The organism is Cupriavidus sp. LA-1 (assembly GCF_055385985.1).
This window is the reverse complement of sequence record NZ_AP031388.1, coordinates 1,174,445-1,229,449: the sequence shown is the minus strand read 5'-3', so window position 1 is coordinate 1,229,449 and position 55,005 is coordinate 1,174,445. Positions and strand designations below refer to the sequence as shown.

Here is a 55,005-nt window from a genome sequence, read left to right as displayed (position 1 = left end):
CATCTCGTCGGGTGCCGCCTACGAGGCACAGATCGGTCAAGTCGCCTACGCCGCCTCCAAGGCGGCGCTGCTCGGCATGAACATGCCGGCTGCGCGCGAACTCGGCGACGTCGGTATCCGTGTCAACGCCATTGCGCCCGGCCTGTTCCTGACGCCGATGGTGCAGACGCTCGACGAAAAGATCATCACTGCGTTGAAGTCGCAGATCGAGGCCCCGAAGCGCCTCGGCGACATGCGCGAGTTCGCGCATTGCTGCGCCTTCATCATCGAGAACGCCTACCTCAACGCGCACACCATTCGCCTGGACGCTGCATCACGCCTGCGCGCGCGCTAAACGCGCTTCGCCGGCGCCAGGGTGCCCTTCCTCCAACGAAGAGGGAGGGCAAAAGAACAAAGGAGACCATGCCATGAAAATGAACTTTTGCCGCGTCATGCGCCTGATGACGCTGCGCTTTCGCGACCGGCAAGCGATCGTCAATGTGGAGCGTGGCCGCAGCTACAGCTACCACGATTACCACCTGTTGACCAACCGCATCGCCGATGCGTTGCGCAATGCGCTCGGGGTTGGCAAGGGCGACAAGTTCCTGCTCATCCTGGAAAACGACAACCTGAGCCTGATGATGCTGCCGACTGTCCTCAAGCAGGAAGGCACGGTGGTCATGACCAACCTGCGCGACGCGCCGGAAGAGCATGCGCGTCAGGTCGAACTGGTCAAGCCGAAGGTCGTATTCATTGAAACTCGCCTGCTCGACGGCTACTACGCAATGTTGCGCGCGGCCAGGTGCGAGATCGTCGTCATGGACGATCCGACGCCGGAACAGGCTGCGCGCCCAGGCGTGCACGCATTCTGGAGCCTGGTCGACGCTGCCTCCGAACTCGACGTCGACGTGGAGCTGGACGACGACGAGCACATCTGCATGTTGCGCTTCACCGGCGGCACGACTGGCCAGGGCAAATGCGCGATGTACTCGATCGACAATCTGATGGCTTGCCGCGATGGCGGATTCGGCAACCCGGATTTCGGCTTCAACGACCGCACACGCATGTTGCACGTGGCGCCGCTCTCGCATGGCACGCTGATCGCTTTCATACCGACCTTCTATGCCGGCGGCGCCAACATTACGCTCAATCAGCTCGATCTCGAGCAATGGCGGAAAACAGTCGAACAGCGGCGCGTTACCCATTCCTTCCTGGTGCCAACCGTTCTGTACCGTCTGCTCGAATTGCAGCGCGCCAACCCACGCGATTTTTCTTCGCTGAACACCGTGATCTACGGCGCCGCCCCGATGAGTCCCGCCAAGCTCGAAGACCTGATCACGTGCTTCGGCCCCATCTTCGCGCAAGGCTACGCCGCCACCGAAGTTCCAATGTTTGTGTCGGCGCTCGACAAGGCCGAGCACGAGACGGCGCATACGACTGGCGGCGGCATCAAGCGCCTGTCGTCGGCTGGCCGGCCGACACCGGGCGTCGAAGTCTATGTAACCGACGAGCAGGGCAAACCGCTGCCAACCGGCCAATGCGGCGAAATCCGCATCCGCAGCCGAGCCATCATCAAGGGCTATTACAACAATGCGGAAACGACGGCCGCCGAGTTTGCCGACGGGGCGTGGAAGTCGGGCGACCTAGGCTACATCGACGAGGACGGCTATCTGTACATCGTCGACCGTTTGAAAGACATGATCATCAGCGGCGGCTTCAACGTCTATGCGGTTGAAGTCGAAGCGGCGCTGGCCTCCCACCCAGCCGTCATGATGTCCGCTGTGGTCGGCATTCCGCATCCGGAGTGGGGTGAGGCCGTGCATGCGGAAGTGGTGCTGCGTCCCGGCGCGTCGGTCGAGGCCGCCGAACTGATCGCGCACGCCAAGGAAAAGCTCGGCAGCTACAAGGCCCCGAAGTCGATCGCGTTCGTCGAGCAATTGCCGACCTCGGTGGTCGGCAAGGTGTTGCGGCGCGCGGTCAAGGAAAAGTACTGGCAAAACATGCAGCGCAAGGTCAGCTAGGCAGCTCCATTTGAGATGCAAGCGGGAGCCCACTCATGGCCATACCATCCGCCCTACCCGGTCCGCCAAGATTTACCTGGCAGGGATGGTGGTATCGGTGTTCACATCGTTTGGTTTGTCCAGCACCGGCCGCTTCAATGTTTCCTCTCGTCGCGCACGCGCGAGAAGGTTTACCGCGATGGTGACGTGGAGGCCGGCATCGTTTCGCTGGGGCCGGCAGGCGGCTTTGCCGACGGCATTCATCCGGCGGGATGGATCGTGGAGCGGCTGATGGGCGAGGCTGTGGAAGCCACTCGATCGCTTGGGCATTGTCTCGTGCAAGGCGGTCCCGGCAGCTAATCCCGCAGCGTTGACTTGCGAGAGTCATCGTCAAGCAAGCGGCGGCAGATACGGAATCAGAAGCGCGATGATGGGCCAGGCGCAAGTGGATGATCTGCTGGCCAGCCTGGGGTTCTGAGGTCCCTTGATCCCCCAGGCTTATCCGCCTCAACCCTGAAGATGATCCTTCATCTTCGCCAGCACGATGGCCAGCGCAGCCCCGCCCAGCGTCTTCACCAGCGTCGGGTGCTGCGCATAGAAATTACCGAGCTGGTCGATCACGCCCGGGTGCGACTGCTCTGCGTGCGCGGCGATCTGCTGGACCTGCTCGGGTGTGAGCTGGCTGGCCTGCTCGCCCGTGACCTGGCTGGCGCCAGGTGTCAGCACGTTGCCCAGTGCCCCGCCCGCTGCCTGCGTCAGCGCGCCCGACCCGACCGTCGCCAGCAATTGGTTCAGCATGGTTGCGCGTTGTTCCGGCGTCGAGTTGGCGAACAGCTGCGCGACCATCTGGGCAAACGGCGGCGTCTGGTCCGATTTGAAGGCGTCGGCAAGCCCCTTGCCCACGACGTCTGCCGGCGCCTGCTGCGCGACCTGTTCGAAATGCTGCTCCGGGTTCGAGCCCAGCATGCCCGCGGCCTGCTGCAAAAGATCCATCAGTCCCATGGTTGTCGCTCCGTTAGCCCTTCTGTCTGGTGACGAGGTGGTAGGCCACCAGCAGGATCGCGGCGCCTACCACCGCGCCGATAAATCCCGCCGACTGGCCCTTGTGATACCAGCCCAGCATCTGGCCGAGGTAGGTTGCCGCAAGTGAACCGCCGATACCGAGCGCAGCGGTCAGGAAGAAGCCCGACGGGCCGCGCCCGGGGGTGAGGAATTTGGCCACGAGTCCGGCCACAAAGCCGATAAGGATGGTCCAGATCAGGTGCATGACAAGTTCGCCTTGTACGGTGATGCTCAGGTTGGTGCGCTACAAGTCTGGGGGCAAACGCAGGCGAGGGCCCCAACCGGCGCCCTCGCCATGGTCCGCCCGCCAGGTCCGGTGCTTAGCTGCAGGCCTTGCCGTGGTCGGCGTGGAAACCCTGTGATTTGGCTTGTGCCTCCGGCATGTACTCGCCATTCTTGGTGGTCCCGTACCATTTTGATCCTGAGCAATGGTAGGTCTTGGAGGACTTGTTTACCCAGACCTGGCCAGGACCGCCGCCGGGAGCGGGTGTGGCCGCTGTCTTCTTGGGCGCAGGGGTAGCCGCAGGCGCAGGCGTCGTGGTCGCGGGAGCGCTCGCCTTGGCCGGAGGCGCGGTCGGTGTGGCAGGCGCGGCCGCAGCCGGCATCGGTGCGCTGGCGGCTGTCTGCGTGGCGGCAGGTTTTCCGGCCCATTCCTTCACGCCGCCATGGCCGGAGCAGGCGCCTTGCTTGCTGGCGCCGGAATAGGTGGTTCCATCCTTGCAGGTTGCGGTCGGGGCTGGCTGTGCCACGGCCGCCAGGGAGGTCAGCAGTCCGGCGGTGAGAACGACGAGAAAGCGCTTCATGGAGAACTCCTGCATTGACAGTTGGGGAATGACTGCGACAGCATTAACGCCTAACTTGACAACAATCTTCGCGATTTCTGCCCCATCGTGCCTGTAATGACGGCAATCGGCCGCCATTGCCAGCCCTCTGGTGCTGGCTCCTACAACGGGCCCTGGATCGCCGGCGTTGACGGTAGCTGCGGGCAGGTTTGTAACAATGTTGCGGCGTCCAGCTGGGCCAGGTCGGTGCGCTGGCCCTCAAGTCGCTCCCGCCCGCGCCGTTAATTCTCACCCCGCTGCTCATTGCCCAAACAGCAGCGAAATCCCCCGCCTTTTCCGCCTAATGCCCACCGGGTCCTGCTTCGATAATCCCTGCTGACGAATAGCGGCCTGCCGCTTCGCACGGAGCGTGGATGTCCGAAGAAAGCGATCTCGAGAAAACCGAACCCGCCTCACCCCGGCGCCTGGAAAAGGCGCGCGAGGAGGGGCAGGTAGTGCGTTCGCGCGAGCTGGCCACGTTCGTCATGCTGATCGCCGGCGTCACCGGCCTGTGGACGCTGGGCGGCCAGCTGGGCCGCAGCCTGAACCAGGTGATGCAGGGCGCGCTGCGCTTCGAGCCGGCGACGGCATTCGATACCTCGCGCATGCTGTCGCGCTTCGGCCTGATGGTGTGGGACAGCCTGCTGGCCTTCCTGCCCCTGCTGCTGCTGTTCGGTGTGGCCGCGCTGGCCGCGCCGCTGCTGCTGGGCGGCTGGGTGTTCTCGACCAAGTCGTTCGCGCCGCAGTTCTCGCGCCTGTCGCCGCTGGCGGGGCTGGGCCGGATGTTCTCCGCGCATTCGCTGGTGGAGCTGCTCAAGGCCGTGGCCAAGTCGCTGCTGGTGGGCAGCGTGGGCGCCTGGGTATTGTGGAAGCGCCTGCCCGAGGCCATCGCGCTGATGAATGCGCCGGTGCAGGAAGCGCTGCTGCATATGATCGACCTGGTGCTGCACTGCTGCCTGGTGGTGTCGCTGTCGCTGCTCGTGGTGGCGGCCATCGACGTGCCGTGGCAGTACTGGGAGTTCTTCAAGAAGCTGCGCATGACCAAGGAAGAGGTCAAGCAGGAGTTCAAGGAGAGCGAGGGCGACCCCCATATCAAGAACCGCATCCGCCAGCAGCAGCGCGCCATGGCGCGCCGCCGCATGATGACCGAGGTGCCCAAGGCCGACGTGGTGGTGACCAACCCCACCCACTTTGCCGTGGCGCTGCGCTATGAGGAAGGGCGCATGGGCGCGCCGCGCGTGGTGGCCAAGGGCACCGGCGATGTTGCCGCCCGCATCCGCGCGCTGGCCGCCGAGCACCGCGTGCCGCTGATGTCGGCGCCGCCGCTGGCGCGCGCGCTGCACCGCCATGTGGAGCTGGGCCAGGAAATCCCCGCCGGACTGTATACCGCCGTGGCCGAAGTGCTGGCCTGGGTCTATCAACTGAAGCACTGGCACTACTCGCAGGGCCCGCAACCGCAGGCGCCCGCCGACCTGCCGGTGCCCGATGAACTCGCCGTACCGGAAATGCGCGAATGAACGCTCTGAGCAACCTGTTCAACCTGCCCGGCCTGCGCGCCGCCGGCCAGATGAAGGCCATGACCGGGCCGCTGCTGATCATCATGATCCTCGGGATGATGATCCTGCCGCTGCCGGCTTTTGTGCTGGACCTGCTGTTCACCTTCAATATCGCGCTGGCGATCATGGTGCTGCTGGTCAGCATGTACACGCAGAAGGCGCTGGACTTTGCCGCCTTCCCGGCGGTGCTGCTGTTCACCACGCTGCTGCGCCTGTCGCTCAACGTCGCGTCCACGCGCGTGGTGCTGCTCGAAGGCCATACCGGCCCGGATGCCGCGGGCAAGGTGGTGGAGGCCTTCGGCCACTTCCTGGTGGGCGGCAACTTCGCCGTGGGCATCGTGGTGTTCGCGATCCTGGTGGTGATCAACTTCATGGTGATTACCAAAGGTGCCGGCCGTATTGCCGAAGTCGGCGCGCGTTTCATGCTGGACTCGATGCCCGGCAAGCAGATGGCGATCGATGCCGACCTGAACGCGGGCCTGATCAACGAAGAGGGCGCCAAGAAGCGCCGCGCCGAAGTGGCGCAGGAATCCGACTTCTACGGCGCCATGGACGGTGCCAGCAAGTTCGTGCGCGGCGATGCCGTGGCGGGCCTGCTGATCATGTTCATCAACGTCGCCGCCGGCATGGTGGTGGGCATGGTGCAGCACGACCTGGACTTCGGCACCGCCGTGCACAACTACACGCTGCTGACCATCGGCGACGGCCTGGTGGCGCAGATCCCGGCGCTGGTGATCTCCACCGCCGCGGGCGTGATCGTGTCGCGCGTGTCGAACGAGCAGGACGTTGGCGAGCAGCTCACCGGCCAGCTCTTCGCCAACCCGCGCGTGCTGTACCTGACCGCGGGCATCATTGGCCTGATGGGCATCATCCCGGGCATGCCGCACTTTGCCTTCCTGCTGCTGGCCGGCGTGCTGGTGTGGATGGGCCGCTATATGTCGCGCCGCGCGGCCACGCAGGCGCAAGTCAGGCAGCGCGAGGAGCGCACCCCGGCGGTGGCGCCGGAATCCACCGAAGCCAGCTGGGACGATGTCACGCTGGTCGACCCGCTCGGCATGGAAGTGGGCTACCGCCTGATCACGCTGGTGGACCGCGCGCAGGACGGCGAGCTGCTGGGCCGTATCAAGAGCATCCGCAAGAAGGTGGCGCAGGAGATCGGCTTCCTGGTGCCGGTGGTGCATATCCGCGACAACCTGGAACTCAAGCCCAACGCCTACCGCATCACGCTCAAGGGTGTGGAGATCGGCCGCGGCGAGGCCATGCCGGGCCAGTGGATGGCAATCAACCCCGGCCAGGTCAGCGGCACGCTGCCGGGCGCGGCCACGCGCGATCCCGCCTTCGGCCTGCCGGCGGTGTGGATCGATGCGGGCATCAAGGAGCAGGCGCAGGCCTTCGGCTATACCGTGGTCGATGCCAGCACGGTGGTGGCCACGCACCTGAACCACGTGATCCACATGCACGCGGCCGAGCTGCTGGGCCGCCAGGAAGTACAGGCGCTGCTGGACCGCATCGCCAAGGACTCGCCCAAGCTGACCGAGGACCTGGTGCCGAAGACCATTTCGCTGACCGCGCTGCAGAAGATCCTGCAGAACCTGCTGGACGAAGGCGTGCCCATCCGCGACATGCGCACCATCCTGGATGTGGTGGCCGAGCATGCGCCCAAGATCAGCGACCCGAACGAGCTGACCGCGATGGTGCGCGTGGCGCTGGGCCGCGCGATCACGCAGCAGCTGTTCCCGAACAACGCCGACCTGCAGGTGATTGGCCTCGATGCCGGCCTGGAGCGCGTGCTGTCGCAGGCGCTGACCAACGGCGGCGGGATCGAGCCGGGCCTGGCCGACGCCTTGCTGCAACAGACCCAGGGCGCAGTCACGCGCCAGGAGCAGATGGGCATGGACCCGGTGCTGCTGGTGCCGTCGCAGCTGCGCCCGCTGATGGCGCGCTTCCTGCGGCGCACCATGCCGCAGCTGAGGGTGCTGTCGCATGCCGAAGTCCCGGACAACCGCAATATCCGCGTCACCGCCATGATCGGCGCGTGAGGAGTCAAAGATGAGCGTAGCCAAGTTTGTCGCGGCCAACGGCCGCGAAGCCATGCGCCAGGTGCGCGAAGCGATGGGCCCGGACGCTGTGGTGCTGTCCAACCGCACCGTCGAGGGCGGCGTGGAGATCGTCGCCATGCGCGATACGGATCTGGGCAGCGTGCAGGCCACGGCGCAGGTCTACGTGCCGCCCGCGCCGGCGGTCGATCCCGCCGCCATCGGCGACCTGCGCGGCGAGCTGCAATCGATGCGCGCGATGATCGAGCGCCAGCTGGCCGGGATCAATCCTGCCCCTGGCGTGGTTGCCAGCGCGGCAGCGCACGGCGTAGCCGCCAGCGACCCGCTGCGCGAATCGCTGTTTGAATGGATGGTCGGCGCGGGCTTTTCCGGACAGCTGGCGCGCACGCTGCTGGCGCGGTTGCCGCTGGGCTACGACCGCCCCGCGGCCATGGGCTGGATCCGCGCCGAGCTGGCCAGCAAGCTGCCGGTGCTGGGCGACGAGGACAGCCTCTTTGCGCAAGGCGGTGTGCTGGCGCTGGTGGGCCCCACCGGCGTGGGCAAGACCACCACCACGGCCAAGCTGGCGGCGCGCTTCGTGCTGCGCCACGGCGCTGACAAGCTGGCGCTGCTGACCACCGACAGCTTCCGTATCGGCGCCCATGAGCAGCTGCGCATCTACGGCGACATCCTGGGTGTGCCGGTGCATGCGGTGAAGGACGCCGCCGACCTGCGCTTCGCGCTGGCGGCGATGAAGGACAAGCACCTGGTGATCATCGACACCGTTGGCATGAGCCAGCGCGACCGCAGCCTGTCGGAACAGATCGCCATGCTCGCCGGCGTGCCCGCGCCGGTGCAGCGCGTGCTGCTGCTCAACGGCGCCAGCCACGGCGATACCCTCAATGAAGTGGTGCACGCCTACCGCCATGACGCCGCGCCTGACGGCGGCGGCATCGACGGCTGCATCATCAGCAAGCTGGATGAAGCCACCCACCTGGGCTCGGTGCTGGACGTGGTGATCCGCCACCGCCTGCCGGTGTTCTACGCCTCCACCGGCCAGCGCGTGCCCGAGCATCTTGAGCTGGCCAACGGCACCACGCTGGTCGAGCGCGCCTTCCTGACGCCGCGCCGCGGTTCGGTGTTTGCCGATGCCGACGCCGCGCGCCGGCGCACCGCCGGCGCAGATGACGAGGCGCCCACGCGAGGCGGCGCCGACGAGGTGCTGCGCTCGCTGACCGACAGCGCCGACGCGCTGAGCCAGTGCGTGGCCGAATTGAATGGCGCGGGCCTGGGTTTCGATCTGGCCCGCTCGCTGTGGCAACAGCGCAGCGCCGGCGCCCCGGCCCTGCGCGCCATGTCGCAGCAGGTGCGTGAAGCGGTCTGCCGCGACGTGACCGGCCAGTGCGAGCAGTACGTGCTGGCCGCCGCCGCCACGCTGCAGGTGGCCGTGCCCGGCCGCCGCGCGCCGCAGCCGATGCAGCATACGCTGTGGCTCGCCGACCGCAACGGCATGCCGCTGGCCGCTACCGTGACGCCGACCGGCCGGGGGCACGGTGCCGGCCAGCCGCTGGGCGAAGCCGAGTCCGATGCCGCCAACCTGCGCGCCGCCATGAGCGCCGCGCGCAAGGTGGTCAACCTGCTTGACGCCGTGCCCGCCGCCGCCACGCTGGCGCGCTGGCAGCAGGCCGGCGAGCGCTGGGTAGCCGGCGCGCGCAAGACCGCGCGCGTGGTCGGCGCCGGCGCCGCCTGGAAGCTCGATGCACTGGCCGATACGCTGACCTTCCACGCCGTCGGCGAGGACACCGTGCGCGAGCGTGACGCCGTGCGCTGGCTGGCCAGTGTCGACGTGCGCGTGCCGGACAGCCCGGTGCGCGGCAAGGGCACGCCCGAAGGCGGCATCGACGCCTGCCTGGTGGTGGCCCGCCTGGCCGACCGCGCCACCGGTGAACTGCTCGATACCCGCTACCTGCTGTGCGATCCGGCGCTGGCGCAGGATGCCGCGCAGGTGGCGCGCTGGGCCTTGTGGACCGACGCGGCCGATGCGCGCCTGCGCACGTTGCGCCACGCCATCGACCACTTCGCCCAGGACGCCGAAAGCGGCCACGCCGCCGGCGCCGCCGTGGCCGCGCTGCAGCTCGGATTGTCGGTGCTGCGCCTGGAACACGCGCCGACCGCGGCCGCGCCCGCCTTCCTCGCGCGCCTGGCCGGCCGCACGGTGCGCGAGGGCGTGCCGGTGCCGGGCCCGGTGCTCAACGAGGGCATGGGCCGCGTGCTGGCGCTGCTCGACGTGCTGGAAAACTATCCGGGCCGCGGCGCTGCCGTGCCGGCTGCAGCGATGGAGGTGCTGCCGTGAGCGGCCTCGCCATGGACCAGGCCGAGAGCCTGCGCCGGATGCTGGCGCCGCGCACGACACGCCGTATCGCGGTGGTCGCCAGCGAATGCGGTGCCGGCGCCACTACCGTGGCCCTGGGTTTGTCGCACGCGCTGGCCATGCAGGGCGAGCGCGTGCTGCTGGTCGATGAAGACGCCGCCGCGGCGCGCGCCACGCGGCTGTCCGGCGCCAGGCCGGCCGGCACGCTGGCCGATGTCAACGCAGGCCGCCTGTCGCTGGAAGCTGCTGCCGGCACTGGCCCGGGCGGCGTGCTGTCGGTGCTGCCGGCAGGCCGGCCCGTGCCGGGAAACACCTTGCCGGCCGCAGGTGGCTTTCGCAGCGTGGTGGTGGATGCCGCCATCGATGCCGACGGCGTGCTGTCGCCGCTCGCGGGCGGTGCGCACAACGTGCTGGTGGTGATGCGGCCGGAGCTGGCGTCGATCACGGATGCCTACGCCTGCATCAAGCGCCTGCACCACCTGTATGCCTGGCGCCAGTTCCACCTGATCGTCAACATGGCGGCAAGCGAGGCCACGGTGCAGGCCATCCTGCGCAACCTGGCGCGTACCGCCAGCCAGTATCTCGGCGTCGAGGTGCTGTGCGCGGGCTGGCTGCCGTCCGACCCGCTGGTGGCGCGCGGCGTGCAGCTGGGCCGCTGCGTGGTCGAGGCGTTTCCGGCGGCGCCGGCCACCACGGCACTGCGCCGTACCGCCGGCGGCATCGGCGCCTGGCCGCTGCGTGCAGACGCCGCTGCGCCTGCCGCAACCCCCGCGATGGCCTGAGCCTGCCAGCCATGCCAACTTACCGAACTGCACCCTGAGCCAGCCGGCCGCCGCAAGGCGTGCCGGACCAGCAATCCAGCATTCACGAGAATTGCACCATGTACACGATCCAGGGAAAGCTCGAACAGGCCGACGTGGTCAAGGCGCACGCGCAACTGGTGCGCCGCATCGCGCTGCAACTGGCCGCCAGGCTGCCCGCCAGCGTACAGATCGACGACCTGATCCAGGCCGGCATGATCGGCCTGCTCGACGCCGCCAAACGCTATGAAGATACCCATGGCGCGCGCTTCGAGACCTACGCCAGCCAGCGCATCCGTGGCGCCATGCTCGACGAGGTGCGTGCCAACGACTGGCAGTCGCGCAGCCTGCGCCAGTTCACCCGCCGCATCGAACGCACGCAGCGCAACCTGGAGCAGAAGCTAGGGCGCACGCCGATCGATTCCGAGGTGGCCGAGGCCATGGAGATGCCGCTGGACGAATACCAGCTGCTGCTCAACGAGGTCTATGGCTGCCAGCTGCTGCACTACGAGGATTTCGAGCGCTCCGGCGAAGAGGACTTCCTGGACCGCCACCTCGGCGGCAGCGATGACGGTAACCCGCTGACCGTGCTGATGGAAAGCGGCATGCGCCAGGCGCTGGTCCGCGCCATCGAGCGGCTGCCCGAGCGCGAGAAGCTGGTGCTGTCGCTGTGCTACGACCAGGAGCTGAACCTGCGCGAGATCGGCGCGGTGCTCGAAGTGACCGAGTCGCGCGTGTGCCAGATCCGCGGCCAGGCGATTACCCGGCTGCGCAACCAGTTGCGCGGCTTGTTGTGATGCGCGGGGCGGACCGCGCCGCACGGGGCGCCTGCTGGATGTTGCTTGCCGTATCGGCCTGCGCCTGGGCGGCGTTCGACGCCGGCACACGCCATGCGTGGACCGGCTCGGTCAACGGTCCAGCCCTCTACGGCCGCGGCCAGCGCGCGGTGTCGCCGCCGATCCTGCCCACCGGCGTCCTGCCGCAGTCGGAAGGGGTGATTACCTCGGTGCGCTGGCGCTACAGCTTCGTCAGGACCCCACCGGTGGAGCTGCAAGCTTATCTCTGCAATGCCCAGCGCTGCGTGCTGCTGCCCGAGGCCGAAGGCAAGACCGACGCGTTCGTTGGGGATGACGCCACCAAGGGCTTTGTGTTCGCGTTCCGGGTGCCGGGGCAGGGTAGCCTGGTGCCGGTGCTGCAGGGGCGCAGCAATGAGGTGGTGGTGGGGTTCAGGTAGGAATGAATGTTCCGTTTTTTCGTCACTTCTGAATAAGTGACGAAAAAACGGAACATCAGCAGAGAGCTTCAACCCGCCGCCAGGCTCACCCCACCCACCCCGGCCGCCGCCTTCCCATCCTTCCCATACAACCCGGCATCGCCGCCGCTATGCTGGCGCAGCGCCTGGATAGCTTCGCGGGTGAAATCGAGGTGGGCGTTGACGACGGCGCCATTCAGGGCGTTGCCGTCGCGTGCGGTGCGGGCCGCGAAGATCAGCTGGCGCCAGGCGTCCGCCACGGCCGGGTCGACCTGGCGGCCAAGCAGCTGGCCCTCGGGGCCGGCGCGCAGGCCGAGCGCGCCCATCTGGGCTTCGCGGGCCTTGAGTTGGCGGGACAGGGCCTGGCCCAGTTCAACCTTGCGCGTCAGCAGTCCGCTCAGGGACTGGAAGTCGCCCCGCTTGAGGGCGTCGCGCTCTTCGGCGAGGAGTTGGCCGAAGGCCTGGATGCCTTCGGTTTCGCGCTGCAGGGACTGGATCAGGCTCTGGCTCATGATGGCTATTTGGGGTCGGCCTGGCCAAGCTCGCGCAGGGTGGCGATCAGGCCGTCGGCAATCTTGCCCGGGTCGATCCTGATCTTGCCTTCGGCGATGGCCTGGCGGATCTCTTCGACCTTGGCGGTATCGATATCGTCGTCAGTGGGCTGGGACAGGCGGGCGCTGATGTCGCGCACCTGGGCGGCCAGCGGGCTGACGCTCAGGCCGGCGGACGGCGCCGCGGCGCTGGCCGGCGCGGCCTGGGGCCGTGCCGCGGCATCGCCCCCGGGGGCGTCGGCGGGCCGGGACGAGGTGGAGTGGTTGATCTTCACGGGGCGTTCCTTGCTGGTTTCCTATGGCATTACGGACGCGCCGGCGAATTCTTTAGGGCCCCTGGCCCGGATTCGCCACGCGGCGGCGTTGGCGGCATTTTCGCATGCCGGTTGCCCCGGATTTCCAGTCTTGTTGGCCACGATTACAGCACTTGGCGCAGGACTATTGCAGCACGACGGTGTCGCCGCTGCGCACCAGTCCGTTGACCACCTGGCCGCTGCGCAGGCGCACCTGCACGGTATTGCCGGTGGCGGCGTCGGCCAGCACCTTGCCTTCGCTGGTGATCTGGAAGGCCTCGCCTTCCACGGCCACGGTGACGGTCTGGCCCTGGCGCACGGCGATGGCCTTGCGCAGCAGGTCGCTGCGCAGCGGCGAGCCTGCGGCGATGCGGTTGGCGGCGACCGCGCCGGCAAGCTGGGCCGGGTCGGTGATCACCGCGCGCGGCAGCGTGCCCAGGTCGCCCTGGCGGACTTCGATATCGGCCTGGCTGACCGGCTCGCCTGGGCCCAGTGCGCGCGCGGCCACGTAATAGTCGGTCAGCACCGCTACGCGCGCCTGCATGTAGCGCACCCACGGCCGCTCGCCGCCGCAGCGCACGCCGACCGAAACGCGCCCCCATGGCGAAGCGCCGGCGGGCAGGAAGGGGTCGGGCGCGACGCATTCCGGCGCGCGGCCGCCCGACGGCGGCGCCACCTGCACGCTGACCTTGCCCGGCAAGCCGGCGGTCTGCTGCAGCAGGAAGCGCTCGACGGCCACGCGCGCGGGGTCTTCGGCAAAGGGGCTGGCGGCGGCAGCGGGGTTGGCAATGGGGTTGGCAACATAAGCCGTCTGCTGCTGGCCGTGCGCGGCCGGCGCCTGCATGGCGACGGGCGTGACCTGCGCCGGCGCGGCACCGGCGCCGGCCGGGCCAAGCAGGCAGGCTGCCAGCAGGGCGTGCGCCAGGCTGCGGGCGTTGCGGCGATTCTGATTCATCTGGACTTCCCGGCAAGGACGGCACGGCATGCAAGGCATGCCTGGCGCACCGCCCCGTGACTGGCCGCGCGCCCCGTTTACATCTGTCATCGGGGTCCCATTGTAGGCAGGCCCTCGCGCGAGGGCGGGCCGAAATGCATGGATTTCCCGTCCTTATTCATCCGATTGGCGTGACAGGTCCCCCCCTAAGATGGCAACCCTGAAGAAGGTCGTCCGCTCCGTTTTCGTGAGCGGTTCCTTGAGCGTTTTCGTGGGCAGGGAGATGCCAGATGATTGACAGACTCGACGCGGCGCTACGTTTCCAGCAGGAAGCGTTGAGCCTGCGCAACCAGCGGCAGTCGGTGATTGCCTCCAACATCGCGCACGCGGACACGCCCGGCTACAAGGCGCGCGACTTTGATTTCTCCAGCACGCTGGCGCAGAGCGTCGAGCGCGGCCATCGCAATGAAGGCATGTCGCTGTCCACCACCTCGGTGCGCCACATGCCCGCGCAGGCGCCGGGCCGCGAGGAATTCGACCTGGCCTACCGCATCCCGCTCCAGTCCAGCGTGGATGGCAACACCGTGGAAATGAATACCGAGCGCGTGGCCTTTGCCGACAACACGGTGCACTTCGAATCCGGTCTTGCGGTGATGAGCGCCAAGATCAAGACCATGCTGGCCGCGATCCAGCAGTGAGGCCAGCATGCCAGCCATGAATATCTTCGACGTTGCCGGTTCCGCCATGGCGGCGCAGTCGCAGCGCATGAACGTGACCGCGTCCAACCTGGCCAACGCGGACAGCATCGTGAGCCCCAACGGGCAGGCCTACCGCGCCAAGCAGGTGATCTTCGGCATGGCGCCCACGCCCGGCCAGAGCGATGTGGGCGGCGTGCAGGTCGAAGGCGTGATGGAAGACCCGTCGCCACCGCGCATGGTGCACAACCCCACGCATCCGCTGGCCAATGCCGAAGGCTACGTGATGATGCCCAACGTGAATCCGGTGGAAGAGATGGTCAACATGATCTCGGCCTCGCGTTCGTACCAGGCCAATGTGGAGGTGCTCAACACCGCCAAGACCATGATGCTCAAGACGCTGACGATCGGTCAGTGACGACGTCAACCAGGACAAACCGAACCGGATCGCGACATGACGACCACCACCGCAGTCAGCAGCAATACCCAGAGTACCCAGGGCATCAATGATGCCCTCAAGAGCGGCAGCGCCAGTGCCGCCGACCTGCAGAACAACTTCCTCAAGATGCTTGTGACGCAGATGAACAACCAGGATCCGCTCAACCCGATGGACAACTCCCAGCTCACTTCGCAGCTGGCGCAGATCAGCACGGTGAGCAGCATGCAGACCATGAACACCACGCTGAACCAGCTGCTGAGCCAGGTGAGCGCAAGCCGCGCGATGGATTCCGCCGCGCTGATCGGCCGCACGGTGATGGTGCCGGGTTCGCAAGTCACGGTGAAGGACGGCGTGCCCGGCCAGTTCGGCCTGGACCTGCCTTCGACCGCCGATGCGGTCACGGTCAGCGTGGTGGACAAGGATGGCACCGTGGTGCGCAACATCGACATGAAGGGCCAGGTAGCCGGCGTGCACGACATTGCCTGGGACGGCAAGAGCGACGCCGGCGTGGCGGTTGCCGACGGTGACTACACCTTCAAGGTCAACGCTACCGCCAACGGCACCTCGGTACAGCCGGTTGCGCTGGTCTACGGCAAGGTGCAGAGCATCAGCGGCGATACGAACGGCGTGCTGGTCGATATCGGCAACGGCCAGAGCGCGGGCGTCGACGACGTCCGCCGCATTCTCTAACTACGCGGCCGGCTGACTTGGTGCCGGGCAGCAATCGGAATACTGGAAAAGAGGAAAAATCATGGGTTTCGGTCAAGGATTGAGCGGCCTCGATGCCGCGTCGCAGAATCTGGACGTGATCGGCAACAACATCGCCAACGCCAACACGGTTGGCTTCAAGCAATCCACCGTGCAGTTCGCCGACGTCTTCGCCGGCGCACAAGTCGGCCTGGGTACGCGCGTCAGCAAGGTGGTGCAGTCGTTCAACCAGGGCAATATCGAGTCGACCGGGCGCTCACTGGACGTGGCGATCACCAACGGCAATGGCTTCTTTCGCCTTCAGGACGCTGCCGGCCAGGTGTACTACTCCCGCAATGGCCAGTTCCTGCGTACCGACGATGGCCACCTGACCAATGCCCAGGGCCTGCTGCTGACGGGCTATCCGCAGGGTGTAACCGCCGGCGCCGGCGTGCAGCCGCAACCGCTGGTGGTTTCCAATGCGCAGATGGCGCCCAAGGCCACCACCAGCCTGTCGATCCAGCTCAACCTGGACTCGGGCACGAACGTGATCGCCCCCGCCACGTTCCCTGCCGGCAATGGCGTTCCGCCCGCATCGAGCTTCAACTACGCCAGCACGGTGCAGGTGTTCGACTCGCTGGGCAACCCGCAGCAGCTTACCGCTTATTTCGTGAAGCAGGGCGCGGTCGCAGGCCCGCCCCCGAGCTCGCCGTGGATGATGTCCGTGCGCGACGCGGCCGGCAACGAAGTCGCCAACAACATCGTGTCGTTCGATGCGACCGGCAAGCTGATTCCGGCAGCCGGCGCGAATGCCCCGGCGCTGGCGAACGCGATTACCATTCCCGCCACCGGCGCGGGCGGCCTGAACAACGGCGCGGCAGCCCTGAGCGCCACGATTGACCTGAGCGGCTCCACCCAGTACAGCGGCCCCAACGACCCCAAATCCGTCGCGCAGAATGGCTACTCCACTGGCAGCCTGCTGGGCTTTGCGGTCCAGTCGGACGGCACGGTCCTCGCCAGCTACTCCAACCAGCAGACGCAGGCGCTGGGGCAGATCGCACTGGCCGGCTTCGGCAACGCCGAAGGCTTGAAGTCCGCGGGCGACAACGTCTGGACCGCCACCGGCGCGTCCGGCACGGCGCTGCTCAATGCGCCGGGTGGCAGCCTCGGCCAGCTCAAGTCGAATGCGGTGGAAAGTTCCAACGTGAACCTGTCGAGCGAACTGGTCAACCTGATCGTCGCGCAGCGCAACTACCAGGCGAATGCGCAGACCATCAAGGCGCAGGATCAGGTCATGCAGACGCTTATGAACATCTAGTGATGCACGGCACCTACCGCGCAGGCGTAGCAAAGGAAAGCGCATGGACCGCATGATCTACACCGCCCTGTCGGGCGCCAAGCAGATACTCGACCAGCAAGCGGCGGTATCGAACAACCTCGCCAATGTGTCGACGCCGGGTTTCCGCGCGCAGATCAACCTGTACCGCGCGGTGCCGGTGACCGGCCAGGAGACGCCCACGCGCGCCTTCACGCTGGCGTCCACGCCGGGCGCGGACATGCGCGCGGGCCCGCTGACCTACACCGGCCGCGCGCTGGATGTGGCCCTGCAGGGCAATGGCTGGCTGGTGGTGCAGGCGCCGGACGGCAGCGAAGCCTATACCCGGGCCGGCGCCTTGCAGGTGGCGCAGGACGGGCAGGTGCAGACCCTCTCCGGCCTGCCGGTGATGGGCGATGGCGGTCCGCTCTCGGTGCCGCCGGGCGCGCAGGTGACCATCGGCAGCGACGGCACCATCACCGCGCGCGGCCCGGGTGAAGCCTCCGCCGGCCTGGCCCAGGTGGGCAAGCTGCGCGTGGTGAATCCGCCCAACGACGCCATCGCGCGCGGGGATGACGGCCTGTTCCGGCTGCGCCCCGGCGCGCAGCCGCTGGGCGCCGATCCCACCGTTCGCGTGGTCTCGGGGGCGCTGGAAGGCAGCAACGTCAATCCGACCGAAGCCATGGTCGACATGATCGCCAATGCCCGCCGCTTCGAGATGCAGATGAAGATGATCCAGGGCACGGACGGCAACGAGCAGCGCGCCAACCAGCTGCTCTCGACCAACTGACCCGACTGTACGAACGAACTAGCAAGGACCCCATGATCCGCTCACTCTGGATTGCCAAGACCGGCCTCGATGCGCAGCAGACGCAGATGGACGTGATCTCGAACAACCTCGCCAACGTCTCCACCAACGGCTTCAAGCGTGGACGCGCGGTGTTCGAGGACCTGATGTACCAGACCATCCGCCAGCCCGGCGCGCTGTCGTCGGACCAGACCACGCTGCCGTCAGGCATGCAGCTGGGCACCGGCGTGCGCCCGGTCGCGACCGAGCGTATCCACACGCAAGGCAATCCGCAGCAGACCGGCAACTCGAAGGACGTGGCCATCCTTGGCCAGGGCTTCTTCCAGGTGGCGCTGCCTGACGGCACCACCGCCTACACGCGCGACGGCTCCTTCCAGGTGGACCAGAACGGCCAGCTGGTCACGTCGAGCGGCTTCGTGGTCCAGCCCGCCGTCACCATCCCCGCCAATACGCTGTCGCTGACCATCGCCCGCGACGGCACGGTGTCGGTGACGCAACCCGGTTCCAGCAACAATGTGCAGGTCGGACAGCTCCAGCTTGCCACCTTCATGAACCCGGCCGGCCTGCAAAGCATGGGCGAGAACCTGTACGTGCAGACCGATGCCTCGGGCGCGCCCAATACCACGGTGCCCGGCCTGAACGGCGCCGGCACGCTGCAGCAGAACTATGTGGAAGCGTCCAATGTGAACGTGGTGGAAGAGCTGGTGAGCATGATCCAGACCCAGCGCGCCTACGAAATCAACAGCAAGGCAGTGCAGACCTCCGACCAGATGCTGCAGCGCCTGTCGCAGATGGGATGAACGAAGTGAACATGGCCGCCTCGCTGTCGCGCTTCGGGGCGCTCGCGCTGCATTGCCTGGCTAGCCTTGCCGTGCTGGCCATCGGCGGCTGCGCGCTGGTGCCGCGCGAGCCGCTGGTGCAATTGCCCACCACCGCGCGCGCGGAGCCGCGGCCGATGGGGCCCGCGTCGGGCTCGATCTACCAGTCGTCGTACGCCGGCAACCCGCTGTTCGAGGACCGGCGTCCGCGCAATGTGGGCGATATCCTGACGATCCTGATCACCGAGAACGTCAACGCCACCAAGAATTCCGGCACCAATACCAGCCGCACCGGCAACGCCGCGCTGGCGTTCGACGCCGTGCCGCGCGCGCTCGGTGGCCTGTTCGGCAGCAGCCAGAATGCCAACATCAACGGCGCCAACACCATGAAGGCCAGCGGCGGCGCCAGCGCGGCCAATACCTTCAACGGCACCATCACCGTCACGGTGCTGGAGGTGCTGGCCAACGGCAACCTGGTGGTCTCCGGCGAAAAGCAGATGGCCATCAACCAGGGTGCCGAGTTCATCCGCTTCTCCGGCGTGGTCAACCCGCGCACGATTACCGGCGACAACGCCGTGCTGTCGACGCAGGTGGCCGACGCGCGCATCGAATACACGGCCAAGGGCGTGATCGACGAAGCGCAGAACATGGGCTGGCTGCAGCGCTTCTTCCTCAACGTTTCTCCGTTCTGACCGCGCCATGTCTGCTCCCATGCTCGCCCGTTTCATGTCCCGCCTGCTGCGCCTGAGCGTGATCAGCCTGGCGCTTGGCGTGGCCTTTGGCGCCTTTGCCACCGTCGCCAAGGCCGAGCGCCTGAAGAACCTGGCCACCTTCCAGGGCGTGCGCGACAACCCGCTGGTGGGCTACGGCCTGGTGGTGGGCCTGGACAACACCGGCGACCAGACCATGCAGACGCCGTTCACCACGCAGAGCCTGACCAACATGCTCTCGCAGCTGGGGATCACGCTGCCGGCCGGCAAGAACATGCAGCTCAAGAACGTGGCGGCGGTGATGGTGACCGCTTCGCTGCCCGCGTTCGCGCAGCCGGGCAGCCAGCTCGACATCGTGGTGTCGTCGATGGGCAATGCCAAGAGCCTGCGCGGCGGCACGCTGCTGATGACCCCGCTCAAGGGGGCCGATGGCCAGGTCTATGCCATCGCACAGGGCAATATGCTGGTGGGCGGCGCGGGCGCATCGGCCAACGGCAGCAAGGTGCAGATCAACCAGCTGGCGGTGGGCCGCATCGCCAATGGCGCCATCGTGGAGCGCGCGGTGGCGCCGTTCCAGCCCGAAGGCGGTGTGCTCAACCTGGAACTGAAGGACACGGATTTCGGCACCGCCGAGCGCGTGGTGGAGGCCATCAACCGCTCCATGGGCGGCGGTGTCGCCGCGGCGCTGGATGGCCGCGTGGTGCAGGTGCGCGCGCCGGTGTCGGCGGCGGCGCGGGTGGGCTTCCTGGCCCGCATCGAGAACATCGACGTGACCCCGGCCAAGGCCGCCGCCAAGGTGATCCTGAACGCCCGCACCGGCTCCATCGTGATGAACCAGGCCGTGACCGTGGAAGACTGCGCGGTGGCGCACGGCAGCCTGTCGGTGGTGATCAACACGCAACCCGTGATCAGCCAGCCGGCACCGTTCAGCGGCGGGCAGACCGTGGTGGCGCCGGTGTCGCAGATCGACATGAAGCAACAGGGCGGCTCGCTGCAGATCGTCAAGGCGGGCGCCTCGCTCGCCGCCGTGGTCAAGGGGCTGAATGCGCTGGGCGCCACCCCGGCCGACCTGCAGACCATCCTGGAAGCCATGCGCGCCGCCGGGGCGCTGCGCGCCGAGCTGGAAGTGATCTGACCATGAACGCCGCACTGCCGCCACAAGGCGCCGACCTGACCCAGCGCTTTGCGCTGGACACGCAGGGCTTCGAGGCGCTCAAGCACAGCGCGCGCGCCGGTGCCGACGCCAAGACGCTGCAGGCCGCCGCCAGGCAGTTCGAGGCGGTGTTCACGCAGATGGTGCTCAAGAGCATGCGCGACGCCACGCCGCAGGACGGCCTGTTCGACAGCGAGCAGAGCAAGCTCTACATGTCGATGATGGACCAGCAGCTCGCGCAGCAGATGTCATCGCGCGGGATCGGCCTGGCCGACGTGATGGTGCGCCAGCTGGCACGCGCCACCGGCACGGCGATGCCGGCCGGCATGGACGCCATGAGCCCGGCCGAGTCCGGCAAGGCGGCGGATGCCGAGATGGCAAGGCTGCTCGACAGCCGTCGTGGCGGGGCCGTGCCGGCGGACGCCGGCGAGCTGGCCGACCTGCCGGCCATCGGCACCGTGGTGCCCGGGCAGAGCTGGAACCCCACTGCCGGCCTGCGGCAGTACCAGCCGCAGTCGTACGCGGACCGCAGCCAGGGAGACGACCGGATGGGACGGCTGCCGGACGACGCACCGGCCCACGTCAGCGCCTTTGTCGCGCGCATGGCCGGCCCCGCTGAAGCCGCCGCGCGTGCCAGCGGCGTGCCGGCCCGGCTGATCGTCGGGCAGGCCGCGCTGGAGTCCGGCTGGGGCCAGCGCGAGATCACGCACGCGGACGGCTCCACCACGTTCAACGTCTTCGGCATCAAGGCCGGCCCGAACTGGAAGGGCCGCGTCGCGGAGATCACCACCACCGAATACATCGACGGACAGCCGCAGAAGGTGCGGGCGAAGTTCCGCGCCTATGGCTCGTATGACGAAGCCTGTGCCGACTATGCCCGCTTGCTGACGACCAACCCGCGCTACGCGGGCGTGGTCAGCGCGGCGTCGGCGGAAGAAGCGGCGCACGGCCTGCAGCGCGCGGGTTATGCGACCGATCCGGCGTACGGGCACAAGCTGGTGAGGATCATGAAGAAGGTGGCGGCCTGAGGGCAGGGGTGTAGCCCTGGCGCCAGCTGTAGCTGACACTGCATGAACCAGGCTCCCCTCTCCCGCGAGCGGGAGAGGGGAGCAAATCTGCAGGATCTGGAAAACGCCGCTTCCACGCCTAAAGTCCTGCCCCCAACCAGCCGATATCTTCCACATCCACACCGCCGGCCCACGCCGCGGCAGTCCTACAAATCCGGGGTCAGAGCACCATGTCTCTCTTCAGTATTGGCCTTTCCGGCCTGAACACCGCGCAGAACGCGCTGACGACGACGGGCCACAACTTAGCCAACTCGGCGACCGAAGGCTATTCGCGCCAGAACACCATTGTGGCGTCGGCCGGCGGCCAGTACACCAGCCAGGGCTTCTTTGGCTACGGCTCGAACACGACCACGGTGATCCGCGTCTATGACGAGTTCCTGACCGGCCAGCTGCGTGGCGCTACCTCGGCCAGCTCGGCGCTGTCGACGTACTCCGACCAGATCAGCCAGATCGACAACCTGCTGGCCGACCAGAAGGGCGGGCTGGCGCCGCTGATGCAGAAGTTCTTTGCCGCGGTGCAGGCGGTTGCCGATACCCCGGCCGACCCGGCAGCCCGCCAGGGCATGCTTTCCGCCGGACAGGCGCTGGTGGGCCAGGTCCGTTCGGCCAGCAACTACTTCAAGCAACTGCAGTCGGGCGTCAATGACCAGGTCAGCACGGCTGTCACCCAGGTCAATGCCTATACCAAGCAGATCGCCAACCTGAACCAGGAAATCACCAAGCTCAAGGCCTCGTCGGGCGGCCAGCCACCCAATGACCTGCTGGACCAGCGCGACCAGGCCGTGGCCGAGCTGACCAAGCTGGTGGGCGCCAAGGTGGTGGTGCAGGACGGCGGCACCTACAATGTGTTCGTCGGCAACGGCCAGCCGCTGGTGATGGGCAACAGCGCGTATGACCTGAAGGCCGTGCCCTCGGCTGCCGACCCGAACCGCACCGCGGTTGCCTACACGCTGGCGAATGGCAGCGTCTACGAGAGCGATCCGGGTGCCATCACGGGCGGCTCGCTCGGCGGCCTGATCCAGTTCCGCTCCGAGACCCTCGACGCGGCGCAAAGCGCGATCGGCCGGCTCTCGCTGGCGATCGGGCAGAGCTTCAACGACCAGCACAAGCTGGGCGTGGACCTGAACGGCGCCATCGGCACCGACATGTTCCAGCTGGGCACCGCGACCGTGCTGCCCAATGCCAACAACAGCGTCAAGACCACGGTTGCCACCGCCAGCATCACCAATACGTCGGCGCTGACCACCAGCGACTATTCACTGCACTTCGACGGCACCAACTACACGCTGACGCGCCTGTCCGACAACCAGCAGGTCACCGCCGCCGTGCCGGCCGCGGGCGCCACCTATCCGCTGAGCTTCAGCGCGGACGGCTTCAGCGTGCAGATCAATGCCGCCATGGGCGCCAACGACTCGTTCATGATCCAGCCGACGCGCAATGCCGCGACCGGCTTCGACATGGCGATCACAGATCCGGCCAAGGTGGCGGCGGCTTCGCCGGCGCGCGCCGATGCCGCGGCGTCCAACACCGGCACCGGCACGGCATCGCTCAGCAACGTCGCGCCAGGCTTCAGCCTGCCGGTCGGGAAGATCACGGCCAAGTACAGCGGCGCCGGGTACGTCTTCACCGACGCGAGCAACAACCCGATCACGCCGAGCAGCACTGTCGTCAACGGCGCCAACACCGACTACACCATCAACGGCCTGACGTTCAGCTTTGGTGGCACGCCCAATGCGGGCGACTCGTTCACGCTGTCAAACAATGCCGGCGCGGTCTCCAACAACGGCAATGCGCTGGCGCTGGCCAAGCTGCAGACGGCCAAGACCATCGGTGGCGTGTCAAGCTACAGCGACGCCTATGCCCAGCTGGTAAACGATGTCGGCACGCGCGCCAAGTCGCTCAAGATCGCCTCGTCCTCGCAGGACAGCATCACCACGCAGATCAAGACCGCCCAGCAGTCGGTATCGGGCGTGAACATGGATGAGGAAACGGTCTCCATGCTGAAGTTCCAGCAGCTCTACCAGGCCAATGCCCGCGTCATCCAGACCGCCACCACGCTGTTCGACACGATCATCGGCATCGGCAGGTAAGCGCCGTCAGCCAACAGAACCGAGAGGGAATACGAAATGCGCGTCGCAAGCTCAACCCTGTACCAGCAAGGCCTGGCCTCGATGAACTTGCAGCAGGGCTCCCTGCTGCATATCCAGCAACAGCTCGGCACCGGCCGCAGCATACTGACCCCTTCCGACGACCCGGTCGCCGCCACGCGCGCGCTGGGCGTCTCGCAGGCGCAGGCTGTCAATGGCCAGTACGCCACGTCGCGCAAGCAGACCAACAATGCGCTGTCCGCCGAAGAAAACGCGCTGCAGTCCGTGACCACCGTCACGCAGAATATCCAGACGCTGCTGGTCCAGGCCGGCAACGGCACCATGAGCGACAGCGACCGTGCCTCGGTCGCCACCGCCCTGCAGGGCCTGTACAACCAGCTGCTGGGCCAGGCCAACTCCGACGACGGCAACGGCCAGTACCTGTTCGGCGGCACGCAGACCGGTTCGGCGCCGTTCTCGGAGAACGCGGGCGGTGTGTCTTACCTGGGCGATACCGGCCACCAGATGATGCAGGTGGACGTGTCGCGGCAGATGGCCGGCGGCGACAACGGCCGTGACATATTCCAGAGCGTGCAGAGCTCCTCGGGCTACGTGCTCAAGGGCAGCAGCACCAACACCGGCACCGCCACCTACGGTCAGGTATCGACGACCGATCCGTCCGATCCGCTCTATGGCAAGCCGCTGAAGCTGACATTCCAGGCCAATGGTGCCGGTACCATGCAGTACACCATCACCGACCAGAGCACCAATCCGCCAACCCCGGTCGGCGGTCCAGTCAACTTTGGCTCGCCATCGCAGGTCCAGGTCGCGGGCGTCAGCTTTACGGTGAGCGGCACGCCCCAGAACGGCGACACCATCAGCGTCGAGCCGGCAAAGCAGGCCGGCACCGACATGTTCACCAACCTGAAGTCGGTCATCAACGCACTCAATGCCCCGCTTGCCACCGACACCGATCGCGCCAACCTGAGCAACACCGTCGCCACCGGCATCCGCCAGTTCGCCAATTCGCTGGACAACGTGCTGACGGTACGCGCATCGGTCGGCTCGCGCATGCAGGAACTGGATGCGCTCAATACCGTCGGCACCAACCGTGACCTGACGTACTCGCAGACGCTTTCGGGCCTGCAGGACCTGGATTACGCCTCCGCGATCACCGAGTACTACCAGCGGCAGACGGCGCTGCAGGGAGCGCAGCAATCGTTTATGCAGATTCAGGGGATGAATTTGTTTAAGTACCTGTAGGGCGATTTGGTGCCCGTTGCGGTCGCACCTGTGAGCGAACAATAAAGTCGTGGAAACTGCGCCAATAGCTGCATGCCGGTTGCTATCGAGGCAGCGCGTAAGGTCGCAGGAGCCGAAAATGTGAATGCAAACGCGGACCCGATTCTCGCATCGGAAGATTTCGGCGCCTTTCTGCAAGAGGTCCCCGGCGTATTCGTGTTCATCGGAAACGGCGCTACGGGAACTCCCGGCGGCACCCCTTTGCACAACTGCGCATACGACTTCAATGATGAGCTCTTACCCATCGGTGCGAAGTATTTCGCTGAGGTGGCTAAAGTAGCCTAGGGAAAGACTGATTTAATCAGCGCGGCAGTCATCGTTGACTGGCGTGCAAGCGTTGTCATGTGCATGCCCACGATATGAGTCGGAGATGAAGCGACAGATCAGTTTTGCGGAAGCCGAGAGCCACGGCAAGAAGCGGGTGACGCGACGCGAGCGCTTCCTGACGGAGATGGAGAGTTTGGTGCCGTGGTCGCGCCTGATTGAGGCGGTCGAGCCGTACTACCCCAAGGGAAAACGTGGACGGCCGCCGATCGGTCTGGAGCGGATGCTGCGCATCTACTTCCTCCAGCAGTGGTACGGGCTGTCGGACGAGGCGCTGGAAGACGCGCTGTACGACAGCATGGCGATGCGGGCATTTGCCGGGATCGACTTGGCGGTCGAAGCGGTGCCAGACGCGACCACGCTGCTGAAGTTTCGCCGCCTGCTCGTCGAGCATGAACTGACGCGAAAGCTGTTTGACGAGATCGGCATCATGCTGTGCGAGCGGGGGCTGATGATGAAGGAAGGCACGATTGTGGATGCCACCATCATCGAGGCGCCACCATCGACCAAGAACAAGGAGAAGAGCCGCGACCCGGAGATGCACCAGACCAAGAAGGGTAATGAATGGCACTTTGGCATGAAGGCGCATCTCGGCGTGGATGCGACTTCGGGGCTGGTGCACAGCGTGGTGGGCACGGCGGCCAACGAGTCGGATGTGTCGCAGGCGCATGCCTTGCTGCATGGCTACGAAGAGCACGCGTTTGGCGACGCGGGCTACACGGGCGTGGACAAGCGCAAGGAGATGCAAGGCAAGTCCGTGAAGTGGCACGTGGCCGTCAAGCGCGGCAAGATTAAGGCAATGCGTGACGGTGCGGTCAAGGACTTGCTGATCGCTGTCGAGCGGGCCAAGGCCCAGATTCGGGCGCGGGTCGAGCATCCGTTCCACGTCATCAAGAATCTGTTTGGTCATCGCAAGGTTCGCTACAAGGGCCTGGTCAAGAACACGGCACAGTTGTTCAGCCTGTTTGGTCTGGCGAATCTGGTGCTCGGCAGGAAGCTGTTGTTGGCCTCACAGGGGAGCAATCCGTCCTGAGCGCGCAAAGCGCGCCAGAAATGGTGCCAAACGAGAGAAAAATGGCTTGAATCGGCCCATCTCTCCCGCGTTGCGAAAACCGAAATCCTTGGCTTGTGCAACATCAAGCGCAAACCTCATTGATCAGCGATTCCCTAGTCGGTGTAGCTTCGCCTCACATATCTCTTTCCAGTGCGCAATAGGCAGTCGGAATGACTATGCGTCGGGAGAGTACGGATGAGAAGCTTCGACGCGTTGCAGGTTTGCTAAGGGCGTCCGAGGAGAAGAACCCCGGACGCTTTTCTAGTCGCCCGCCCTTGCGGGCGGGGCAGCATCAACAATATCAACGCACCAGAAAGCCTGCACCGACCGGATCGTTGCGGTCGATTAGCCAACGGGCGGTGCCTAGGATGCTGGCCGTGCCCTTGACGGTCGGGCGCACCGCCCGGGTGCCATTCAGGCTTACCTCGCCGAGCAGGCAGCCCTCGAACGTGCCGCTGCCCAGCAGACCCTCGGACAAGATGGGCTGGTTCATGCCGAGCATTCCGCGTGCCTCGAACATCGCCATCATCGCGCTGGTGCCCGTACCCCCAGGCGAACGGTCGAGCTGTCCGGCGCTGAATACATGCACGTTCTTGTAGAAAGCGCCTTCGATCGTGGGCTGGTGCCAGAAGGTCACGAAATTGAGGTTGTTGATGTGCTGTTCAGTCGGGTGCTGGATCCGCAGTTTTTCCTTGATCTGCTCGCGCACCTGGATGCCCAGGCGCGACAGTTCGGTGCCATTGTCCGGCGAGATGCGCAGCGCGCACGGCGACAGGTCAACGATGCCGAAGTAGTTGCCGCCCCAGACCAGGTCTGCTTTGAGGTCGCCGTAGCCTGGCAGGTGCACGGGGATGTCCTGCGCGGCGACGTAAGCCGGCACGTTCTCGAAGCGCGTCCACAGCACCTTGTCGCCGTCCGAAGCAACCTCGGACACCACCAGCCCGGCGGTTGTCTCGAAGCGGATGCGGGTGATGCCGCCCTCTCCGCGGCGCACGAGGCCCAGCGCCACCATGGCCATGCTCACGGCGATGGTGCCGTGTCCACACATATGAGAGTACTCGGTGCCGTCAATATAGATCAGGCCTGCGTCATACTCGGGGCTCGACGGCGGCGTGAGGAACACGCCGAACATGTCTTTGTGGCCGCGGGGTTCACGCATCAGCGCCTTGCGCAGCCAGTCATAGTGCTCTTCCAGGAAGGCGCGCTTTTCCAGGATTGTGGATCCCGCGGGATACGGGATGCCGCTGTGGACGATGCAAAGGGGTTCCCCTTCGGTATGGGTGTAGATAACGTCGAACGCGTCCTGCTTGCGCATGGCTATGGCTCCTTGCAGTGAGGTTTTGCCGATTGGGAATTACTTGCGGTCGGACAGCATGTCCAGACCGATGGTCAGATCCAGGATGGTGATGGCGATGACGGCCACCACGATGGTCGCGCCCGACACCGCGGCGATGGTTGGGTCGATGGTGTATTGCACGTAGTTGAAGAGCTTCACCGGTATCGTGTTGAGATCCGCGGTGGTGTTGAAGATCGACAACTCGACATTGATCCAGGAGGAGATGAAGGCAAAGATCGATCCCGTCACGATGCCGGCGCGGATCTGCGGCAGCGTGACCAGGAAGAACGTGGTCCACGCGTTGGCGCCGAGGTCGCCGGACGCTTCTTCCAGGGCCTTCTGCTCGGGTGTCATCAGCGCCAGCGTGGCGCGCAGCACGAACGGCGCGACAATCACGGTGTGCCCGATCAGCAGCGAGGTGAAGCTGCGCGTCAGGCCGAAGTAGCCGCCGAATTGCAACAGCGCCGCGCCCAGCACGATATGCGGCAGTACCAGCGGCGACATCAGCACCGACGTCAGCGCGCGCTTGCCCGGGAAGTCGTAGCGGGCCACCGCCAGCGCGGCCGGCACGGTCAGCACCAGCGCCGCCGCGGTTGCCGCCAGCGCCAGCGCCGTGCTGGTGGTGAAGGCGGCGACGTAGTCAGGCTCGGCCAGCATCTGGTGGTACCAGCGCAGCGTCAGGCCTTCTGGCGGGAAGGCGAGGAAGGCGGACGCGGTCAGCGAACTGCCCAAAATCACCACCAGCGGGAGCGCCAGGTAGGCCAGCACCGTCCACGAGACGAGGCGAATGAGCATGGCAGCGATCATCGCGCAATCCCCCGGTGTTCGCCGACACGGCCCGCCATGGCCACCATCGCCAACGTGAAGACCAGCAGCACGATGCTGAGTGAGCCGCCGTAGTGGACATCGAAGACGGTGCTGTACTGCTGGAAGATCAGCATCGACAGCACCGAGATCCGGCCGCCCGACAGCAGTGCCGGCGTGACGTAGGCGCTGACTGCCAGTGTGAACACCATAATCGCGCCTGCCACCACCCCCGGCAGGGTCAGCGGGAAGATGACATGGCGAAAGGTGGCAAGCGGGCTCGCACCGAGGTCGGCCGAGGCCTGCTCGCAAGCCGGGTCGACCCGTGCCAGCGCATTGCCGACGGCCAGCACCACGAACGGCAGCAGCACATAGACCATGCCGATCAGAATGCCGGTCTCCGTGCCGAGGAAGCGCACCGGCCGCTCGGCAAGCCCGGTTTCGACGAGCGTATGGTTGACGAGCCCGTTGCGACCCAAGAGCACCATCCAGCCGAACGAGCGCACGATGTTGCTGGTAAACATCGGCACCACCAGCAGGATCACGCAGACGCGCCGCCACGCGGGCCAGCGCACTACGCGCACCAGATACCACGCGAGCGGGTAGCCCAGCAGCAGGCATGCCAGCGTGGTCAGGCAGGCGATGCGGAAGGTCACCAGGATGACGTCCCAGTGATAGCGGTCCGCCAGCACACGTACATAGCTGGACAGCGTCAGCGCGGGCGGTTGGCCGCCGGTGACGCTGGCGATCAGCACCACTGCCAGCGGGGCGAGAAAGAACGCCGCGAAGAACACCAGCGGCGGCGCCAGCATCAGTGCCGGCGTAATCTGCAGCCGCTTCATGCCGGCTCTCCAATGAGGTGCAGGTTGGCCGGGTCGAACGCGAGCCGGATCGGCTTGCCGCGCTCCAGCCCCACATCAGGCAGCCCCATGGTGCGCGCCACCAGCGTCTGTCCGCCGACGTTGGCGTGCAGCAGCGTATGGCTGCCCAGGCTGACGACGTCGACCAGCGTGCCAAGCAGACTGCCTGGCGCATCGGCGCGGGCCACGCACAGGTGTTCCGGGCGCAGTACCGCCAGCCCGCGCGCATTGCCGTCGGCGGCGGCTACTGGCAGGTGCGCGTCCTGCATCGCCAGGCGGATATGGCCAGCGCCGGCGGCTTCCCACGGCAGCAGGTTGGCGTCGCCGATGAATTCGGCCACAAAGCGGCTGGCGGGGGCGCGGTAGATCTCGGTGCCGGCGCCGCTCTGCTCGATGCGGCCGGCGTTCATCACCACGATGCGGTCTGCCATGGCCATCGCCTCTTCCTGGTCGTGCGTGACGAACACGAACGCGATGCCGAGCTGTTGCTGCAGGTGCTTCAGTTCGAGCTGCATGCGCTTGCGCAGCTTCATGTCCAGCGCCGACAGCGGCTCGTCGAGCAGCAACAGGCGCGGACGGTTGACGATGGCGCGCGCCAGCGCCACCCGCTGCTGCTGCCCGCCCGACATCTCGCGCGGATAGCGCTCGCCGAGCGCGGCCAGGCCGACCATGTCGAGCGCTTCGAGCGCGCGGCGCCTGGCCTCATCGCGGCTGGCGCCCTGGCGCCGCGGCCCGTAGGCTACGTTCTCAAGCACGGTCATGTGCGGGAACAGCGCATAGTTCTGGAACACGGTGTTGAGCGGCCGTTTGTTCGGCGGCAGCGCGGTGACGTCTTGGCCATCGATGGCGATGCGGCCGCTGTCCGGCTCCAGGAAGCCGGCAATTGCCCGCAGCAATGTGGTTTTGCCGCAGCCACTGGGCCCGAGCAGCGCGATGAATTCAGCGTGGCCGATCTCCAGCGAGACCCGGTCCAGCGCCCGGTATGAGCCGAATGCCTTGCACAGCGTATCGATGGTCAAGAGGGCAGTCATGATGGTCTCCTGAATTCAGCGCTTGCGGACAACCTGGCGATTCCAAGCGTCGGCGATCTCGGTGCGCCGGGCGTTGATCGTGCTCCAGTCGAACAGGGTCAGGCTGTCCACCGAGCCGTTGGCGCCCCACGGCAGCTTGCGCGCCACGTCCTTCGGCACCTGCACGCCTTGCACGGCAGGCCCCAGGTACAGTCGGGTGGCGAGGCAGGTGGCGGCCTCCGGCGTCAGCGCGGTATTGATGAACTTTTCCGCGGCGGCCTTGTTGCGTGCGCCCTTGACCAGGTGCAGGCGGGCATCGGTGGCCCATGCGCCTTCCTTCGGCACCACGAAGCCGATAGTCGCGCCCTTGTCGATCAGATCCCAGGCGCCGACGTTGAAGTGCGCGCCGATCACGGCTTCGCCGCTCTGGAAGGCATTAGTGGCAGCACCCGAGCTGTCGAAAAACAGCGCCGTGTCCAGCGCCGCCAGCTTCTGGAACACAGGCGCGAGGTTGGCCGGGTCGGTGCCCCACACGCGGGCCATGAATACGACGAAGGGCACACCCGAGGAATTGGCGGGCGAGGGCACCGTCACCGCGCCGGCATATTCGCGTTTCCACAGGTCCTTCCAGCTGGTCGGCGGCTGCTTGACCTCACGTGTGTTGTAGGTCAGACCGAGCGAGTAGTAGCCGGTGCCGACCGCGTAGTTGGTCGCGCCCTGGCGATAGAGCGCCTTGCTGATGACGTTCTTCAGGTTGGGAATGGCCGCGCCGTCTAGGTTGTCCACCACGCCGGCCTGCAACGCCAGTTCGCTGATGCCGCCATCCATCCAGGCCACGTCGATGGTCGGCGCAGCCTTCTGCTGCTGCAGCTTGGCCAGCGTGGTGGTGGAGGTGCCGATCTCGGGCGTCACAGCAATACCAGTGGCCTTGGTGAAGGGCTCCACCACACAGCTGCGGAAGGCGTCGCCCCAGTTACCGCCATACATGGCGACGGTCAGCTTGCCGCTCTGCGCTTGCGCGGTGGTGGTGAAAGTCACGGCCAGCAGTGCGGCGCCGGCGAGGGTGAGGGTGCGTGTCTCCAGTCCCATTTGCTGCTCCCCTTGAAGTGGAATTCTGTTGCTCAGGCTGTGACGGCATTGTGGGCGCAATGGGGGGGCGCCTCTTGCAAGCCATCGACAAAAAATTGAATAATTGCGTCATGCTGATGGCCTCCCCGGATACCCCAAAGGTCGGCGCGGGTAAACCCGAGCTGAGCGTCGGTTTTGTGCTGCTGAACCAGTTCACCCTGGCCGCATTTGCCGGCCTGGTCGACGTTCTGCGCCTGTCCGCTGACCATGGCGGACGCAGCCGGCAGATCCACACGGCGTGGCGGGTGATGAGCATGGACGGGCTGCCGCGCACGTCGAGTGCGGGCTTTGCGATCGAGGTCGCGGGCGCCTTGCCCGATGACCCGACCGGCTTCGACTACATCGCGGTGTGCGGCGGCAACGACTACCCCAACACCTATATGCCGCCGGCGCTGCGCGACTGGCTGCGGCAGACCGCGGCCAGCGGCGTGCGCATGCTTGGCATCTGCACCGGCACTTTTGCGCTGGCACAGGCGGGCATCATCGGCTCGCGCACGGTCTGCGTGCACTGGAACGTGCTTGACGCTTTCCGCGCGCGCTTTCCGCAGTTGCGCGCCGTGGTGGACCACCTGTTCGTTGACGAGGGCGACCTGATCACCTGCGCGGGCTCGACCGCCGCCATCGATCTCGGCCTATACCTGGTGGCGCGGCATTGCGGACGCGAAAAGGCGCAGCAGGCGGTGCGCCACATGATGCTGCAGGGGATGCGGCCCGCGAAGCTTCCACAGGCCCATTTCTATGCCGACCTGACCCACATCCAGGATGCGCGCGTGCGCCAGGCTGCGCACTTCATCGAGCAGCGCATCGACAACCCTCCGTCGCTCGACGCCATTGCGCGCTATGTGGGGTTGGGGCGTCGTCAGCTTGAGCGCGCTTTTCACGAAGCCCTGGCCATGTCGCCGATGAGCTTTCAGCGTGGGCTGCGGCTGGAGTACGGCAGCTGGCTGCTGCAGAACGGCCACAGCAACATCACGCAGATCGCGCTGGACTGCGGGTTCTCCGACGGCGCGCATTTCTCGCGCGATTTCCGAGCGCGTTTCGGCATGACGCCGCGGGAGTTCAAGCGGCGCGGCAGCGCGGAGGGTGGGGCAACGCCGTCCGGCGCAGTGGCCTCAGGAGCAGTGGAGCGATAGCTCGGAAAATCTTGTAAGGGAGCTTACCTCCCGACACTCTTGGTCCTGGATGCCCGACCGCGTAGCGGTCTATTTGCGCAGGGGAGACGAAAAGGGGAGCAATCGCGCAGGGGGAAAAGGAAAGGGCGGCCCTCCCGTCGGGCGGCTCCGTGCTTGGCCGACGTGTGGCAATAGAGCATATCGCCGCACGCGTCACCGGCTTTGCCTGATTTGCTATACCAAGTCCTCATTTCGTGAGGAACAAATAGAAGCGTTAATGCAGCATGTCACAGTGGACCTGCAATATGTTTAGAACGTAGGTGCAATGCTGCTGACGGTGCATTCACGCAATCCTGAAATGGTCGGCGGACTGGCCAGCACGAAGCACTTACTTGGTTCCGGCTAGCTCCATAATCATCCGCGACAGCAGGTAGAGCCGAGGCACCACGCTCTCGACCTCAGCGTATTCCTCCGGCGTATGAATGCCGCCACCAACGATGCCGAAACCATCGAGCGTGGGTGTGCCGACGCCAGCGGACAGGCTCGAATCGGCGGCGCCTCCGCTACCCTCGAGGGTGAGTTTGCGTCCAATTTCGCTGTAGATGGCTTGCGCCTTGGTCGCTAGCTGGTCCGACGCTGCATTGCGCGGCATCGGAGGGAAGCTGCGCACCAGCGAGGTCTTCACTTCCGTATCGGGGATCAGCTTGTTGGCCGACACGCGCGCCAGGTCGCGCTCCACGCGGTCGAATTCCTCCGGTACTGCCACGCGCAAGTCTGCGTAGGCGGTAGCATGATCGGGGATGACGTTGGTGGCATCACCTGCCTTGAGCACGGTGATGTTGAAGGTCGTCTGCTTGGCGCTGTCCCCCAGCTTGCCTAGCTGCAGCACCTGGTGCGCCAGTTCGGTGGCGGCGTTGCGGCCCGATTCGGGTGCGACGCCCGCATGTGCCGCCTTGCCCTTCACGTCGATCTCCGCCGTGCCACTGCCCTTGCGCCATACGACAAGCCCGTCGGCGGGCCGACCCGGCTCCAGGTTGAGGGTGACGTCATGCTGCCTGGCCTCGCGTTCAATCAGGGCACGCGTGCCCTTGGAGCCGGTTTCCTCATTGGTGTTGAGCAGCAGCGTGACCTGCCCGTACTGCTTGAAGTCGAGCTGCTGCAGAATCTTCATCGCGTACAACCCTGCGACGATACCGCCCTTGTCATCCATCACACCGGGGCCGTAGGCGCGCTTGTCCTTGATGTAGAACGGCTTGGCGCGAGCGGTGCCGTCCTTGAAGACGGTGTCCATGTGGGCCATCAACAGGATGCGCGCCTTCCCGGTGCCCTTCCACGTGGCGAGGATGTTGTTGCCCACAGCAGGCGTTGCGGAAACCGTTTCCACCTTGGCTCCGGTCTTGCGCAGTTCGTCGGCGACGATGGTGCCGATCTGGCTGAGCCCGGCCTCATTGCCGGTGCCCGAGTCGATGTTGACCAGGCGCTCAAGCAGATGCAGCGCCTCGCCACGATAGCCCTCGGCGGCGGACAGGACCTTGGGGTTTGCGTCAGCGGCGCAGGACAGACGTGCGGCGCACAACAACAGCGCTGCAAGGGCGGGGCGGGACGGTTTCATGCGGGACCTTGGTAGTGGAGCGGCACAGCAGATTTTATACACCCTGGCCCCGGATTTCCTACAACTTGCGGTGCACCCCCATTGCACGATGGCGCTGATATTCGCTATGCTGCGCGGATTCCGGCAATGGTGCCGGTAGTTCTGCGACGGGAGCCACATGGCAACGAAGAAGACGGCCGCCACGAAGACGGCGGCAAAGAAACCGGCAGCGCCGGCGAAGAAGGCCGCACCCGCGGCAAAGAAGGCTGCAGCAGCGCCTGTAGCAAAGCCGCTGAAGGACACGTTCAACAAGTCGAGCCTGCTCGCCCACCTGGTCGCCCAGACTGAGCTGGACAAGAAGACGGTGCAGACTGTCCTATCTCACCTCGAGAACACCATCGTGAGTGCCATCCACAAGAAGGGCGCGGGCGAGTTCACGCTTCCGGGCCTGTTCAAGGTGGCCGCTATCCAGGTTCCTGCCACGAAGAAGCGCTTCGGTAAGAATCCGTTTACGGGGCAAGACCAGTGGTTTGCCGCCAAGCCGGCGTCGGTCAAGGTGAAGGTGCGCCCGCTGAAGAAGCTGAAGGACGCCGCACTGTAAGATCCGCGGCAGCAACGGCGGAAGAAGGGGAGCTGCGGCTCCCTTTTGTGTTTTCTGGTCGCTCGCGTGGGCGAATCAACGTCCTTGTGCCTTTGGGAAGGTTCTCCTCAGCGATCTCGAACAATCCGGGTTTTAGGCCCAGTGCCTTCAGGCTCTCCTTGCCATACCGCACCTTGCGGTCAGCCAGCGCGTCTGGTTCCAGGCGATTTGCAGCGTTCGCTGCGTGAGCCAGGTCGGTCCACCCTAAGCAGGTTCCCATGCCCGGCCCAGTGACCGGATGCACTCATCCACGCTCAGTTCATGCAGGGACTCGCGCGGCAGCGTCTCGCTGGCCGCGCGTGTCAGCACAGCCAGCACCGGTGGCTTAAGGCGCACCAGCAGCAGGCGCTGGCCCTTGGCGGCCACCTCGGACGCGAACGTATGCAGCGCCTCGATCGTCGAGCCATCGATGTCGGGCGTCTCTTCCAGGCTGAAAACAAGCGTATGGAGCGCCGGCCCGGCCGCCTCGCGCAGGTGGCGCGCCCTGGCCAGCATGCGTTCTGCATTGGCGAAGAACATCGGTGCTTCCGGTCGTACGATCAACACGCCCGACAGAGTCCGGGCCTCAGGGTGAGCCGCGATGTCAACGTAGTCGTGGCTGGAGCCAAGGCGCCCCAGTTCGCTGACTCTTGGCTCGGAGAAATTACGCAGTGTCAGCATCAGGCTGATCCCGATTGCCGCCAGCAGTCCGTCGAGCACGCCAAGCAGGAGCACGGCGACACATGCCGCGACCACCAGCAAGCGGTCGCGGCGCCATGCCCAGTAGGGCCTGAATGCATCGAGACGCAAGGTGTGGCTCACGGCGTGTATCACGATGGCCGCGAGCACGGGCTCGGGCGTGCGTGCAAGCTGCGGCAGCAGCGCGGCTACAATCAGCGCGATGACTGCTGCGGCGCACCAACCCGCCAGGCGAGACTGCGCCCCTGCAGCTTCATTGGCAGACGTGGCGGAGTAGCCTGCCCCGACTGCCATGCCATGCAGCAAACCGGAGCCGATATTGGCCAGACCCAGTGCGACCAGGTCGCGGTTGGGTGAGGTCACATCACCGTACTTGAGTGCAAAGCTGCGGATCGAGCCATACGACTCGGCATACAGGATCAGCACCAGCGCGAAGGCGAGCTCGCCAACGCGCAACCACTGTACGCGCTGCAGGTCGGGCAGGCCGATGGTGACGTTTGCCAGATCGATCGCGCCGACTTCGGCAATGCCGTAGTGCGTCAGATCGGTGGCATAGGCGGCTGCGATGCCCAGCACGATCACCAGCAGCGGCCCGGGCACCCGCCGCAAGCGCGCCAGCGCGATCAGCAAGGCCAGCGCCGCCAGGCACGCGGCGAGCGCATTGAGGTTCCATGCCGCCGATTCGTGCAGGAACTGGTAAGCGAAACGTGGCAGGTCGCCATGCGTCGGGTGGATGCCGGCTACGCCCGCAATCTGCTTGAGAATGATGGTGGCGGCCAGGCCGAACGTGAAGCCGCGCAGCACCGGCTTGGCGATGAAGTCGGTAATGCCGCCCAAACGCGCCATGCCCGCCAGCACCAGGAAGACACCGGCCAGCGTCACGAACCCGGCGGCGAGCGCCAGCCGAAGCGCGGCATTGGCACCGCTCGTCGACAGCGTGGCCGCGGCCAGCACCGCGGCGGAAGATGAGGTGGCCGACACCACCGCGAAGCGGCTCGTGCCCGCAATGCCGTAGATCACCAGCCCGACTAGCAGGCCGATCAGGCCAGCTTGCGCAGGCAGATTGGCGATGCCGGCGTATGCAACGGCTTCCGGCAGAAGCAGACCGGCAATAGAGCAGCCGGCGACCACATCTCGCCCGAGACGCTGGCTTCGCGTCAGCGCCACGCCATTGGCCCTGGCGGAATCCGGCGGGGTGGACGAACCGGGGGCATCAGACGCAGGACACATAGTCAGTGTAGTTGGGGCGGTCGGCGGTCCGCCTATTCTGCCACTGATGGATGCCATCAGAATGATTTCCGCGCCGTGTGCTCGGATCTCCCTTATGACGAAACCCCGGCGCATCCGCCGCAGGCCAGGCTGGCAGGCGATGTTGCAGCGGTCCGCCGCTTGATATTGCGCAAGCGCGCGCCCCTTATGCCTTGCTTTGAGCGGTGGGACGGATAGAGTTTTGAAGGAAGCGCCAGATGGTCGCTTGTCCAGGAAACCTCTGCCATGACCTTCGCAAGCTGCCAGTATTGATGCGGTGATACCGACCCGGCCGTTCCGCGCGCTTGCCTTAACTTCGCTTACTTGGCCTTTGCGTCGGGCGAAGGACACGTCTTCACCCTCAGAACGCTATAGGCAGGGCAGACGCGCACGATGCCGGTGACGAGTGGCAAGACGCCAATCCATCCCCAAGGTCCAATGCGCCCTGCCGCCGCGAGACCAATCAAAGCCAGTCCAATCGCAATCCGAAGGAACCGGTCAACGCTTCCAACATTTGCTTGCATGAAAGACTCCTTCTCCGGATTTTTAGGAAAACATTACGCGCCGACAGGGCATAGCTGGCTGATCCAGCGCAATACGCTGTGAATTGGCCCAGGGACTGTCAATGCACCTGCTTGAACCCTTGCACTTCACTCGCGATTTCCTTGCGCAGGCTCGCGAAACGTTCTTGTGCATTTGCCCCGAAGAGCGGATCGGAGCTCTCTGGAACAGTGGCGGTAACAGCCGTCCAATCCTCTGGTGTCAGCAACTGAGCGGCGCGCGGCATTACATGTCGCTCCTCGGTGGAGAGATGATTTCGATAGTACACAAGGTACATGGCCGCGGCTGCCTCAAGCGCCGCGCGTGAACTCATGACATCTCCTTCGGCTTCATTAAGGCGGCTTAGAAGCGCTTCGCCCACGTTGGCAATCACACGATGCTCCTGTAGCAGTCGATTCACCACGACTTGCATGCCGGGATCTCGCTCAACGAGACGTGCGTACGCCACATCCTCGCGAGGATGGTGAACGCGATCACCGAAATTTCGCATGTAATAGATGATAGTGCTCATCAAATTGTAATTGGGCAGCTCTCCCCGATGAAAAATGCTCACCTGCTCTTCCAGAAGGTCGAGTAGCTGAGCGAAATGGATGTGATCGGTGTGCCAACCGGCAAGTGGGTCGATCATGGCGCGCTCCACGGAAACGGGGTCAAGTTCAGAGTCGGGTTCGAAGCCATATCGAACCCAAGCCTCCTTACAAACAAAATAGTATTCAGTGGGCAGACAGAGCTGATCTAGATCAATAGATAGGCAAGGAGAAGCGTCTTCGCGGTTCATGGCATTTCACACCATTCTGGCCTTGCCGCGGGCGATGGCGCTCATGCACCCGGAATACCTGGCCGAGCCGGATACGCAACTGCTGCTGGCGCGCATGCTGCATGCGCTTCTGACGAATGCTGAATGAACCCGCATGGGCAGGACACTGCCCGGCAAGCCCCCTCCTGGCAGCGGGCGCAAGCCCTAGCGATCGCGTCCGCCCTGCGATAGCACCCACAGCATTACCCCCACGGCTTCCGCCTGGGATCGCGTGTGGGTCTTGTCGAAGATCGCCCGCAGTTGCGTGCGTACCGTGGCGAGCGAAACGCTGGCGCTGGCGGCGTACTCGTCGGGGCTCTTGCCGCAAATCAATGCTTCGGCCACAGCCGCTTCGGCCGCTGACAGCCTGAAAGCCCCCTGCAACTGTCTTGCATTCACCAGCGGCGCCGCGCCGCGCCGCCTGGCGGTAACGAGGAGGGTTGCATCGCCGAACGCCGGGCGTGCGACCAGGCCGGGAACACCGGCGATATTAAGGAAGATCTCGGGCGGCGCCCCCGCTGCGGCCCGCAGTGCCAGGCTTTCGCCCTTGCGCGTCTTCCCCACGCGCGCCATGGCCGCCTGCAGGCCATCGTTGTCGGCCGCGGTGGTCGACGCCAGGCGCCCATGCTCCAGCTTCAGGCAGGTGGTTGCGCGCAGCATCGCTTCGGCAGCGCGGTTGGCAAAGACCAGCCGAAAGCCTCGGTCCAGTGCGAACACCGCAAGGCCCAGTTGCTCCATCAGTTCATTGCCAAGCGCGGCGTCGCGATGCAGGATCCTGGCGTCCTGCCAGAGGTTGATGGAACGCTGCAGGTGCCCGACCAGGCCCGCTGCCGCGGCGCGATCTTCCAGTGTGTAGGGCGGCCTGTCTTTCATCCGCAGCAAGCCCAGCAGGATGTCGTCACTGCCGGCGCGAGCCAGGCGTACACCCATCAGATAGCGCAACCCTGACGGTAGCTGGTAGTCCTGGAAAAACTCGCTACGCGCGATGTCCTGTTCGGAGAGGTGATCCTGGCAGCAGACAAAGTTGCCGATGGCCGCGGTTTCGACAAAGCTGCGCCGCGGATCCAGCGCGCCATAGTACTGATCGTAGCGCTCGATGGTGGCATCCCAGTTCATATCGGGCGTGTAGATCGACAGGTGGGGAGCGTTGCGCAGTGCATTCCAGCTGAACATGTGGAATACATTGGCGCCCAATGATTCGGCGACGGTCTGAAACACCTCCAGAAAGCCGTCCTCGCGGACGGCGGCCTCATAGAGGTCCCCGATGAGATGATCCCTTGGCACTTCCTCTCCCAGAATCTGGCAATTCAGTATTCGCTTAATTGCCACAATGCTGACGGCCTCTTTCGGACCTGACTAGCTTGCACAAGGTATCAGAAGATTAATTCCCCTCGCATTGGGGGTATCTGCTGATTTCCTTTAAAAGAAGGGGTGGAACTGGCCGCCTGCTATGCGCCGCCCGAGGGGCCGTTTCTAGCGGACACCCATGCCGGGCTCGGCTTTCGGCACGCCGGTGATGCGGGCAACGCCAAGATCGACCAGCCAGACCAGCAGCAACGTCACGCCCGTCATGGGAAAGACCAACCCCAGCAACCCCAGTCCCGCCACCCAGGCACGCATCGGAGGCAACGCGGCAGGGTGTGACGGGGCACCCAGGGCGCGGGTGGGCTTGCGCCGGATCCACATGATGAAGCCGGTCGCTGCGAGCCCCATCAGCCCAAGCGAAATTGCCGCGCAAAGGATCTGATTGGCAATGCCGAAATAGCGGCCCATATGCAGCGAGGTGCCATACGAAATCGCCTTGGCCACGGGGCAGTAGTCGACGTACCGGATGTCCTTGACGACTGCGCCGTTGTACTGGTCGATATGCAACGTGCGCTCGCCCCTGGGATCGCTGGGGAAGCATGACACCGTAAAGACCGCTGCGACGCCGGACAGCAGCAAGCGCGGCCACCACATGGCAAGGCCCGCAGCTTTCGTGGGGCAAGCATATCGCGCCATGACCCCGGGGGCCGTGCGACCAAATGACGCGTCGGCGACAGGGCTGCCGCCCGACCTCAGCCCGGCTGTTCGCGGTGTACGGAATGCTTCCTGGTTGGTCCCGACAGCCAAGGCGGCCTGACTACGGTTGCGTCGCCGTGTCACATGGCATCGTAGTCAGACGGCGTTTATCCTCACGGCCAAACCAAAAACATGGAATCGTGCCAGCACCCTTGGTGCAGATTCACAACCATAAGAAATGAAACGAGCCAAACCTTGGCGCCGCGCAGCGGTGCTTCCTGCCGCTGCCCTGTCCGGCGTTGCCCTGGCGCAGGCTTTGCCTGCGGCCGATACTGAAGTCCCCACGCTGCCAACCATCACCGCCCGAGCCAATGCCGAAGGCTCGCTGACGGCGCCAGGCTTGGCGCGGCAACGACAATCGCTGTTTCAGTCAGCGGGTTCTGTCGGCTTTGTCGACGCTGGTTCCTACAGCAACACCTACGCGTTCGACTTGCGTGATGTGCTGAAGGACTCGCCTGGTGTCTATGTCCAGGAGCGCTACGGGCAGGAGCTTCGGCTGTCGGTCCGTGGATCCGGGATCGCGCGCGGTTATCACACGCGTGGCATCGAAATCCTGCAGGACGGCGTGCCGACGAACTTTGCCGACGGCAGCGGCGACTTCTACCAGATCGATCCGCTTGGGCTGGCTGCGGCTGAGGTCTACAAGGGCGGCAACGGGCTGGCCTACGGCAGCACCACGCTCGGCGGCGCGATCAATTTCACCACGCCCACAGCGCTGACAGCCGAGTCCCCTGACCTGGTGCGGCTTGACGGCGGCAGCTTCGGCACCGTGCGGGGCAGCGGCCAGGTATCGCGCCAGATCGGCGCATGGGATTTTCTTGTCAATGGCACGCTCAGCCACTCGGAGGGCTATCGCAATCACGAGCGCGGCCAGTATGAACAGATCAATGCCAATGTCGGCTACCGTTTCAGCCCCGCGGTTGAGACGCGCTTTTACTTCGGCGCCTATATTGTCGACCAGTTGCTGCCTGGCGCGCTGTCTCTCAATGCTGCATTGAACACCCCGCGCATGGCGTCGGCCAGTGCGCTTGCCGGCGACCAGGCGCGCAACACGCGGACCGAGCGCGTGGCCAATGTCACCAGCGTCAGGCTGGAGAACGGGCAGATCGACTTCACCACCTGGGGCATCCACAAGAGCCTGTACCACCCGATCTTCCAGGTGATCGACCAGGATAGCTGGACCTATGGCGTTGCGCCGCGCTACACGGGCCAGTTCACCGTTGCCGGCCTGCGCAACCAGGTGATCGCCGGGCTGCGCTTCTTTGGTGGCAACAACGACGCACGCCAATACGTCAACATCAATGGCGGTCGCGGCGCGCAAACGCTCAATTCAAGGCAGGATGCCTACAACTACGAGGCATACCTGGAAGACCGGCTCTATGTGTCACCCACCGTGGCCCTGATGGCTGGTGCGAAGGCGTACCGGAACCGGCGCGAGTATACGGACTACGGCGGGTTGCCGGCAAATCCGACGCCAAAGGCCGATGCCACCACCTACAGCGGTGTGAATCCGAAATTCGGCATGATCTGGGAGCCAAGGAAGGAGGTCCAGGCCTTTATCGACATTACCCGCAGTGCGGACGTGCCTGACTTCTCCGACCTGAACCAGACCATCGGCACCACGCAGCGCTTCGTGCCGCTTGCCGCGCAACATGGCTGGACGATCGAGGCGGGCACCCGTGGCCAACACGATCGTTTCGGCTGGGACCTTACCGTCTATCGCTCGCTGCTGCGTGACCAGTTGCTGCAGTTCACGGTCAGTCCCGATGTGCCTGCGTCGACGTTCAATGCCAACAAGACCATCCTGCAGGGGGTTGAGTTGGGCGCCAGCGCCGACGTGCTGCGCGACGTGATCGGCAAGGGCGACAAGATCACCGTGTCGCAACTGTGGAACTACAGCGATTTCCGCTTCGATAACGATCCGGTCTACGGCAACAATCGCATTGCCGGCGTGCCGAAACATGTATTGCGCACGACGCTGGCCTACAGCCGCGGATCGCGGCTGCGTGTGGCGGGCACGATCGACTGGGTGCCGACCGGTGCCTACGTGGACTACGCCAACACGCTGAAAACGCCGTCCTATGTGCTGTTCGGGATCGAAGCCAGCTACGAGTTCGACCGCGGTGTGACACTGTTCCTTGACGCCCGCAACCTGGCCGACAAGCGCTACATCAGCGACTTCAGCACTGTCACCGATGCGCGTACGGCAAATACCGCGGTGTTCTATCCAGGTGTTGGCCGGGCCTTCTATGCTGGCGTGAGGTATAAGTTCTGATGACCCGGCACGAGGCAGGTGGCACGCCTGTCTCGCAGATCCTTCGGTGACGCGTACTTCTCCGCAGAATTAGCCTGACCAGTCACGAGCGCGGCATGTTGCAGCCGGTTGCGGAGTGAACGGTCCGCAACCGCCCGGCAAAGTCAGGGAAATACCGGCGCAGGCCACGTGATAAAATTCGCGTGCGAACTAAAAGACATCCTATACCGGTCCCAGACATGGAGCATCGTCTCGTCTATCTATTGAACGTCGGCCAGCGCCGGCTGCAGCGGTGGTCACAGGCACGCACGGCCGCGGGTGGCGTGACCGCGGCGCAGGCCGGGCTGCTTTTTTTCCTGGGCACGAACGACGGCGCGCTGATGAGCGAGGCTGCCGCGGCACTGGATCTGGGCGCGCCCGGGATGAGCGGTCTGGCAGACCGGACTGAAAGAGCGGGCCTGATCGAGCGCCGGTCGGACGAGTTCGATGGCCGTGTATCCCGCCTTTGGCTGACCGAGGCAGGGCGCTCGGCGCGCCAGCGCTCCAAGACCGGCATGAAGGCATTGAATGCCAGGCTGACCGAAGGTTTCACCGCGGCCGAGATCGACGTGGTGGCGCGCTGGCTGACCAGCCTGCAGACGAAGTTTCCGGGCGCCGACGAGGGCGACGCGTAACCTGGCCCGCGGCTGGACAGTGCGGCCCCGGCTTACTGCCGGGCGGCCTTGCTGAAGTCAGGCTTGCGCTTCTCGGCGAAGGCCAGGAATGCTTCCCTGGCCTCGGCGCTTGCCAGTCGCTGCTCGAAATGGGCGCTTTCGCTGGTCATTTGGGAGACCAGTTTCTCCGCGTCGCGCATGAGCTTCTTCATTGCGCTCAGGGAACCGGCGGGTTTGGCGGCAATCTTCTCCGCCATCCGGCGCGCGTCCGCCCGCAGTTGATCGTTGGCGCAAACCTTGTTCGCGATGCCCCATGCCATGGCGGTCTGCGCGTCAAGCGGCTCGCCCAGCGCGAACAGCTCGAAGGCCCTGACGTGCCCGATGCGCAGGGGCAGCAGGTAGCTCGAAGCCGCCTCGGGAACCAGGGCGAGGTTGACGAAAGGCGTGATCAGTTGCGCATCCTGCGCGAGCACGACATAGTCGCAATGCAGCAGCATGGTGGTGCCGACGCCGACGGCCTTGCCGTTGACCGCGGCGACAATCGGCACCGTCGCGTTCGCAAGGGCGTGCAGAAAGCGGTGCACCTGGCGTTCGCCGGGGCCCTTTCCCGCCGCGATCGCGGCGAACTCTCCCACATCATTGCCCGCCGTAAAGCTGTCCCCGTCCCCCTGCAGCAGCAGTACCCGGATATTGCTGTCGTGCTGCGCCTGCTCGATGGTGTCGGCGAGTGCGCCGTACATCTCGTTCGTCAACGCGTTCTTCTTGTCCGGCCGGGCAAGCGTAATCGTCATCACGCCGCCGGTCAGGTCGGTACGAATTTCCGGGATCATGGTCGGTCTCCAGGTGGGCTGTGGGATGCCGTGCAGGCATTGGATCAGGTTCGCATGCGAAGTATATAGATAATTCGCACGCGAAGTAAACCGACGGTACGGTATCAGCGCTGAGTGCTCGGGAAAGGAAGTGAACAGGCCACCTGCGCAGGCTCCGACTCCGCCGCGCCAGAGGTCTGCGGACGTTCCTGCTGAACTTCCGGGCTTTCCGGCTCTCCGTTCCTTGCTGTCAAATCTGTTGGCCACCGGAGACGCCTCACGCTGGAATTTGTTCGCAAGAGGCGGAGTGCTTGCGCCGGGCGGCATGGCTACAGTGATTCCAATCGCTACCCGCAGCGAAACCAATGAGGATGTCATCATGCAACTGCGTCTCAGCCATCTCGCGTCGCCGCTGGGCGACATACTGCTCGTTACCGACGCCGGGGAGACGATCCGCGCGCTCGATTTCGCCGATCACAGGGCACATCTGCATCGGCTGCTGCGCGAGCACTATGGCAGCACGAACCTTGTCGACTCACAGGCGCCCTGGCGAATCGCCGACGGACTGGCGCGCTACTTCTCGGGCGAGCTGGACGCGCTTGCGGCGCTGCCGACGGCGACTGCCGGTTCGGACCTGCAGCAACGGGTATGGGCGGCGCTGGCCCGTATTCCGGTGGGCACGGCCACGGCCTACGGCAAGCTGGCCCGTGAACTGGGCTTCACGGACCCGCGCGCCGCCATCGATATCGGCGCGGCAATCGGCGCCAATCCCATCGCTATCGTGGTGCCATGCCATCGTGTCATCGCCAGCAATGGCGACCTCAAGGGCTATGCATGGGGCCTGCACCGGAAGCGCTGGCTGCTGGAGCACGAGAAGGCCCTCCGGCCTCAGTCGGCGGCCCCGCGAACGGCAACGCTCCCTGGGTTCTGAGACCAGAAGGCGCTCAACATGAGCCACGCCAGGACCTGGATGCTGATCGGGCCGGACGGCAAGGCGTATGCAAGCCCGGTGCCGGGCACGCTGGGCGCCCATCGGGGCGCGAAGATCTATGGCCGCCTCGATTGCCGCGCCGCGCGCCAGGCAATCGCCCGCGGCGGCTATGTCAGGCACCGGGTGTTTTTTCTCGACGAGACCACGGCCATCGCGGCCGGATACCGGCCTTGCGCCGTCTGCATGCCCGAGCCGTACGCCGAATGGAAGAAACGGCTGCACAGGTAGCCGCCTCCGGCGGTTGATTTCTCCAGCACTAGATGGGCAGGCTTGCCGCCTTGAACCGCTTCCAGCGGCGGCGCAGCGGCTGCCTGTCGGCGCTGACGCACCCTGCGATATAGCCGCGCGCATAGCCGCAGCCGACGGCCAGTTCCTGTCGCTCGGTTCCCAGGCGCAGCAACAGCTTCTCGGCAACCGCCATATCGTTGCGCCAGCCCAGGTCATCCTGCAGGCGCGCCAGGTGCCGGCGGTAGCGGCGCACTTTCTTGTCGGCAAACAGGGATCCAAAGAACTCGGTGGCGTAACGCAGCTTCTTTGCGGCAATACGCGCACGATGGCGCCGTTGCTCGTCGATCCTTGCCATGTCCCGCCCACGCTTGAGCAACCTGCGTTGCCGCTGGCGCAACGTGGTCAGCGCGAAAGCGCTGGCGGGGCCGGTGAGCGCCGCGCGCTGTGCCTCGTCAAGGCCGTGGCGCCAGTCCGCGCTGCCCAGCCAGTGATTCAGTGTCAGGATCAGGCGCGTGTAGCGGTCAGCGTTCACGGCCTGTGCGGCGCGCTGGCGGAAATCGGCCGCAGCCGCCATTGCCGCGGCGAGCACCGCATCCGCCCTCGTATCTTCCGGTGCCCCCTCGAACGCGGCGCGCAAGGTGGTGTTGGCGAGCACTTCCCAGTCACGCGCGGGGCCGAGTTGATCGGCAATCCATTTGAGTTCCGATTGCAGTGCGGGCGGGCAGGCAATCAACGGTGCGAAGATATCGAGCGCGGAGCGCAGGCGACGCAGCCCGATTCGCATCTGGTGCACGCTTTCCGGATCTGTGCCGTTGACGACGCCGCGTTCGTTCTGCGAGATATGCGCCATGCAGTTCCGCGCAATGCACTGAAACGCGGCTTCGGCCGAACCGGCTTCGGCCAGTTCGAGGGGCTCTGCCCGCGCCGCCTGGCTGGCCTCGCCAGCGACCAGCGCATAACCACGATCGCCCTTGCTGAGGCGGCACAGGCGCATGGGCACGGCATCGAGCAATTGCAGGGCAAACGCCGACAGATGGGCCGGCTCCCCGGCCTGGATCTCCATCTCAAGCTCGCGGATCGGCTCGGTGATATCGTTGGCGCGGACATTGCCACGATCGACGGCCAGTTCGACCTCATCCCCCTGCGGCAAACGCAACAGCAGGACCGTGCGCCGGACATCGGTGACGAAGATCGGCTTGAGGCGCTCTGCCAGTTCGCCTTCCCGGAGCAGTGTCCCTAACGCCGTGCCCTCGGGCAATTTGTCGCGAAGCGCATCAAGATCGGGCACATTGCCGGGGATGGCCGACTCAAACTCTTCCCGCTCGTAAAGTGCCCCATGCTGCGTACCGCAGGTCTTCAGCGTCTGCACAAAATGGTCGCCCGCCTGCCGCACGCGCAGCGATGCGTGCACACGCCGGAACGAAAGGTCCGGTGTATCGAAATACGTGCTCACCAGCCTGTCTTCGTGTGGCGGCTCCACGCTGCAGGAACACAGCAGGGGCAAGCCGACCAGCCCTTCGGCCTGGTCCTGCAGCAATTCGAGCTTGAGTTCGCGTTCCATCTGGTGTCCTGTTCCGTAGATAGCTTGCCAGGATTTCATGGCAAGGTATTTGCGGAACAGGACACTAGCCTGGCATCGCGGTGCCCTCGAATTGCGCGAATACCCGCGCCTGGACTGCGTTCATGACGGCAAGGACCTCGTCGCTGGCCGGACCGCTGACGGTCACGCCGGTGGCGTCCTTCGGCTTCGAGCCGGGCGGGTCGAAGACAAAGAGCGTATCGAACTTGCCAGCCGATTCCTTCTTCAGGCGCCGGTTAAGTGCCTTGAGGTATCGCTTCTTGTCAGCTTTTGACATAGGTTCCAGGGTTATCTGCGATGTTGGTCAAATGACGCCCACTGCAGCGGCGCCGGAATGGTTTTGTGCCGTGGCGTTATTGCCAGTTCGGCAAGCCAGCGGCAAGATTATCTGGATTATCTGCTTAATAAACTGATTTGCCCCCGGATCTCGCCGCCAGGCCGCGCTGTCAATGCGACTGGTTTGCATTAGGCTCTCTGTCTGCGAAGGGTGTTTCGCGCTCCCGCAGGCGCTGCAGCGATCTGGTCAGCCTGGCGCCGTAGGTGCGATCCGCGGCCAGCAGCAGGGTTTCTATGCTCTGCTCCAGTCCTGCGAGCTCACTGTCGCCGGCTTGCCGGCTCGCCTTCATGTCCTGGAATTCGTTGGCAATGCGCTTGCCCAGCTTGCGCACAAACTCCGGGTCGAGGTGGCCATGCGCCGCCGCACCCCCGATATGCTCGATCAGGCCCTTCAGACCCTCCGGGGTGGTCTCGGTGGCAGGTGGTATATCGTGGGACATTGAAAACTCCGGTGGGCAGGTCAGATTATTCTAGGCATCGGATGCCCGTGCCGTGCTACGTATTTCTTGGCGGCGGTGCAATCAATTTCGCCTCGATATGCGTGATGCGCCAGCTAGAATCTGGAAGGATTCTCCCCGCACGCACTCAAATCATGAAACACGACTCCGATCCCATGCAGAACGCGTCACCGACCGCCTTGGAGAAGCGGCGCCTCGATACCCTGGTGGATCCGGATGGTTTGTCGAACGGCAACGAGCTCTATATCAACCGCGAACTCAGCCAGCTGGCGTTCTTTGGACGCGTGCTGGAGCAGGCCGCCGATGCCGCGGTGCCACTGCTGGAGCGCCTGCGTGCCCTGTGCACCTTCAGCAGCAATCTGGATGAGTTCTACGAGATCCGCGTGGCGGGCCTGAAGGAACAGTGCCTGCTCCAGTCTCCGGTTGCCGGCCCGGACGGGCTGACGCCGCAGGTAATTTATGCCATGGTCAATCAGCGGGTCCGGGAGCTGGTCGATCAGCAGTATCGCCTCTTCAATGACGTGCTGATCCCGGCCATGGCCGAGCAGCAGATCTGCTTCCTGCGCCGGCCGTCGTGGAACCCCGCGCAGGCGGCATGGATCCGGGAGTTCTTCTTCGCCGAACTGATGCCGGTCCTGACGCCGATCGGGTTGGACCCGGCGCATCCGTTTCCACGGGTTCTTAACAAGAGCCTGAACTTCGCGGTTGAACTCGAGGGCAAGGATGCGTTCGGGCGCAACTCCGGCTATGCAATCGTGCAGGCGCCACGCGCGTTGCCACGCGTCATCGCACTGCCAGCGGATATCGCCGGATGCGAGCACGGCTTTGTTTTCCTCTCCTCCATCCTGCACGCCCACGTCGGCGAACTGTTCAGTGGCATGGCAATACGCGGCTGCTACCAGTTCCGCGTGACCCGCAACAGCGAGCTGTTTGTGGACGAGGAAGAGATCAAGAACCTGCGCGAGGCACTGCAGGGCGAGCTGCCGCACCGGCATCTTGGCGATGCGGTCCGGCTGGAGGTGGCGGACAACTGCACGCCGGCCATGACGGCGTTCCTGCAGGAACAGTTCGGCCTGGCGCCTGGCGAGGTGTTCTCGGTCAACGGACCGGTCAACCTGGTTCGCCTGATGCAGGTGCCGGATCACGTGGACCGGCCGGAGCTGAAATACCTGCCTTTCAGGCCTGGCCTGCCAAAGGCCCTGCACGATTGCGCCGATATCTTCCGCGCCATCCGCGATGGCGACATCCTGCTGCATCATCCGTTCCAGTCCTTTGCACCGGTAGTGGATTTTGTCAGGCAGGCGGCACGGGATCCCGATGTGGTAGCAATCAGCCAGACGGTATATCGCGCCGGGCACGACTCGGTCCTGCTCTCGGCACTCATCGAGGCTGCGCGCAACGGCAAGGAGGTCACCGTGGTGGTGGAACTGCTGGCCCGCTTCGACGAGGAGGCCAACCTGGGTTGGGCCGCGCAACTGGAGGAAGTCGGCGCGCATGTGATCTACGGCGTGGTAGGTTTCAAGGCACACGCCAAGATGGTCATGGTATTGCGGCGCGAAGGCGGGAAGCTGCGGCGCTATGTGCATCTCGGCACCGGGAATTATCACAGCCAGACTACGCGCACCTATACGGATTTTGGCTTGCTGACCGCCAATGAGTCGCTGACGCAGGACGTGGCGCAAGTGTTCAGCCAGCTGACCGGGCGCGGCCAGACCCATGGCATGACCCATCTCTGGCAATCGCCTTTCACCATGAAGAAGGAGCTGCTTGCAGCGATCCGGCGCGAAGCCGGGAACGCCAGGGCCGGCCGCAAGGGATGGATCATTGCCAAGATGAACGCACTGCTTGAGCCGGAACTGATCCAGGCGCTGTACGATGCCTCGCGTGACGGCGTCCGTATCGATCTGATCATCAGAGGTGCATGTGCGCTGCGCCCCGGCGTTGCCGGTCTGTCTGAGAACATTCAGGTCAAATCGGTCATGGGCCGGTTTCTCGAGCACTCGCGCATCTTCTATTTTCACGATGACGGGGCGGAAAGGGTCATGCTGTCCAGCGGTGAATGGATGGAACGAAGCCTGTCGCGGCGGATCGAGATCTGCTTCCCTATTCTCGATGCCAGCTTGAAAGAGCGCGTCATGGCGGAAGGGCTCAGACCGTACCTGACAGACCGCTGCGACGCCTGGCAGATGGCGCCGGATGGAAGTTACGTGCGCCAGCCCTCACGTGAGGGTGAGGCTGCGCAAAATGTGCTGCTGTCAGCGTTGACGTGAGGCGTCGTCGTCCGGTATCGCGCAATCAACAGATGACATAAACATGACTGTCATCATCGCCCGGCAGCAGCCGTAGAGGCATGGTGCGGGCGGGTAGCGCCCCTTTTCGTCGCCAGAGACAAGGTGGCCGTCCAGAGTGGGACGGCCTTTTTGTTGCCGGTGGCAGAAGACGTGGACCGTTCTGTCCTGTCCTCATAGGGCAGCAATCTGCTAGCCTGAAATGCGCAGGTGCCTGAAAGGGTAGTCGTCGGACAAGGGAAGAACAATCATGAAGCCAATGCACGATTGCCGGTTGTGCTTTCTTCACGCCTTGGGACGGCAAGCGGCAATCCTGCTGCTGTTGCTGGGCGCGGTCGCGATGGCACACGCCGGGGATATCTCGGGAGCGGGCTCAACCTTTGTCTACCCGCTGATGTCGAAATGGGCGGCGACTTACTACGCCCGCACCGGGAAGCAAGTCAACTATCAGCCCACCGGATCGGGCAACGGCATTCGCCAGATCCGCTCCGCCAGCGTGACCTTCGGCGCCACGGACATGCCGCTCAAGCCCGAAGACCTGCGCGCGGCGGGCCTGATGCAGTTTCCAATCGTGGTCGGTGGCGTTGTGCCGGTGCTGAACCTGGACGGCGTGGGTCCGGGCCAGCTACGCATGACTGGCGCGCTGCTGACGGACATTTACCAGGGCAAGATCGTCAACTGGAATGACCCGGCCATTGCGGCGGCTAATCCAGGCATGGCGTTCCCCGACCAGAAGATCGTGGTCGTCCATCGCAGCGACAGTTCGGGGACCACGTTCAACTGGACCGACTACCTCGCGAAGGTCAGCCCGCAATGGGGCGCAACCGTTGGCGCCGGCACGACCGTGAAATGGCCGGTGGGTGTGGGCGCAAGCGGAAACGAGGGGGTTGCCGCCTATATTCGCAATGTGAAGGGGGCCATTGGCTATGTCGAGCTGACTTACGCATTGCAGCGCAAGCTGTCCTATGCCGCCGTCAGGAATCGCGACGGTGTCTTCGTGCAGCCAACGCGCGAAAGCTTCAGCGCCGCGGTCACCGGGGCAGATTGGAATCCGCAGGCCGATTTCTACCAGGTACTGACGAATGCAGCCGGCCCGCAAGCCTGGCCGATTACCGGTGCCGTCTTTGTCCTGATCTCCAGGACGCGTGGCAACGCCACTGAGACCCGGGATGCGATCGCATTCTTCAACTGGGCGCTTTCCGAGGGGCAGGCCGACGCGGCCGCCGAGTACTATGTCGCGCTCCCCGCCGGTCTTGTCAGGCACGTCGAGGCGTACTGGAAGACAGCGCTGCCATGACGGGGACGACACCCGGCGAGTCGACTTGAATGCACCGTGCCGGGGGAAGTTCAGGTGCAACCACCAGACGGCAGCTTGCGCGGTTCCACTCTTCTCCTATCTGTACTACAGTGGTTCGGCATCGGTTCGTGCAGCAAGGCGGGTTCACGTGTAGCCGGACCTCCGCAGATCTGATGGGATGCGTGGACTAAACCTTGCTTATTCCCGAGGCTGCCAATGGCGACACCATCTCATTTCATGCAGTGCTATTCGCGCGCACCGGAGTATGTCGTCGATGCCGGCGCGCTTTCCTGCCCGCTCTGTAACGAACGCTTTGCTGCCGGCGCACGCTATGCGGATCAGTATGGCGTCGGCGTTGCGCTGTATTGCCAGCATCATTCGCAACTGCTGGTCGCACGGCCAATGTGGGACAACCAGGTCGAACTGACGATAGCGGGCCCGCTGACGGAAAGCGCGGCCATGGAGATTGTCTCGAAGGCCAACGCGGAGCAGCAGCACCTTACCTATGGCCTTGACCCGACGCATTGATGCAAGGCCAGGCGCGGTGGCCGGGCTGACACCTATCTAGTGTCCTGAATCGCAAGTTCGTTGCATAAGTCTGCCGATAAGCTGCACGATCCGTCGTCGCGAATGCTCGCAAGGCTTCAGCCTTGCTGCGCTTCGCTCCTAGGCTCGCGCACCTTCTCGACAGACTTATTTCTGCAACGAACTTCCGACTCAGGACACTAGGCCAGCAGCAGCGCCCCCGCATGGAGCAGCACGCCCACGGCGCCACCGACGAAGGTGCCGTTGATGCGGATGAACTGGAGGTCGGGGCCGATCTCGGCTTCGATCTTCCGGCTGACTTCGTCGGCGTTCCAGCTCTGCACGACCTCGGTGATCAGCGTGGCAATCTGGCGCCCGTAGCGAAGCATCACGGTGCGCACGAGATCCAGCCACCATGCGTTGAGCTTCTCCTGTATGCCTCGATCGTCCGCAACGGATTTGCCGATGGCGGCCAGTGCGGCGGCCATCGTGCGGCGGCTCACTGACCGCTCGCTGCCGATATCGGCGCTCAGGCGCGCGCGCGCACGCTCCCACAGGGTCCGGTAATAGTCCTGCCGCCTGAGATACCGGATGCAGTCCCGCATCCATGCCTTGCCGACGCGCCGGTAGTCGTCGGAGGCATGCAGCTTGCTGATCTGTTCCTGCACGGCGGCGTCGAACTGCTGGCGCAGTTCGTGGTCGGGACTGGCCACCACTTCATGCAACAGGGCAATGATGCCTTCCACGAACCGGTTGACGATGTAGGCATCGAGCAGCGCCGGCGTGTACCGCGATGCCTCGCCGAACTTTGCCTTGACCACGTCCGAGTTGGCGGCAAGCCAGCGCTCCAGCGCCCGCAGCCCGTGATCGAGCAGCGGTTGATGGCGATCGCCCTCGGTCAGGATGGTCAGGACATTGCCGGCAAGGCGGGAAACGTCAAGCGTGCGCAGTTGCGGCACGACCGTGCGTTCGAAGAAGCGTGCGACTTCCTTGTCGTCGAAGCTGCCCAGCAGGGCGGGGACCGAGTCAGCAATCGAATCGGCAATGATCCGGCTGTGGTCCGGCCGGGCCAGCCAGGCGGCCACGGCTGCGGCCGTGTTCTGGCCGCGGAGCCTGTCGGCAACAATCTCCGGGGTCAGGAAATTCTGTTCGACGAAGCTGCCCAGGCCACTGGCAATCCGCTCCTGGTTGCGCGGGATGATGGCCGTGTGCGGGACCGGAATGCCGAACGGATGGCGAAACAGCGCCACCACCGCGTACCAGTCGGCGATGGCGCCGACGGTGCCCGCCTCGGCGAAGGCGCGCAGCCATGCCAGCGCGGGATAGTCGCGCTGGAACACGATGCTCACGACCAGCAGGCCGATCATGGCGGCCAGCAAGCATGTCGCGGTGACCCGCATGCGGGTCAGCCGCTCCTGCTTGCGCCATTCAGGCGTCATGGCCGCAGCCGTGCGCCTGCCTGTCCTGCTGCCGGTCAGATAGCTCAGCACGATGCTTGTCGAAGGAACTTCCGGATCACGGGTGCGACATCTCCCGCGCGTGCAATCAGGAACAAATGGCCATCATCGATCACGTGCAGCTTCGCCTTTGGAATGCGCGCGGCCAGTATCCTGGCGTTGGTGAGCGGCACGATGGGGTCGTCATTGCCATGCATGACCAGGGTGCACTGGCGTAGTGTACCGAGCCAGGGCAGGCTGCTCCACCCCCAGGCGGCCAGCAGCTGATAGACGTAGCCGCGCCCGCGTGGCGGCTGGAGGTGCCGGGCATGCTCGGTCAGCAGATGGGCGTTGGTGCGGTACGCGCCCCCGTAGATCTGCGCGCCGATCTTCTCCAGGTAGGCCGGGTCCGTATAGCGGCGCGGCATGACCAGCTTCGACAGGACCGAGAGCTTGCCCGGCACCATGATCACGCCGGGCGAAGTCGCCGCCAGGATCAGCCGGCGGCACCGCGTCGGATACAGGTGCGCAAACTGCTGGGCGAGCGCACCGCCCCACGACACACCCAGCACGTCCACCGGCCCGTGGTGGCCGAGCCGCGTGAGCAGCTTGTCGGCCATCACCGCCAGGTTCGAGAAGCGATAGGGCACCAGCGGCACCGGCGAGCCGCCGACGCCTGGCACATCGAAGATGATGACCCCGACGTCTCCCAGGGCCTGGGCGAATGGCTCGACCAGTTCGAGGTTGGCGCCGATGCCATTGAAGACCAGCAGCGGCGGCGATGCGTCGCTGCCGGGGCGCATGCCCACGCGCAGCGCCTGGCCATCCAGGTCGATGGTCTGGATCTGCAAGGCGCTGGCCGCCTCGGGGATGATGTTGTCGTCATGCATTGAGGTGGCTTTCCGTATGGGGCACCGCGTTTGGGGACCGGCGTCCGGCGTGCCGGCGCCGGGTCACTTGGCGGGTTGCAGGCGTGCCTTGAGCTCCTCCACGTTCTCCGTCACGCGCTTGCTGATGGCCGCGAAGCAGTCCGCCTGGGTCTTGTAGAGAGTATCGGCCAGATCCTGCATGTTCGTCACCGCCTTGCGCAGGCTCTGCTGAACGACCTCGCCGGCGCTCCCGGACGCCTTCGCATCGGCTGCGGTGCGTTGTACGATCAGCGACTGCGCGTCGGCCATGGCTGCGCGCAGGATGTCGGCCTGCTTCTGGCCAAGCGCCTGCATGCCGGTCAGGGCGGTGCTGTTGGCGGCCAGCAGCGCTTCAATGTCCTTGCGGCGCGATTCCAGGACCGCACTGAGGTCGAGGCCCGGCAGCCTGAACTGCTTGATCATGCTCGTGTACTGGGTGAACAGGTTGTTCGGGGTGATGGATTCCATGATGAAGATCTCCGGATAGAGAGGGTTGCGAAAAACGTGAGTCATGCGCGCAGCGTGCCTGCTTACTCGGCGACATAGGTCCCGGGCGCGGCGGCAAGCGGCGGGTGGCGTTCATTGCCGGGCGCGGCCGGCGCCGGGCGCAGGTTACCGGAACGCTCGGCCAGCCACTGGCACCAGTTGCCCCACCACGAGTCCGCCTCGGGCCTGGCGCCCAGCAGCCAGTCGTCCGGGCTCTCAGGCAGATCCGGGTTGAGGAAGAACCTGGCCTTGGGGTTGCCCGGCGGGTTGATCAGGCTCTGGATATGGCCGCTCGAACTCAGCGCGAAGCGGGTATTGCCGCCAAAGGTGCGCGCGGTGTTGTACACGCCTTTCCACGGCGTGATGTGATCCGTGATGCCGGCTACCACGTACTTGTCGCACGACACTTCGGACAGGTCGATCGGCGTGCCGAGCACGGTCAGCGCGCGCGGCCTGGCGAACAGGTTGCCGGCAAAGATGTCGAGCAACTGGCCATGGAACTTCGCCGGCAGGCGCGTGGTGTCGTTGTTCCAGTACAGGATGTCGAAGACCGGCGGCGCGTTGCCCAGCAGGTAGTTGTTGACCCAGTAGTTCCATACCAGGTCATTGGGCCGCATCCAGGCGAACACGCGCCCCATGTCCTCGCCTTCCAGCACGCCCTTCAGGATGCTGGCCTGCTTGGCCGCCGAGATGCTCTCCGGCGTGGCAAACAGACCGATCTGCGAATCGGCGGTGCTGTCGAGCACGGCCACCATCAGCGTGGACGCGTTGACGAGCTTTTCCTTGCGGGCCTCCAGGTGGCCGAGCAGCGCCGCCAT

At 65.2% G+C, this 55,005-nt stretch carries 56 protein-coding genes and 1 pseudogene (2 of these 57 only partly in view); 31 read left to right on the top strand and 26 right to left on the bottom strand.

Annotated features, from left to right (window positions below):
- A protein-coding gene (locus tag ACZ5MJ_RS24825) for an SDR family NAD(P)-dependent oxidoreductase (protein WP_464226328.1) crosses the window boundary here: on the top strand, positions 1 to 334 show its final stretch. 443 nt of this gene lie to the left of the window's left edge; 334 of the gene's 777 nt are visible here — the last part of the coding sequence; its start codon lies beyond the left edge, outside the window; its stop codon occupies positions 332 to 334.
- 73 nt (positions 335 to 407) lie between these two features.
- Positions 408 to 2,000 carry a class I adenylate-forming enzyme family protein gene (locus tag ACZ5MJ_RS24820; RefSeq protein ID WP_464226327.1) on the top strand — a complete coding sequence of 531 codons (1,593 nt, stop codon included), beginning with the start codon at positions 408 to 410 and terminating at the stop codon, positions 1,998 to 2,000.
- Positions 2,001 to 2,072: 72 nt separating this feature from the next.
- Here ACZ5MJ_RS24820 and ACZ5MJ_RS24815 read toward each other — a convergent pair whose 3' ends face one another.
- The 4 genes from ACZ5MJ_RS24815 to ACZ5MJ_RS24800 form a co-directional block, all read right to left on the bottom strand.
- Complete coding sequence (locus tag ACZ5MJ_RS24815; protein ID WP_464226326.1) at positions 2,073 to 2,309, bottom strand: hypothetical protein; 237 nt, start codon at positions 2,307 to 2,309, stop codon at positions 2,073 to 2,075.
- 177 nt (positions 2,310 to 2,486) lie between these two features.
- Entirely contained in the window at positions 2,487 to 2,981 is a 495-nt protein-coding gene (locus ACZ5MJ_RS24810) for a hypothetical protein (protein ID WP_464226324.1), read from the bottom strand.
- 13 nt (positions 2,982 to 2,994) lie between these two features.
- Positions 2,995 to 3,246 (bottom strand): GlsB/YeaQ/YmgE family stress response membrane protein, encoded by a 252-nt coding sequence (locus tag ACZ5MJ_RS24805; protein WP_464226323.1) that lies wholly within the window; start codon positions 3,244 to 3,246, stop codon positions 2,995 to 2,997.
- A gap of 115 nt (positions 3,247 to 3,361) precedes the next feature.
- The gene (locus ACZ5MJ_RS24800) at positions 3,362 to 3,844 is read right to left on the bottom strand and encodes a DUF3761 domain-containing protein (RefSeq protein ID WP_078201334.1); all 483 of its coding nucleotides are present in this window, start codon (positions 3,842 to 3,844) and stop codon (positions 3,362 to 3,364) included.
- A gap of 392 nt (positions 3,845 to 4,236) precedes the next feature.
- Between ACZ5MJ_RS24800 and flhB the strand changes: the two genes are divergently transcribed.
- The 6 genes from flhB (at position 4,237) to ACZ5MJ_RS24770 (ending at position 11,859) form a co-directional block, all read left to right on the top strand.
- Positions 4,237 to 5,379, top strand: a complete 1,143-nt coding sequence (gene flhB, locus ACZ5MJ_RS24795; protein ID WP_464226322.1) for a flagellar biosynthesis protein FlhB — start codon at positions 4,237 to 4,239, stop codon at positions 5,377 to 5,379.
- Positions 5,376 to 7,457 carry a flagellar biosynthesis protein FlhA gene (gene flhA, locus ACZ5MJ_RS24790; protein WP_464226321.1) on the top strand — a complete coding sequence of 694 codons (2,082 nt, stop codon included), beginning with the start codon at positions 5,376 to 5,378 and terminating at the stop codon, positions 7,455 to 7,457. The genes flhB and flhA overlap by 4 nt, the downstream gene beginning before the upstream one ends.
- Before the next feature lie 10 nt (positions 7,458 to 7,467).
- Complete coding sequence (gene flhF, locus ACZ5MJ_RS24785; protein ID WP_464226319.1) at positions 7,468 to 9,807, top strand: flagellar biosynthesis protein FlhF; 2,340 nt, start codon at positions 7,468 to 7,470, stop codon at positions 9,805 to 9,807.
- A gap of 11 nt (positions 9,808 to 9,818) precedes the next feature.
- Positions 9,819 to 10,607 (top strand): MinD/ParA family ATP-binding protein, encoded by a 789-nt coding sequence (locus ACZ5MJ_RS24780; protein WP_464226603.1) that lies wholly within the window; start codon positions 9,819 to 9,821, stop codon positions 10,605 to 10,607.
- Positions 10,608 to 10,705: 98 nt separating this feature from the next.
- The gene (locus ACZ5MJ_RS24775) at positions 10,706 to 11,422 is read left to right on the top strand and encodes an RNA polymerase sigma factor FliA (protein WP_464226318.1); all 717 of its coding nucleotides are present in this window, start codon (positions 10,706 to 10,708) and stop codon (positions 11,420 to 11,422) included.
- Positions 11,422 to 11,859, top strand: a complete 438-nt coding sequence (locus ACZ5MJ_RS24770; RefSeq protein ID WP_464226315.1) for a flagellar protein FlhE — start codon at positions 11,422 to 11,424, stop codon at positions 11,857 to 11,859. The genes ACZ5MJ_RS24775 and ACZ5MJ_RS24770 overlap by 1 nt, the downstream gene beginning before the upstream one ends.
- 68 nt (positions 11,860 to 11,927) lie before the next feature.
- Here the strand turns inward: ACZ5MJ_RS24770 and ACZ5MJ_RS24765 are convergent, their stop codons facing one another.
- From ACZ5MJ_RS24765 to flgA, 3 genes are all read right to left on the bottom strand, one after another.
- Positions 11,928 to 12,389 carry a flagellar protein FlgN gene (locus ACZ5MJ_RS24765; protein WP_464226314.1) on the bottom strand — a complete coding sequence of 154 codons (462 nt, stop codon included), beginning with the start codon at positions 12,387 to 12,389 and terminating at the stop codon, positions 11,928 to 11,930.
- A 5-nt stretch (positions 12,390 to 12,394) separates the two neighbouring features.
- On the bottom strand, positions 12,395 to 12,703 hold the full coding sequence (gene flgM, locus ACZ5MJ_RS24760) for a flagellar biosynthesis anti-sigma factor FlgM (protein ID WP_464226313.1): 309 nt from the start codon (positions 12,701 to 12,703) through the stop codon (positions 12,395 to 12,397).
- Positions 12,704 to 12,866: 163 nt separating this feature from the next.
- Positions 12,867 to 13,676: a flagellar basal body P-ring formation chaperone FlgA gene (flgA, locus tag ACZ5MJ_RS24755; RefSeq protein WP_464226312.1), complete on the bottom strand. Its 810-nt coding sequence runs from the start codon at positions 13,674 to 13,676 to the stop codon at positions 12,867 to 12,869.
- 269 nt (positions 13,677 to 13,945) lie between these two features.
- Between flgA and flgB the strand changes: the two genes are divergently transcribed.
- The 13 genes and pseudogenes from flgB (at position 13,946) to ACZ5MJ_RS24690 (ending at position 26,093) form a co-directional block, all read left to right on the top strand.
- Positions 13,946 to 14,353, top strand: a complete 408-nt coding sequence (flgB, locus tag ACZ5MJ_RS24750) for a flagellar basal body rod protein FlgB (RefSeq protein WP_464226311.1) — start codon at positions 13,946 to 13,948, stop codon at positions 14,351 to 14,353.
- 7 nt (positions 14,354 to 14,360) lie between these two features.
- Positions 14,361 to 14,768: a flagellar basal body rod protein FlgC gene (flgC, locus tag ACZ5MJ_RS24745; RefSeq protein WP_464226310.1), complete on the top strand. Its 408-nt coding sequence runs from the start codon at positions 14,361 to 14,363 to the stop codon at positions 14,766 to 14,768.
- A 36-nt stretch (positions 14,769 to 14,804) separates the two neighbouring features.
- A complete protein-coding gene (locus tag ACZ5MJ_RS24740) occupies positions 14,805 to 15,479 on the top strand; it encodes a flagellar hook assembly protein FlgD (RefSeq protein WP_464226309.1) in 675 nt (224 codons plus the stop codon).
- Between the two features lie 61 nt (positions 15,480 to 15,540).
- Positions 15,541 to 16,794 (top strand): flagellar hook protein FlgE, encoded by a 1,254-nt coding sequence (gene flgE, locus ACZ5MJ_RS24735; RefSeq protein WP_464226308.1) that lies wholly within the window; start codon positions 15,541 to 15,543, stop codon positions 16,792 to 16,794.
- Positions 16,795 to 16,837: 43 nt separating this feature from the next.
- A complete protein-coding gene (flgF, locus tag ACZ5MJ_RS24730) occupies positions 16,838 to 17,581 on the top strand; it encodes a flagellar basal-body rod protein FlgF (protein ID WP_464226307.1) in 744 nt (247 codons plus the stop codon).
- Between the two features lie 32 nt (positions 17,582 to 17,613).
- Positions 17,614 to 18,399 carry a flagellar basal-body rod protein FlgG gene (flgG, locus tag ACZ5MJ_RS24725; RefSeq protein ID WP_432261719.1) on the top strand — a complete coding sequence of 262 codons (786 nt, stop codon included), beginning with the start codon at positions 17,614 to 17,616 and terminating at the stop codon, positions 18,397 to 18,399.
- 5 nt (positions 18,400 to 18,404) lie between these two features.
- Positions 18,405 to 19,109, top strand: coding sequence for a flagellar basal body L-ring protein FlgH (gene flgH / locus ACZ5MJ_RS24720; RefSeq protein WP_464226602.1), 705 nt, complete (start codon positions 18,405 to 18,407; stop codon positions 19,107 to 19,109).
- 7 nt (positions 19,110 to 19,116) lie between these two features.
- Positions 19,117 to 20,262, top strand: a complete 1,146-nt coding sequence (locus ACZ5MJ_RS24715) for a flagellar basal body P-ring protein FlgI (RefSeq protein ID WP_464226306.1) — start codon at positions 19,117 to 19,119, stop codon at positions 20,260 to 20,262.
- 2 nt (positions 20,263 to 20,264) lie between these two features.
- The gene (flgJ, locus tag ACZ5MJ_RS24710; protein WP_464226304.1) at positions 20,265 to 21,308 is read left to right on the top strand and encodes a flagellar assembly peptidoglycan hydrolase FlgJ; all 1,044 of its coding nucleotides are present in this window, start codon (positions 20,265 to 20,267) and stop codon (positions 21,306 to 21,308) included.
- Between the two features lie 209 nt (positions 21,309 to 21,517).
- A complete protein-coding gene (gene flgK, locus ACZ5MJ_RS24705) occupies positions 21,518 to 23,437 on the top strand; it encodes a flagellar hook-associated protein FlgK (RefSeq protein WP_464226303.1) in 1,920 nt (639 codons plus the stop codon).
- Positions 23,438 to 23,473: 36 nt separating this feature from the next.
- On the top strand, positions 23,474 to 24,697 hold the full coding sequence (gene flgL, locus ACZ5MJ_RS24700) for a flagellar hook-associated protein FlgL (protein WP_464226302.1): 1,224 nt from the start codon (positions 23,474 to 23,476) through the stop codon (positions 24,695 to 24,697).
- Between the two features lie 78 nt (positions 24,698 to 24,775).
- Positions 24,776 to 25,021, top strand: a pseudogene (locus tag ACZ5MJ_RS24695) (M20/M25/M40 family metallo-hydrolase); the annotation flags it as partial.
- An 85-nt stretch (positions 25,022 to 25,106) separates the two neighbouring features.
- The gene (locus ACZ5MJ_RS24690) at positions 25,107 to 26,093 is read left to right on the top strand and encodes an IS5 family transposase (RefSeq protein WP_464222743.1); all 987 of its coding nucleotides are present in this window, start codon (positions 25,107 to 25,109) and stop codon (positions 26,091 to 26,093) included.
- 322 nt (positions 26,094 to 26,415) lie between these two features.
- On the opposite strand, the gene ACZ5MJ_RS24685 is transcribed toward ACZ5MJ_RS24690, so the two are convergent.
- The 5 genes from ACZ5MJ_RS24685 to ACZ5MJ_RS24665 are packed head-to-tail and all read right to left on the bottom strand — an operon-like array spanning position 26,416 to position 31,213.
- Entirely contained in the window at positions 26,416 to 27,429 is a 1,014-nt protein-coding gene (locus ACZ5MJ_RS24685; RefSeq protein WP_464226300.1) for a proline racemase family protein, read from the bottom strand.
- Positions 27,430 to 27,468: 39 nt separating this feature from the next.
- A complete protein-coding gene (locus ACZ5MJ_RS24680) occupies positions 27,469 to 28,245 on the bottom strand; it encodes an ABC transporter permease (RefSeq protein WP_464226298.1) in 777 nt (258 codons plus the stop codon).
- An 8-nt stretch (positions 28,246 to 28,253) separates the two neighbouring features.
- Positions 28,254 to 29,096: an ABC transporter permease gene (locus ACZ5MJ_RS24675; protein WP_464226297.1), complete on the bottom strand. Its 843-nt coding sequence runs from the start codon at positions 29,094 to 29,096 to the stop codon at positions 28,254 to 28,256.
- Positions 29,093 to 30,145 carry an ABC transporter ATP-binding protein gene (locus ACZ5MJ_RS24670; RefSeq protein WP_464226296.1) on the bottom strand — a complete coding sequence of 351 codons (1,053 nt, stop codon included), beginning with the start codon at positions 30,143 to 30,145 and terminating at the stop codon, positions 29,093 to 29,095. Before ACZ5MJ_RS24670 ends, ACZ5MJ_RS24675 begins: the two co-directional genes overlap by 4 nt.
- Before the next feature lie 15 nt (positions 30,146 to 30,160).
- Positions 30,161 to 31,213, bottom strand: coding sequence for an ABC transporter substrate-binding protein (locus tag ACZ5MJ_RS24665; protein ID WP_464226295.1), 1,053 nt, complete (start codon positions 31,211 to 31,213; stop codon positions 30,161 to 30,163).
- Between the two features lie 110 nt (positions 31,214 to 31,323).
- Here ACZ5MJ_RS24665 and ACZ5MJ_RS24660 point away from each other — a divergent pair, with 110 nt between their 5' ends.
- On the top strand, positions 31,324 to 32,385 hold the full coding sequence (locus tag ACZ5MJ_RS24660) for a GlxA family transcriptional regulator (RefSeq protein ID WP_464226294.1): 1,062 nt from the start codon (positions 31,324 to 31,326) through the stop codon (positions 32,383 to 32,385).
- Between the two features lie 367 nt (positions 32,386 to 32,752).
- Here the strand turns inward: ACZ5MJ_RS24660 and ACZ5MJ_RS24655 are convergent, their stop codons facing one another.
- Positions 32,753 to 33,976: a M20/M25/M40 family metallo-hydrolase gene (locus tag ACZ5MJ_RS24655; RefSeq protein WP_464226293.1), complete on the bottom strand. Its 1,224-nt coding sequence runs from the start codon at positions 33,974 to 33,976 to the stop codon at positions 32,753 to 32,755.
- Positions 33,977 to 34,133: 157 nt separating this feature from the next.
- On the opposite strand from ACZ5MJ_RS24655, the gene ACZ5MJ_RS24650 reads away from it, so the two are divergent.
- Entirely contained in the window at positions 34,134 to 34,556 is a 423-nt protein-coding gene (locus tag ACZ5MJ_RS24650) for an HU family DNA-binding protein (protein ID WP_464226292.1), read from the top strand.
- Between the two features lie 243 nt (positions 34,557 to 34,799).
- On the opposite strand, the gene ACZ5MJ_RS24645 is transcribed toward ACZ5MJ_RS24650, so the two are convergent.
- From ACZ5MJ_RS24645 to ACZ5MJ_RS24635, 3 genes are all read right to left on the bottom strand, one after another.
- On the bottom strand, positions 34,800 to 36,503 hold the full coding sequence (locus tag ACZ5MJ_RS24645) for a SulP family inorganic anion transporter (protein ID WP_464226601.1): 1,704 nt from the start codon (positions 36,501 to 36,503) through the stop codon (positions 34,800 to 34,802).
- Between the two features lie 338 nt (positions 36,504 to 36,841).
- Entirely contained in the window at positions 36,842 to 37,045 is a 204-nt protein-coding gene (locus tag ACZ5MJ_RS24640; protein WP_464226291.1) for a YgaP family membrane protein, read from the bottom strand.
- A gap of 98 nt (positions 37,046 to 37,143) precedes the next feature.
- The gene (locus ACZ5MJ_RS24635) at positions 37,144 to 37,860 is read right to left on the bottom strand and encodes a hemerythrin domain-containing protein (protein ID WP_464226290.1); all 717 of its coding nucleotides are present in this window, start codon (positions 37,858 to 37,860) and stop codon (positions 37,144 to 37,146) included.
- On the opposite strand from ACZ5MJ_RS24635, the gene ACZ5MJ_RS24630 reads away from it, so the two are divergent.
- On the top strand, positions 37,859 to 37,987 hold the full coding sequence (locus ACZ5MJ_RS24630) for a hypothetical protein (protein ID WP_464226289.1): 129 nt from the start codon (positions 37,859 to 37,861) through the stop codon (positions 37,985 to 37,987). The genes ACZ5MJ_RS24635 and ACZ5MJ_RS24630 overlap by 2 nt on opposite strands.
- A 56-nt stretch (positions 37,988 to 38,043) precedes the next feature.
- Here ACZ5MJ_RS24630 and ACZ5MJ_RS24625 read toward each other — a convergent pair whose 3' ends face one another.
- Together ACZ5MJ_RS24625 and ACZ5MJ_RS24620 are read right to left on the bottom strand one after the other, a co-directional pair.
- Entirely contained in the window at positions 38,044 to 39,162 is a 1,119-nt protein-coding gene (locus ACZ5MJ_RS24625) for a helix-turn-helix transcriptional regulator (protein WP_464226288.1), read from the bottom strand.
- Between the two features lie 189 nt (positions 39,163 to 39,351).
- Positions 39,352 to 39,837, bottom strand: a complete 486-nt coding sequence (locus ACZ5MJ_RS24620) for a PepSY domain-containing protein (RefSeq protein ID WP_464226287.1) — start codon at positions 39,835 to 39,837, stop codon at positions 39,352 to 39,354.
- A 280-nt stretch (positions 39,838 to 40,117) separates the two neighbouring features.
- On the opposite strand from ACZ5MJ_RS24620, the gene ACZ5MJ_RS24615 reads away from it, so the two are divergent.
- Positions 40,118 to 42,214: a TonB-dependent receptor family protein gene (locus ACZ5MJ_RS24615; RefSeq protein WP_464226286.1), complete on the top strand. Its 2,097-nt coding sequence runs from the start codon at positions 40,118 to 40,120 to the stop codon at positions 42,212 to 42,214.
- 218 nt (positions 42,215 to 42,432) lie between these two features.
- On the top strand, positions 42,433 to 42,867 hold the full coding sequence (locus ACZ5MJ_RS24610) for a MarR family winged helix-turn-helix transcriptional regulator (protein WP_464226285.1): 435 nt from the start codon (positions 42,433 to 42,435) through the stop codon (positions 42,865 to 42,867).
- Between the two features lie 32 nt (positions 42,868 to 42,899).
- On the opposite strand, the gene ACZ5MJ_RS24605 is transcribed toward ACZ5MJ_RS24610, so the two are convergent.
- A complete protein-coding gene (locus tag ACZ5MJ_RS24605) occupies positions 42,900 to 43,676 on the bottom strand; it encodes an enoyl-CoA hydratase (protein ID WP_464226284.1) in 777 nt (258 codons plus the stop codon).
- Positions 43,677 to 44,034: 358 nt separating this feature from the next.
- Between ACZ5MJ_RS24605 and ACZ5MJ_RS24600 the strand changes: the two genes are divergently transcribed.
- Positions 44,035 to 44,586 (top strand): methylated-DNA--[protein]-cysteine S-methyltransferase, encoded by a 552-nt coding sequence (locus ACZ5MJ_RS24600; protein WP_464226283.1) that lies wholly within the window; start codon positions 44,035 to 44,037, stop codon positions 44,584 to 44,586.
- Between the two features lie 18 nt (positions 44,587 to 44,604).
- Positions 44,605 to 44,874 carry an Ada metal-binding domain-containing protein gene (locus ACZ5MJ_RS24595; protein WP_464226282.1) on the top strand — a complete coding sequence of 90 codons (270 nt, stop codon included), beginning with the start codon at positions 44,605 to 44,607 and terminating at the stop codon, positions 44,872 to 44,874.
- Between the two features lie 28 nt (positions 44,875 to 44,902).
- Here ACZ5MJ_RS24595 and ACZ5MJ_RS24590 read toward each other — a convergent pair whose 3' ends face one another.
- From ACZ5MJ_RS24590 to ACZ5MJ_RS24580, 3 genes are all read right to left on the bottom strand, one after another.
- Positions 44,903 to 46,435 carry a CYTH and CHAD domain-containing protein gene (locus tag ACZ5MJ_RS24590; RefSeq protein WP_464226281.1) on the bottom strand — a complete coding sequence of 511 codons (1,533 nt, stop codon included), beginning with the start codon at positions 46,433 to 46,435 and terminating at the stop codon, positions 44,903 to 44,905.
- A 64-nt stretch (positions 46,436 to 46,499) separates the two neighbouring features.
- Complete coding sequence (locus ACZ5MJ_RS24585) at positions 46,500 to 46,730, bottom strand: hypothetical protein (protein WP_464226280.1); 231 nt, start codon at positions 46,728 to 46,730, stop codon at positions 46,500 to 46,502.
- 169 nt (positions 46,731 to 46,899) lie between these two features.
- A complete protein-coding gene (locus ACZ5MJ_RS24580) occupies positions 46,900 to 47,229 on the bottom strand; it encodes a hypothetical protein (protein WP_464226279.1) in 330 nt (109 codons plus the stop codon).
- A 152-nt stretch (positions 47,230 to 47,381) separates the two neighbouring features.
- Between ACZ5MJ_RS24580 and ppk1 the strand changes: the two genes are divergently transcribed.
- The 3 genes from ppk1 to ACZ5MJ_RS24565 all read left to right on the top strand — a co-directional run bounded on the left by ppk1 (position 47,382) and on the right by ACZ5MJ_RS24565 (position 51,360).
- Positions 47,382 to 49,517, top strand: coding sequence for a polyphosphate kinase 1 (gene ppk1, locus ACZ5MJ_RS24575; RefSeq protein ID WP_464226600.1), 2,136 nt, complete (start codon positions 47,382 to 47,384; stop codon positions 49,515 to 49,517).
- Between the two features lie 310 nt (positions 49,518 to 49,827).
- Entirely contained in the window at positions 49,828 to 50,832 is a 1,005-nt protein-coding gene (gene pstS / locus ACZ5MJ_RS24570; RefSeq protein WP_464226597.1) for a phosphate ABC transporter substrate-binding protein PstS, read from the top strand.
- A 216-nt stretch (positions 50,833 to 51,048) separates the two neighbouring features.
- Positions 51,049 to 51,360, top strand: a complete 312-nt coding sequence (locus ACZ5MJ_RS24565) for a hypothetical protein (RefSeq protein ID WP_464226278.1) — start codon at positions 51,049 to 51,051, stop codon at positions 51,358 to 51,360.
- 197 nt (positions 51,361 to 51,557) lie between these two features.
- Here the strand turns inward: ACZ5MJ_RS24565 and ACZ5MJ_RS24560 are convergent, their stop codons facing one another.
- The 4 genes from ACZ5MJ_RS24560 to ACZ5MJ_RS24545 form a co-directional block, all read right to left on the bottom strand.
- Positions 51,558 to 52,847 (bottom strand): DUF445 domain-containing protein, encoded by a 1,290-nt coding sequence (locus tag ACZ5MJ_RS24560; protein WP_464226277.1) that lies wholly within the window; start codon positions 52,845 to 52,847, stop codon positions 51,558 to 51,560.
- Positions 52,841 to 53,683: a poly(3-hydroxyalkanoate) depolymerase gene (phaZ, locus tag ACZ5MJ_RS24555; RefSeq protein WP_464226276.1), complete on the bottom strand. Its 843-nt coding sequence runs from the start codon at positions 53,681 to 53,683 to the stop codon at positions 52,841 to 52,843. The genes ACZ5MJ_RS24560 and phaZ overlap by 7 nt, the downstream gene beginning before the upstream one ends.
- Positions 53,684 to 53,746: 63 nt before the next feature.
- Positions 53,747 to 54,169: a TIGR01841 family phasin gene (gene phaP, locus ACZ5MJ_RS24550; RefSeq protein ID WP_464226275.1), complete on the bottom strand. Its 423-nt coding sequence runs from the start codon at positions 54,167 to 54,169 to the stop codon at positions 53,747 to 53,749.
- A 62-nt stretch (positions 54,170 to 54,231) separates the two neighbouring features.
- Positions 54,232 to 55,005 carry the 3' end of an alpha/beta fold hydrolase gene (locus ACZ5MJ_RS24545; RefSeq protein ID WP_464226596.1) on the bottom strand. The gene runs 831 nt beyond the window's last position, so 774 of the gene's 1,605 nt are visible here — the last part of the coding sequence; its start codon lies off the right edge, out of view; its stop codon occupies positions 54,232 to 54,234.

Coding starts and splice junctions, on each gene's coding strand:
- ACZ5MJ_RS24820 (WP_464226327.1), top strand. CDS start 408: ATGAAAATGAACTTTTGCCGCGTCATGCGCCTGATGACGCTGCGCTTT.
- ACZ5MJ_RS24815 (WP_464226326.1), bottom strand. CDS start 2,309: ATGCCCAAGCGATCGAGTGGCTTCCACAGCCTCGCCCATCAGCCGCTC.
- ACZ5MJ_RS24810 (WP_464226324.1), bottom strand. CDS start 2,981: ATGGGACTGATGGATCTTTTGCAGCAGGCCGCGGGCATGCTGGGCTCG.
- ACZ5MJ_RS24805 (WP_464226323.1), bottom strand. CDS start 3,246: ATGCACCTGATCTGGACCATCCTTATCGGCTTTGTGGCCGGACTCGTG.
- ACZ5MJ_RS24800 (WP_078201334.1), bottom strand. CDS start 3,844: ATGAAGCGCTTTCTCGTCGTTCTCACCGCCGGACTGCTGACCTCCCTG.
- flhB (WP_464226322.1), top strand. CDS start 4,237: ATGTCCGAAGAAAGCGATCTCGAGAAAACCGAACCCGCCTCACCCCGG.
- flhA (WP_464226321.1), top strand. CDS start 5,376: ATGAACGCTCTGAGCAACCTGTTCAACCTGCCCGGCCTGCGCGCCGCC.
- flhF (WP_464226319.1), top strand. CDS start 7,468: ATGAGCGTAGCCAAGTTTGTCGCGGCCAACGGCCGCGAAGCCATGCGC.
- ACZ5MJ_RS24780 (WP_464226603.1), top strand. CDS start 9,819: ATGGACCAGGCCGAGAGCCTGCGCCGGATGCTGGCGCCGCGCACGACA.
- ACZ5MJ_RS24775 (WP_464226318.1), top strand. CDS start 10,706: ATGTACACGATCCAGGGAAAGCTCGAACAGGCCGACGTGGTCAAGGCG.
- ACZ5MJ_RS24770 (WP_464226315.1), top strand. CDS start 11,422: ATGCGCGGGGCGGACCGCGCCGCACGGGGCGCCTGCTGGATGTTGCTT.
- ACZ5MJ_RS24765 (WP_464226314.1), bottom strand. CDS start 12,389: ATGAGCCAGAGCCTGATCCAGTCCCTGCAGCGCGAAACCGAAGGCATC.
- flgA (WP_464226312.1), bottom strand. CDS start 13,676: ATGAATCAGAATCGCCGCAACGCCCGCAGCCTGGCGCACGCCCTGCTG.
- flgB (WP_464226311.1), top strand. CDS start 13,946: ATGATTGACAGACTCGACGCGGCGCTACGTTTCCAGCAGGAAGCGTTG.
- flgC (WP_464226310.1), top strand. CDS start 14,361: ATGCCAGCCATGAATATCTTCGACGTTGCCGGTTCCGCCATGGCGGCG.
- ACZ5MJ_RS24740 (WP_464226309.1), top strand. CDS start 14,805: ATGACGACCACCACCGCAGTCAGCAGCAATACCCAGAGTACCCAGGGC.
- flgE (WP_464226308.1), top strand. CDS start 15,541: ATGGGTTTCGGTCAAGGATTGAGCGGCCTCGATGCCGCGTCGCAGAAT.
- flgF (WP_464226307.1), top strand. CDS start 16,838: ATGGACCGCATGATCTACACCGCCCTGTCGGGCGCCAAGCAGATACTC.
- flgG (WP_432261719.1), top strand. CDS start 17,614: ATGATCCGCTCACTCTGGATTGCCAAGACCGGCCTCGATGCGCAGCAG.
- ACZ5MJ_RS24715 (WP_464226306.1), top strand. CDS start 19,117: ATGTCTGCTCCCATGCTCGCCCGTTTCATGTCCCGCCTGCTGCGCCTG.
- flgJ (WP_464226304.1), top strand. CDS start 20,265: ATGAACGCCGCACTGCCGCCACAAGGCGCCGACCTGACCCAGCGCTTT.
- flgK (WP_464226303.1), top strand. CDS start 21,518: ATGTCTCTCTTCAGTATTGGCCTTTCCGGCCTGAACACCGCGCAGAAC.
- flgL (WP_464226302.1), top strand. CDS start 23,474: ATGCGCGTCGCAAGCTCAACCCTGTACCAGCAAGGCCTGGCCTCGATG.
- ACZ5MJ_RS24690 (WP_464222743.1), top strand. CDS start 25,107: ATGAAGCGACAGATCAGTTTTGCGGAAGCCGAGAGCCACGGCAAGAAG.
- ACZ5MJ_RS24685 (WP_464226300.1), bottom strand. CDS start 27,429: ATGCGCAAGCAGGACGCGTTCGACGTTATCTACACCCATACCGAAGGG.
- ACZ5MJ_RS24680 (WP_464226298.1), bottom strand. CDS start 28,245: ATGCTCATTCGCCTCGTCTCGTGGACGGTGCTGGCCTACCTGGCGCTC.
- ACZ5MJ_RS24675 (WP_464226297.1), bottom strand. CDS start 29,096: ATGAAGCGGCTGCAGATTACGCCGGCACTGATGCTGGCGCCGCCGCTG.
- ACZ5MJ_RS24670 (WP_464226296.1), bottom strand. CDS start 30,145: ATGACTGCCCTCTTGACCATCGATACGCTGTGCAAGGCATTCGGCTCA.
- ACZ5MJ_RS24665 (WP_464226295.1), bottom strand. CDS start 31,213: ATGGGACTGGAGACACGCACCCTCACCCTCGCCGGCGCCGCACTGCTG.
- ACZ5MJ_RS24660 (WP_464226294.1), top strand. CDS start 31,324: ATGCTGATGGCCTCCCCGGATACCCCAAAGGTCGGCGCGGGTAAACCC.
- ACZ5MJ_RS24655 (WP_464226293.1), bottom strand. CDS start 33,976: ATGAAACCGTCCCGCCCCGCCCTTGCAGCGCTGTTGTTGTGCGCCGCA.
- ACZ5MJ_RS24650 (WP_464226292.1), top strand. CDS start 34,134: ATGGCAACGAAGAAGACGGCCGCCACGAAGACGGCGGCAAAGAAACCG.
- ACZ5MJ_RS24645 (WP_464226601.1), bottom strand. CDS start 36,503: ATGTGTCCTGCGTCTGATGCCCCCGGTTCGTCCACCCCGCCGGATTCC.
- ACZ5MJ_RS24640 (WP_464226291.1), bottom strand. CDS start 37,045: ATGCAAGCAAATGTTGGAAGCGTTGACCGGTTCCTTCGGATTGCGATT.
- ACZ5MJ_RS24630 (WP_464226289.1), top strand. CDS start 37,859: ATGGCATTTCACACCATTCTGGCCTTGCCGCGGGCGATGGCGCTCATG.
- ACZ5MJ_RS24635 (WP_464226290.1), bottom strand. CDS start 37,860: ATGAACCGCGAAGACGCTTCTCCTTGCCTATCTATTGATCTAGATCAG.
- ACZ5MJ_RS24620 (WP_464226287.1), bottom strand. CDS start 39,837: ATGTGGTGGCCGCGCTTGCTGCTGTCCGGCGTCGCAGCGGTCTTTACG.
- ACZ5MJ_RS24615 (WP_464226286.1), top strand. CDS start 40,118: ATGAAACGAGCCAAACCTTGGCGCCGCGCAGCGGTGCTTCCTGCCGCT.
- ACZ5MJ_RS24610 (WP_464226285.1), top strand. CDS start 42,433: ATGGAGCATCGTCTCGTCTATCTATTGAACGTCGGCCAGCGCCGGCTG.
- ACZ5MJ_RS24605 (WP_464226284.1), bottom strand. CDS start 43,676: ATGATCCCGGAAATTCGTACCGACCTGACCGGCGGCGTGATGACGATT.
- ACZ5MJ_RS24600 (WP_464226283.1), top strand. CDS start 44,035: ATGCAACTGCGTCTCAGCCATCTCGCGTCGCCGCTGGGCGACATACTG.
- ACZ5MJ_RS24595 (WP_464226282.1), top strand. CDS start 44,605: ATGAGCCACGCCAGGACCTGGATGCTGATCGGGCCGGACGGCAAGGCG.
- ACZ5MJ_RS24590 (WP_464226281.1), bottom strand. CDS start 46,435: ATGGAACGCGAACTCAAGCTCGAATTGCTGCAGGACCAGGCCGAAGGG.
- ACZ5MJ_RS24585 (WP_464226280.1), bottom strand. CDS start 46,730: ATGTCAAAAGCTGACAAGAAGCGATACCTCAAGGCACTTAACCGGCGC.
- ACZ5MJ_RS24580 (WP_464226279.1), bottom strand. CDS start 47,229: ATGTCCCACGATATACCACCTGCCACCGAGACCACCCCGGAGGGTCTG.
- ppk1 (WP_464226600.1), top strand. CDS start 47,382: ATGAAACACGACTCCGATCCCATGCAGAACGCGTCACCGACCGCCTTG.
- ACZ5MJ_RS24565 (WP_464226278.1), top strand. CDS start 51,049: ATGGCGACACCATCTCATTTCATGCAGTGCTATTCGCGCGCACCGGAG.
- phaZ (WP_464226276.1), bottom strand. CDS start 53,683: ATGCATGACGACAACATCATCCCCGAGGCGGCCAGCGCCTTGCAGATC.
- phaP (WP_464226275.1), bottom strand. CDS start 54,169: ATGGAATCCATCACCCCGAACAACCTGTTCACCCAGTACACGAGCATG.